56 protein-coding genes and 1 pseudogene (1 of these 57 only partly in view) are annotated in these 55,529 nt (G+C 62.8%); 31 read left to right on the forward strand and 26 right to left on the reverse strand.

The window, feature by feature from the left end; translation table 11 throughout:
- Together L6D81_RS09250 and L6D81_RS09255 are read right to left on the reverse strand one after the other, a co-directional pair.
- Nucleotides 1-943: the 5' portion of a M16 family metallopeptidase gene (locus L6D81_RS09250; RefSeq protein WP_236178811.1), read on the reverse strand. The gene continues 545 nt to the left of window position 1, outside the view; 943 of the gene's 1,488 nt are visible here — the first part of the coding sequence; the start codon lies at nt 941-943; its stop codon lies beyond the left edge, outside the window.
- Nucleotides 936-2,291, reverse strand: coding sequence for a M16 family metallopeptidase (locus L6D81_RS09255; RefSeq protein WP_236178812.1), 1,356 nt, complete (start codon nt 2,289-2,291; stop codon nt 936-938). Before L6D81_RS09255 ends, L6D81_RS09250 begins: the two co-directional genes overlap by 8 nt.
- Before the next feature lie 607 nt (nt 2,292-2,898).
- Here L6D81_RS09255 and ftsY point away from each other — a divergent pair.
- From ftsY to rpoH, 4 genes are all read left to right on the forward strand, one after another.
- On the forward strand, nt 2,899-4,374 hold the full coding sequence (gene ftsY / locus L6D81_RS09260; protein WP_236178813.1) for a signal recognition particle-docking protein FtsY: 1,476 nt from the start codon (nt 2,899-2,901) through the stop codon (nt 4,372-4,374).
- Nucleotides 4,371-5,042, forward strand: a complete 672-nt coding sequence (gene ftsE / locus L6D81_RS09265) for a cell division ATP-binding protein FtsE (RefSeq protein WP_007953396.1) — start codon at nt 4,371-4,373, stop codon at nt 5,040-5,042. The genes ftsY and ftsE overlap by 4 nt, the downstream gene beginning before the upstream one ends.
- Nucleotides 5,039-6,064 (forward strand): permease-like cell division protein FtsX, encoded by a 1,026-nt coding sequence (ftsX, locus tag L6D81_RS09270; protein WP_236178814.1) that lies wholly within the window; start codon nt 5,039-5,041, stop codon nt 6,062-6,064. The genes ftsE and ftsX overlap by 4 nt, the downstream gene beginning before the upstream one ends.
- 115 nt (nt 6,065-6,179) lie before the next feature.
- The gene (gene rpoH, locus L6D81_RS09275; protein ID WP_007953393.1) at nt 6,180-7,034 is read left to right on the forward strand and encodes an RNA polymerase sigma factor RpoH; all 855 of its coding nucleotides are present in this window, start codon (nt 6,180-6,182) and stop codon (nt 7,032-7,034) included.
- A 70-nt stretch (nt 7,035-7,104) separates the two neighbouring features.
- On the opposite strand, the gene mtgA is transcribed toward rpoH, so the two are convergent.
- Entirely contained in the window at nt 7,105-7,827 is a 723-nt protein-coding gene (mtgA, locus tag L6D81_RS09280; protein ID WP_236178815.1) for a monofunctional biosynthetic peptidoglycan transglycosylase, read from the reverse strand.
- Between the two features lie 74 nt (nt 7,828-7,901).
- Here mtgA and L6D81_RS09285 point away from each other — a divergent pair, with 74 nt between their 5' ends.
- From L6D81_RS09285 to trmB, 4 genes are all read left to right on the forward strand, one after another.
- A complete protein-coding gene (locus tag L6D81_RS09285; RefSeq protein ID WP_236178816.1) occupies nt 7,902-8,282 on the forward strand; it encodes a DUF423 domain-containing protein in 381 nt (126 codons plus the stop codon).
- Nucleotides 8,283-8,354: 72 nt separating this feature from the next.
- Nucleotides 8,355-8,555 (forward strand): sulfur carrier protein ThiS, encoded by a 201-nt coding sequence (gene thiS / locus L6D81_RS09290; protein ID WP_007953386.1) that lies wholly within the window; start codon nt 8,355-8,357, stop codon nt 8,553-8,555.
- A gap of 60 nt (nt 8,556-8,615) precedes the next feature.
- Entirely contained in the window at nt 8,616-9,410 is a 795-nt protein-coding gene (locus L6D81_RS09295; RefSeq protein WP_236178817.1) for a thiazole synthase, read from the forward strand.
- A gap of 9 nt (nt 9,411-9,419) precedes the next feature.
- The gene (gene trmB / locus L6D81_RS09300; RefSeq protein ID WP_236178818.1) at nt 9,420-10,145 is read left to right on the forward strand and encodes a tRNA (guanosine(46)-N7)-methyltransferase TrmB; all 726 of its coding nucleotides are present in this window, start codon (nt 9,420-9,422) and stop codon (nt 10,143-10,145) included.
- Between the two features lie 52 nt (nt 10,146-10,197).
- Here trmB and L6D81_RS09305 read toward each other — a convergent pair whose 3' ends face one another.
- The 10 genes from L6D81_RS09305 to L6D81_RS09350 form a co-directional block, all read right to left on the reverse strand.
- Complete coding sequence (locus L6D81_RS09305; protein ID WP_011336381.1) at nt 10,198-10,521, reverse strand: DUF3392 domain-containing protein; 324 nt, start codon at nt 10,519-10,521, stop codon at nt 10,198-10,200.
- 19 nt (nt 10,522-10,540) lie between these two features.
- Nucleotides 10,541-11,746: a radical SAM family heme chaperone HemW gene (gene hemW, locus L6D81_RS09310; RefSeq protein ID WP_236178819.1), complete on the reverse strand. Its 1,206-nt coding sequence runs from the start codon at nt 11,744-11,746 to the stop codon at nt 10,541-10,543.
- Nucleotides 11,743-12,339 (reverse strand): RdgB/HAM1 family non-canonical purine NTP pyrophosphatase, encoded by a 597-nt coding sequence (gene rdgB / locus L6D81_RS09315; RefSeq protein WP_236178820.1) that lies wholly within the window; start codon nt 12,337-12,339, stop codon nt 11,743-11,745. The genes hemW and rdgB overlap by 4 nt, the downstream gene beginning before the upstream one ends.
- The gene (locus tag L6D81_RS09320; protein ID WP_236178821.1) at nt 12,336-12,770 is read right to left on the reverse strand and encodes a DUF4426 domain-containing protein; all 435 of its coding nucleotides are present in this window, start codon (nt 12,768-12,770) and stop codon (nt 12,336-12,338) included. The genes rdgB and L6D81_RS09320 overlap by 4 nt, the downstream gene beginning before the upstream one ends.
- 26 nt (nt 12,771-12,796) lie before the next feature.
- Nucleotides 12,797-13,417 (reverse strand): methionine biosynthesis protein MetW, encoded by a 621-nt coding sequence (gene metW, locus L6D81_RS09325; RefSeq protein WP_011336377.1) that lies wholly within the window; start codon nt 13,415-13,417, stop codon nt 12,797-12,799.
- 7 nt (nt 13,418-13,424) lie between these two features.
- Nucleotides 13,425-14,564, reverse strand: coding sequence for a homoserine O-succinyltransferase MetX (metX, locus tag L6D81_RS09330; protein WP_236178822.1), 1,140 nt, complete (start codon nt 14,562-14,564; stop codon nt 13,425-13,427).
- Between the two features lie 65 nt (nt 14,565-14,629).
- Nucleotides 14,630-14,920, reverse strand: coding sequence for a DUF167 domain-containing protein (locus L6D81_RS09335; protein ID WP_064600087.1), 291 nt, complete (start codon nt 14,918-14,920; stop codon nt 14,630-14,632).
- Nucleotides 14,917-15,507 carry a YggT family protein gene (locus L6D81_RS09340; protein WP_085646972.1) on the reverse strand — a complete coding sequence of 197 codons (591 nt, stop codon included), beginning with the start codon at nt 15,505-15,507 and terminating at the stop codon, nt 14,917-14,919. The genes L6D81_RS09335 and L6D81_RS09340 overlap by 4 nt, the downstream gene beginning before the upstream one ends.
- A 10-nt stretch (nt 15,508-15,517) precedes the next feature.
- Nucleotides 15,518-16,336, reverse strand: coding sequence for a pyrroline-5-carboxylate reductase (gene proC, locus L6D81_RS09345; RefSeq protein WP_236178823.1), 819 nt, complete (start codon nt 16,334-16,336; stop codon nt 15,518-15,520).
- 23 nt (nt 16,337-16,359) lie between these two features.
- Entirely contained in the window at nt 16,360-17,046 is a 687-nt protein-coding gene (locus L6D81_RS09350) for a YggS family pyridoxal phosphate-dependent enzyme (RefSeq protein ID WP_236178824.1), read from the reverse strand.
- Nucleotides 17,047-17,102: 56 nt separating this feature from the next.
- Between L6D81_RS09350 and L6D81_RS09355 the strand changes: the two genes are divergently transcribed.
- The gene (locus L6D81_RS09355; RefSeq protein ID WP_236178825.1) at nt 17,103-18,137 is read left to right on the forward strand and encodes a type IV pilus twitching motility protein PilT; all 1,035 of its coding nucleotides are present in this window, start codon (nt 17,103-17,105) and stop codon (nt 18,135-18,137) included.
- 49 nt (nt 18,138-18,186) lie between these two features.
- Here L6D81_RS09355 and L6D81_RS09360 read toward each other — a convergent pair whose 3' ends face one another.
- Nucleotides 18,187-18,804, reverse strand: coding sequence for a C40 family peptidase (locus tag L6D81_RS09360; RefSeq protein WP_236178826.1), 618 nt, complete (start codon nt 18,802-18,804; stop codon nt 18,187-18,189).
- 249 nt (nt 18,805-19,053) lie between these two features.
- On the opposite strand from L6D81_RS09360, the gene L6D81_RS09365 reads away from it, so the two are divergent.
- Nucleotides 19,054-19,488 carry an NINE protein gene (locus tag L6D81_RS09365; protein WP_236178827.1) on the forward strand — a complete coding sequence of 145 codons (435 nt, stop codon included), beginning with the start codon at nt 19,054-19,056 and terminating at the stop codon, nt 19,486-19,488.
- A 35-nt stretch (nt 19,489-19,523) separates the two neighbouring features.
- On the opposite strand, the gene L6D81_RS09370 is transcribed toward L6D81_RS09365, so the two are convergent.
- The 7 genes from L6D81_RS09370 to gshB form a co-directional block, all read right to left on the reverse strand.
- On the reverse strand, nt 19,524-20,795 hold the full coding sequence (locus tag L6D81_RS09370; protein WP_236178828.1) for a dihydroorotase: 1,272 nt from the start codon (nt 20,793-20,795) through the stop codon (nt 19,524-19,526).
- Nucleotides 20,792-21,796 carry an aspartate carbamoyltransferase catalytic subunit gene (locus tag L6D81_RS09375; RefSeq protein ID WP_007913665.1) on the reverse strand — a complete coding sequence of 335 codons (1,005 nt, stop codon included), beginning with the start codon at nt 21,794-21,796 and terminating at the stop codon, nt 20,792-20,794. Before L6D81_RS09375 ends, L6D81_RS09370 begins: the two co-directional genes overlap by 4 nt.
- Nucleotides 21,797-21,823: 27 nt before the next feature.
- On the reverse strand, nt 21,824-22,327 hold the full coding sequence (gene pyrR, locus L6D81_RS09380) for a bifunctional pyr operon transcriptional regulator/uracil phosphoribosyltransferase PyrR (RefSeq protein WP_236178829.1): 504 nt from the start codon (nt 22,325-22,327) through the stop codon (nt 21,824-21,826).
- An 81-nt stretch (nt 22,328-22,408) separates the two neighbouring features.
- The gene (gene ruvX, locus L6D81_RS09385) at nt 22,409-22,846 is read right to left on the reverse strand and encodes a Holliday junction resolvase RuvX (protein WP_007953334.1); all 438 of its coding nucleotides are present in this window, start codon (nt 22,844-22,846) and stop codon (nt 22,409-22,411) included.
- Nucleotides 22,846-23,418, reverse strand: a complete 573-nt coding sequence (locus L6D81_RS09390) for a YqgE/AlgH family protein (protein WP_236178830.1) — start codon at nt 23,416-23,418, stop codon at nt 22,846-22,848. Before L6D81_RS09390 ends, ruvX begins: the two co-directional genes overlap by 1 nt.
- Before the next feature lie 59 nt (nt 23,419-23,477).
- On the reverse strand, nt 23,478-24,377 hold the full coding sequence (locus L6D81_RS09395) for an energy transducer TonB (RefSeq protein ID WP_236178831.1): 900 nt from the start codon (nt 24,375-24,377) through the stop codon (nt 23,478-23,480).
- Nucleotides 24,378-24,484: 107 nt separating this feature from the next.
- On the reverse strand, nt 24,485-25,435 hold the full coding sequence (gshB, locus tag L6D81_RS09400; protein ID WP_236178832.1) for a glutathione synthase: 951 nt from the start codon (nt 25,433-25,435) through the stop codon (nt 24,485-24,487).
- 225 nt (nt 25,436-25,660) lie between these two features.
- Here gshB and pilG point away from each other — a divergent pair, with 225 nt between their 5' ends.
- From pilG to madM, 15 genes are all read left to right on the forward strand, one after another.
- Nucleotides 25,661-26,065, forward strand: a complete 405-nt coding sequence (pilG, locus tag L6D81_RS09405; RefSeq protein ID WP_007953330.1) for a twitching motility response regulator PilG — start codon at nt 25,661-25,663, stop codon at nt 26,063-26,065.
- Between the two features lie 60 nt (nt 26,066-26,125).
- Nucleotides 26,126-26,491 (forward strand): twitching motility response regulator PilH, encoded by a 366-nt coding sequence (pilH, locus tag L6D81_RS09410; RefSeq protein WP_011336365.1) that lies wholly within the window; start codon nt 26,126-26,128, stop codon nt 26,489-26,491.
- A gap of 10 nt (nt 26,492-26,501) precedes the next feature.
- Entirely contained in the window at nt 26,502-27,041 is a 540-nt protein-coding gene (locus tag L6D81_RS09415) for a chemotaxis protein CheW (protein WP_007953327.1), read from the forward strand.
- Nucleotides 27,042-27,054: 13 nt separating this feature from the next.
- Nucleotides 27,055-29,115 carry a methyl-accepting chemotaxis protein gene (locus tag L6D81_RS09420; protein ID WP_236178833.1) on the forward strand — a complete coding sequence of 687 codons (2,061 nt, stop codon included), beginning with the start codon at nt 27,055-27,057 and terminating at the stop codon, nt 29,113-29,115.
- 35 nt (nt 29,116-29,150) lie between these two features.
- Nucleotides 29,151-35,066, forward strand: a complete 5,916-nt coding sequence (locus tag L6D81_RS09425) for an Hpt domain-containing protein (protein WP_236178834.1) — start codon at nt 29,151-29,153, stop codon at nt 35,064-35,066.
- Nucleotides 35,059-35,529 carry a chemotaxis protein CheW gene (locus L6D81_RS09430; RefSeq protein ID WP_236178835.1) on the forward strand — a complete coding sequence of 157 codons (471 nt, stop codon included), beginning with the start codon at nt 35,059-35,061 and terminating at the stop codon, nt 35,527-35,529. The genes L6D81_RS09425 and L6D81_RS09430 overlap by 8 nt, the downstream gene beginning before the upstream one ends.
- A gap of 99 nt (nt 35,530-35,628) precedes the next feature.
- Nucleotides 35,629-37,299: a malonate decarboxylase subunit alpha gene (gene mdcA, locus L6D81_RS09435; RefSeq protein ID WP_236178836.1), complete on the forward strand. Its 1,671-nt coding sequence runs from the start codon at nt 35,629-35,631 to the stop codon at nt 37,297-37,299.
- Nucleotides 37,299-38,171, forward strand: a complete 873-nt coding sequence (locus L6D81_RS09440) for a triphosphoribosyl-dephospho-CoA synthase (RefSeq protein WP_236178837.1) — start codon at nt 37,299-37,301, stop codon at nt 38,169-38,171. The genes mdcA and L6D81_RS09440 overlap by 1 nt, the downstream gene beginning before the upstream one ends.
- Nucleotides 38,171-38,470 carry a malonate decarboxylase subunit delta gene (locus L6D81_RS09445; protein ID WP_007913697.1) on the forward strand — a complete coding sequence of 100 codons (300 nt, stop codon included), beginning with the start codon at nt 38,171-38,173 and terminating at the stop codon, nt 38,468-38,470. The genes L6D81_RS09440 and L6D81_RS09445 overlap by 1 nt, the downstream gene beginning before the upstream one ends.
- Nucleotides 38,463-39,314: a biotin-independent malonate decarboxylase subunit beta gene (locus L6D81_RS09450; RefSeq protein WP_236178838.1), complete on the forward strand. Its 852-nt coding sequence runs from the start codon at nt 38,463-38,465 to the stop codon at nt 39,312-39,314. The genes L6D81_RS09445 and L6D81_RS09450 overlap by 8 nt, the downstream gene beginning before the upstream one ends.
- Nucleotides 39,311-40,096: a biotin-independent malonate decarboxylase subunit gamma gene (gene mdcE / locus L6D81_RS09455; RefSeq protein WP_236178839.1), complete on the forward strand. Its 786-nt coding sequence runs from the start codon at nt 39,311-39,313 to the stop codon at nt 40,094-40,096. The genes L6D81_RS09450 and mdcE overlap by 4 nt, the downstream gene beginning before the upstream one ends.
- Complete coding sequence (locus L6D81_RS09460; protein WP_236178840.1) at nt 40,090-40,710, forward strand: malonate decarboxylase holo-ACP synthase; 621 nt, start codon at nt 40,090-40,092, stop codon at nt 40,708-40,710. Before mdcE ends, L6D81_RS09460 begins: the two co-directional genes overlap by 7 nt.
- Nucleotides 40,707-41,627: a malonate decarboxylase subunit epsilon gene (gene mdcH, locus L6D81_RS09465; protein ID WP_236178841.1), complete on the forward strand. Its 921-nt coding sequence runs from the start codon at nt 40,707-40,709 to the stop codon at nt 41,625-41,627. Before L6D81_RS09460 ends, mdcH begins: the two co-directional genes overlap by 4 nt.
- 62 nt (nt 41,628-41,689) lie before the next feature.
- Nucleotides 41,690-42,082 carry a malonate transporter subunit MadL gene (madL, locus tag L6D81_RS09470; RefSeq protein WP_236178842.1) on the forward strand — a complete coding sequence of 131 codons (393 nt, stop codon included), beginning with the start codon at nt 41,690-41,692 and terminating at the stop codon, nt 42,080-42,082.
- A 5-nt stretch (nt 42,083-42,087) separates the two neighbouring features.
- Nucleotides 42,088-42,852: a malonate transporter subunit MadM gene (madM, locus tag L6D81_RS09475; protein WP_236178843.1), complete on the forward strand. Its 765-nt coding sequence runs from the start codon at nt 42,088-42,090 to the stop codon at nt 42,850-42,852.
- Nucleotides 42,853-42,962: 110 nt separating this feature from the next.
- Here the strand turns inward: madM and L6D81_RS09480 are convergent, their stop codons facing one another.
- On the reverse strand, nt 42,963-43,883 hold the full coding sequence (locus L6D81_RS09480) for a LysR family transcriptional regulator (RefSeq protein ID WP_236178844.1): 921 nt from the start codon (nt 43,881-43,883) through the stop codon (nt 42,963-42,965).
- A 142-nt stretch (nt 43,884-44,025) separates the two neighbouring features.
- On the opposite strand from L6D81_RS09480, the gene trhA reads away from it, so the two are divergent.
- Complete coding sequence (gene trhA, locus L6D81_RS09485) at nt 44,026-44,643, forward strand: PAQR family membrane homeostasis protein TrhA (RefSeq protein WP_236178845.1); 618 nt, start codon at nt 44,026-44,028, stop codon at nt 44,641-44,643.
- Here the strand turns inward: trhA and L6D81_RS09490 are convergent.
- Nucleotides 44,640-45,551, reverse strand: coding sequence for a LysR family transcriptional regulator (locus L6D81_RS09490; protein WP_236178846.1), 912 nt, complete (start codon nt 45,549-45,551; stop codon nt 44,640-44,642). The genes trhA and L6D81_RS09490 overlap by 4 nt on opposite strands.
- 108 nt (nt 45,552-45,659) lie before the next feature.
- Here L6D81_RS09490 and L6D81_RS09495 point away from each other — a divergent pair, with 108 nt between their 5' ends.
- Entirely contained in the window at nt 45,660-46,901 is a 1,242-nt protein-coding gene (locus L6D81_RS09495; RefSeq protein WP_236178847.1) for a D-amino acid dehydrogenase, read from the forward strand.
- Between the two features lie 41 nt (nt 46,902-46,942).
- Nucleotides 46,943-47,845 (forward strand): annotated as a pseudogene (locus tag L6D81_RS09500) (transporter substrate-binding domain-containing protein).
- A 4-nt stretch (nt 47,846-47,849) separates the two neighbouring features.
- On the opposite strand, the gene L6D81_RS09505 reads toward L6D81_RS09500, so the two are convergent.
- Both L6D81_RS09505 and L6D81_RS09510 read right to left on the reverse strand, forming a co-directional pair.
- Nucleotides 47,850-48,569 (reverse strand): 16S rRNA (uracil(1498)-N(3))-methyltransferase, encoded by a 720-nt coding sequence (locus tag L6D81_RS09505; protein ID WP_236178848.1) that lies wholly within the window; start codon nt 48,567-48,569, stop codon nt 47,850-47,852.
- 70 nt (nt 48,570-48,639) lie between these two features.
- Nucleotides 48,640-50,046, reverse strand: coding sequence for an adenosylmethionine--8-amino-7-oxononanoate transaminase (locus tag L6D81_RS09510; RefSeq protein ID WP_236178849.1), 1,407 nt, complete (start codon nt 50,044-50,046; stop codon nt 48,640-48,642).
- A 223-nt stretch (nt 50,047-50,269) separates the two neighbouring features.
- On the opposite strand from L6D81_RS09510, the gene L6D81_RS09515 reads away from it, so the two are divergent.
- The 3 genes from L6D81_RS09515 (at nt 50,270) to L6D81_RS09525 (ending at nt 53,442) form a co-directional block, all read left to right on the forward strand.
- The gene (locus L6D81_RS09515; protein ID WP_236178850.1) at nt 50,270-52,048 is read left to right on the forward strand and encodes a flavin monoamine oxidase family protein; all 1,779 of its coding nucleotides are present in this window, start codon (nt 50,270-50,272) and stop codon (nt 52,046-52,048) included.
- Nucleotides 52,049-52,264: 216 nt separating this feature from the next.
- Nucleotides 52,265-52,816 carry a cytochrome b gene (locus L6D81_RS09520; RefSeq protein WP_236178851.1) on the forward strand — a complete coding sequence of 184 codons (552 nt, stop codon included), beginning with the start codon at nt 52,265-52,267 and terminating at the stop codon, nt 52,814-52,816.
- Nucleotides 52,817-52,848: 32 nt separating this feature from the next.
- On the forward strand, nt 52,849-53,442 hold the full coding sequence (locus L6D81_RS09525; protein ID WP_085697911.1) for a YceI family protein: 594 nt from the start codon (nt 52,849-52,851) through the stop codon (nt 53,440-53,442).
- 138 nt (nt 53,443-53,580) lie between these two features.
- Here L6D81_RS09525 and L6D81_RS09530 read toward each other — a convergent pair whose 3' ends face one another.
- Nucleotides 53,581-55,449 carry an RNA helicase RhlE2 gene (locus L6D81_RS09530; protein ID WP_236178852.1) on the reverse strand — a complete coding sequence of 623 codons (1,869 nt, stop codon included), beginning with the start codon at nt 55,447-55,449 and terminating at the stop codon, nt 53,581-53,583.
- Nucleotides 55,450-55,529: the final 80 nt, after the last annotated feature.

A 55,529-nucleotide genomic window follows, 5' to 3' on the forward strand; every position in this document is an offset into this window, starting at 1 on the left:
GGTCGTCGCGGTCGATGCCCAGTTGCGCGATCATCAGGTTGGTCTGCTTCGACGGAAACTCGATGTGGCCGATGCCGGCTTTCGGCTCGGTCGGTTGCGCGACCTTCGCCAGTGCCGGGCCTTTCGGCAGTGCAGCGGATACCTGATCGGCAATCGCCTCGGCTTCGCTGCGGGACAGATCGCCCACCAGCGCGATCACCACGTTGCCGGCCGCATAGGCCTTGGCGTGGAACTCACGCAGTTGCGCCAGCGTGATCTTCGGCACGCTTTGCGCATTGCCGTCGCTGGAGTGAGCGTACGGGTGATCGCCGTACAGACGCTTCATCAGCTCCAGGCTGGCGAGTTTGCCGGGGTTCTGTTTCTGGTATTCGAAACCGGCGAGCATCTGGTTCTTGATGCGCGCGAAGGAATCGGCCGGGAAGGTCGGTTTGCCCACCACTTCCGAGAACAGTTTCAGCGCCGGTTCGCGTTTGTCGGCAGCACTCAGGCTGCGCAGCGACGCGATGGCCATGTCCTTAAAGGCGCCGTTGCCGAAATCCGCGCCCAGGCCTTCGAAACCCTGGGCGATGGCGCCGACGTCCTTGCCCGCCACGCCTTCGTTGAGCATGGCGTTGGTCAGCAGGGCCAGGCCCGGCGCGTTGCCGTCCTGGCTGCTGCCGGCGGAAAAGATCAGGCGCATGTCGAACATCGGCAGTTCGCGGGCCTCGACGAACAGCACCTTGGCGCCTTCGGCGGTGTTCCAGGTCTGCACGTCGAGCTTGCGGCTGGCCGGGGCCTTGCCGTCGAGTTCGGCCAGCGATTGCAGCTTCTGGCTGGACTTGGCGTTATCCAGCGCTTCGCTGGCCTTGGTGTTGTCGCTCGGCGCCAGATAAAACGCGGCGGAGCCGATGATGGCCACGGCGATCAGGCCGAGCAACAGGCGTGGGGTTTTGCGCTCACTCATGAGTCGTCTCCAGTGGCAGGACGTGGGCGACGCTGAGACGTTCGCGGGTGAAATACAGCTTGGCGGCGTTCTGGATGTCTTGCGGGGTGACGCTTTCCAGATCGGCCAGTTCGGTGTCCATCAGTTTCCACGACAGACCGACGGTCTCCAGCTGGCCGATGGCGGTGGCCTGGCTGGTGATCGAGTCGCGCTCGAAGACCAGGCCGGCGATGACCTGGGCACGCACGCGCTCCAGTTCTTCGGCGGACGGTGCGGTGGTTTTCAGCTGTTCCAGCAATTTCCACAGGCCGGCTTCCGCCTGGGCCATGGTCTTTTTCTTCTGGGTGTTCGGTGTGGCCGACAGAGTGAACAGGCTGTCACCGCGAGTGTAGGCGTCGTAGCTCGACGAACCGCCGGACACCAGTTCTTCGCCGCGTTCCAGTTGAGTCGGGATACGGCCGCTGTAGCCGCCGTCCAGCAGCGCCGAAATCAGGCGCAAGGCGTTGACCGAGCGTTTGTCTTCGGCAGTGGCGATGCTCGGGACGTTGAACCCGAGCATCAGGCTCGGCAGTTGGGTCTGTACGTGCAGGGTGATCTGGCGCTCGCCGGGCTCGGCCAGCTCCAGTGGTTTTTTCGCCGGCGGCACGTCGCGCTTCGGGATCGGCCCGAAGTAGCGCTGGGCGAGGGTCTTCACCTCGTCCGGGGTCACGTCGCCGACCACCACCAGCGTGGCGTTGTTCGGTACGTACCAGGACTGATACCAGTGGCGCAGCTCTTCGACCTTCATCCGCTCCAGGTCAGCCATCCAGCCGATGGTCGGGGTGTGATAGCCGCTGGCCGGGTAGGCCATGGCCTTGTAGCGCTCGTAGGCTTTGGCCATCGGCTTGTCGTCGGTGCGCAGGCGGCGCTCTTCCTTGATGACTTCGATTTCCTTGGCGAACTCGTCGGCCGGCAGGCGCAGGCTGGCCATGCGGTCGGCTTCCAGTTCGAAGGCCACGCCCAGACGGTCGCGGGCCAGCACTTGGTAATAAGCAGTGAAGTCGTCGCTGGTGAAGGCGTTCTCTTCGGCGCCGAGGTCACGCAGGATCAGCGAGGCTTCGCCGGGGCCGACTTTTTCGCTGCCCTTGAACATCATGTGCTCGAGGGCGTGGGACAGACCGGTCTGGCCCGGGGTTTCGTAGCTGGAACCGACCTTGTACCAGACCTGCGACACCACCACCGGCGCACGATGGTCTTCGCGCACGACGACCTTCAGGCCGTTGTCGAGGGTGAATTCGTGGGTCGGTTGCGGGTCGGCCGCCAGGGCCGAAAGGGGCAGGCAGACTGTGCTGAGCAGCAGGCCTGCAGCGCGGCGGGCTAGAGCATTCATTCGTTTTTAAACCTGTTGGGCTGCCCGCTTGGTCTTAGCGTCGGCGGGCGAGAGGTAGGGCGTGTCATCGATCATTACCAGTACCGCGCCGTGCCTGATAGTGTGCAGGGCAAGGCGCGAGGAGTGCGGTTTGGTTGTTCCAAATAAGCTCCGAGCAACGCAGCCCTGCACACTATCAGGCCCGGCCCTCCGGGTGGTGCCTGAAAACGGGCCATACTGCGTTGCAGTCCTTGGGAAGGAAAGCACATTCCCTGCGGCCTGCGCCTTGTCTGGCCCGTTTTCAGGCGGCCACGCGGTACTGGTAATGATCGATGACACGCCCTAGGATACTGATCCGTTTTACCGGCGACCACGCCTATCCGGTTTTGAAACCTGATCAGGTTGTATGGGTTTGCGGCAGAAGGCTTTGGTTTGTCAGCTAAACTATGCTTTTTCGCCGATTTTGCCGGCCAGTCCTTCATTAAAACGATTCCTTTGAGGTGCCGTTGGTGCCTCGACAAAATGTTGCGCGTGAACAAGCTGGGTGAAACACAGTCTGTTCTGCATCGAATATTTATTTGCCGGGGCGCCCCTGTGGCGCGTCGCTACCGTGAGATAGCCGTCCTCCATGTTTGGTTCCAACGACGACAAGAAGACCCCAGCTGCGGCTGGCGAGAAGAAAGGCCTGTTCGGATGGCTGCGCAAGAAACCGCAGGAACCCGTCGTCGAACAGCCGACTGCCATTCCTGAGCCGGCCCCTGCGCCCGCTCCCGTCATAGAAGAAGCGCCAGCACCGGTCGTGCTGCCGATCGCCGAGCCGGTGCTGCAACCGGTGGCCGAGGCCGAGCCAGAAGCGCCGGCTGCCGCCGAGTTGCCGCTGACCCCGGCCAGCGAACCGTGGCTGACCTTGCCGGTGGCGGAAGAGCCGGTGGCGCTGGTCGAAGAGGCTGCGCCGCACGTTACGCCGCCGATTCCTGCGCCGGTGGCGTTCACGCCAGAGCCTGTTCAGGCGCCGGTGGTCGAAGCTGCTCCTGTCATTCCAGAGCCCGTGGTCGCTGCACCGGTCGCCCCGATTGTAGAGGCGCCCGAGCCTGCACCTGCACCTGCACCTGCACCGGTTGCGGTCGCGCCAGTCGAAACCCCGGTCGAACCACCGCGCACCGAGGAAACCAAGGCTGGCTTCTTCGCCCGTCTCAAGCAGGGCCTGTCCAAGACCAGCGCCAGTATCGGCGAGGGAATGGCCAGCCTGTTCCTCGGCAAGAAAGCCATCGATGACGATCTGCTCGACGATCTCGAAACCCGCCTGCTGACTGCCGACGTCGGCGTCGAGGCGACTTCGGTGATCATCCAGCGCCTGACCCAGAAGGTTGCCCGCAAGGAACTGGCCGATTCCGACGCCCTGTATAAATCCCTGCAGGCCGAGCTGGCGGCAATGCTCAAACCGGTCGAGCAGCCGCTGAAGATTGCTTCGCAGAACAAGCCGTTCGTGATCCTGGTAGTCGGCGTCAACGGCGCCGGCAAGACCACCACCATCGGCAAACTGGCGAAGAAACTGCAGCTGGAAGGCAAGAAAGTCATGCTGGCGGCCGGTGACACCTTCCGTGCCGCGGCTGTCGAGCAATTACAGGTCTGGGGCGAGCGCAACAAGATTCCGGTGATTGCCCAGCACACGGGCGCGGACTCGGCTTCGGTGATCTTCGACGCCGTGCAGGCCGCCAAGGCCCGCGGCATCGACGTGTTGATCGCCGACACCGCCGGTCGTCTGCACACCAAAGACAACCTGATGGAAGAACTGAAAAAGGTTCGCCGAGTGATCGGCAAGCTCGACGCCGACGCGCCGCACGAAGTGTTGCTGGTGCTCGACGCCGGCACCGGTCAGAACGCCATCAACCAGGCCAGGCAATTCAACCAGACCGTCGAACTGACCGGCCTGGCGCTGACCAAGCTCGACGGCACCGCCAAGGGCGGGGTGATTTTCGCCCTGGCCAAGCAATTCGGCCTGCCGATCCGCTACATCGGCGTCGGTGAAGGCATCGACGATCTGCGTACCTTTGAAGCCGAACCCTTTGTCCAGGCACTGTTTGCCGAGCGGGAGCGTTCATGATTCGTTTCGAACAGGTCGGTAAGCGCTACCCGAACGGTCACGTCGGCTTGCATGAGCTGAGCTTTCGAGTCCGTCGCGGCGAGTTCCTGTTTGTCACCGGCCACTCCGGTGCCGGTAAATCCACATTGTTGCGCCTGTTGCTGGCGATGGAACGTCCGACCAGTGGCAAGCTGCTGCTCGCCGGGCAAGACCTGAGCACCATCAGCAATGCGCAGATTCCGTTCCTGCGTCGGCAGATCGGTGTGGTGTTCCAGAATCATCAACTGTTGTTCGATCGCACGGTGTTCAACAACGTCGCGCTGCCGTTGCAGATTCTCGGGCTGTCCAAGGTCGAAATTGCCAAACGCGTCGATTCGGCGCTGGAGCGCGTGGCGCTGTCGGACAAGGCCGAGCTGTATCCTGGCGATCTGTCTACCGGTCAGCAACAGCGCGTCGGCATTGCCCGCGCCATCGTTCACCGTCCGGCCTTGCTGCTGGCGGACGAACCGACCGGTAACCTCGACCCGCGTCTGGCCGCCGAGATCATGGGCGTGTTTGAAGACATCAACCGTCTGGGCACTAGCGTGTTGATCGCCAGTCACGACCTGGCGCTGATCGCGCGCATGCGTCATCGCATGCTGACCCTGCAACGCGGCCGATTGATCGGCGACGGGGAGGCTGGCGTATGAGTGCGACACGTAGTCCGAAGGTTTCCGAGCGTGTGGCCCCGAAGGCCGCCGATCCGCAACCGCCAAAGAAGAAAAAGCACGACGATGACGACGGCCCGGATTTCGCCACGTTGTTCCGTGCCTGGGTCGAAAGCCATCGCGCCAGCTGGATCGACAGCCTGCGCCGTCTCGGCAAGCAGCCGATCGGCAGCTTCTTCACCTGCATGGTGATGGCGGTTGCGCTGAGTCTGCCGATGGGCCTTTCGCTGTTGCTGAGCAACGTTGAGCGTCTGGGCGGTTCGTGGCAGCGCGCGGCGCAGATCTCGCTGTACCTGGAGCTCGAGGCCAGTCCGGCTCAGGGCGAAGCGTTGCGTGATCAGATCAAAGGCATGCCGGGCGTAGCTGATGCTGAATATGTCGGCCGCGATCAGGCGCTGGAAGAGTTCCAGCAGCAGTCGGGCCTGGGCGAAGCCCTGCGCGAGCTGCCGGAAAACCCGCTGCCGGGCGTAGTGCTGGTGACGCCGAACGAGGTCGACAAGTCGACCCTGGAAGCATTAAGACAAAAACTATCCGAGCTGCCGAAGGTACAACAGGCGCAACTTGATCTAGTCTGGGTCGAGCGTCTGGCCGCCATCCTCAAGCTCGGTGACCGTTTCGTGTTCGGTCTGACGGTGTTGCTGGTTTCCGCATTACTTTTGGTGATAGGCAATACCATTCGTCTTCATATTGAAAACCGCCGCACCGAGATAGAAGTGATTAAACTCGTCGGCGGCACCGACAGCTATGTGCGTCGTCCCTTCCTTTATATGGGCGCGCTGTATGGCTTCGGTGCGGGGCTGCTGTCCTGGGGTGTATTGGCGTTCGGCCTGAACTGGCTGAACGACGCGGTGGTCGGGCTGGCCGGCTTGTACGGCAGTGATTTCGCACTGGCCGGTGTGCCAGTTGCCGACGGTCTGTCGCTCTTGCTTGGCGCGGTGCTGTTGGGTTATATCGGTGCATGGATTGCAGTCGCACGTCATCTCAGGGAGCTGGCGCCGAAGTAGAATCTTTTTTGCGCGTGATTGACCTTTCAGTGGTTAAGGAAACTTTCATTTGAGTTTCCGGTCAATTTTTCGCAATGCTGAAAAGCATGAGTATGTAAGTCGGAGGTTTTTCCGTATGTCCAATTCTTTGCAACCTGCGTATGCATTGGTTCCAGGCGCAAACCTGGAAGCCTACGTGCACACCGTCAACAGCATTCCATTGCTGACGCCGGAGCAGGAGCGTGAACTGGCCGAGAGTCTCTACTATGAGCAGGATCTGGGGGCGGCTCGGCAGATGGTGCTCGCCCACCTGCGGTTTGTCGTACACATTGCCCGTAGCTATTCCGGCTACGGTCTGGCTCAGGCTGACCTGATCCAGGAAGGCAACGTCGGCCTGATGAAGGCCGTGAAGCGTTTCAACCCGGAAATGGGCGTGCGTCTGGTGTCGTTCGCGGTGCACTGGATCAAGGCCGAGATTCACGAATTCATCCTGCGCAACTGGCGGATCGTGAAAGTCGCGACCACCAAGGCGCAGCGCAAGCTGTTCTTCAACCTGCGCAGCCAGAAGAAACGTCTGGCCTGGCTGAACAACGAGGAAGTCCACCGTGTGGCGGAAAGCCTCGGTGTCGAGCCGCGTGAAGTGCGTGAGATGGAAAGTCGCCTGACCGGCCATGACATGGCCTTCGACCCGGCTGCCGAAGCCGACGACGACAGTGCTTTCCAGTCGCCGGCCAATTACCTGGAAGACCACCGGTACGACCCGGCGCGTCAACTGGAAGATGCCGACTGGAGCGACAACTCCAATCACAACCTGCACGAAGCGCTGGAAGTGCTGGATGAGCGCAGCCGTGACATCCTCTACCAGCGCTGGCTGGCAGAAGAGAAAGCCACGCTGCACGACCTGGCGCAGAAGTACAACGTGTCGGCCGAGCGGATCCGTCAGCTCGAGAAGAGCGCGATGAACAAGCTCAAGTTGTCGATTGCCGCGTAACCGGTAGTCCGGCAATAAAAAACGCCCCGATCAGTGATGATCGGGGCGTTTTTGTTTGCCTGTCAGAAAGTCATTGGGCCCAGGGCGCCCGGCGTGAATCATCGAGTGTCAGCAGGTAGCTGTCGCCACCCAGCTGGCTCATCTGCTGGCGAATCCAGCCGGCTCGACGCGACACGTAAGCGGTCGGATGACTGGCGCTCCAGACCCGCGGATTCGGCAGCACTGCCGCCAGATAACTCGCCTGCTGCCGCGACAGCGACCTGGCGCCTACGCCAAAGTGATGCCTCGCTGCCGCTTCGGCGCCAAACACGCCGTCATCCCACTCGACGCTGTTCAGGTACACCTCGAGAATCCGCTGTTTGGGCCAGAACACTTCGATCAGCGCAGTAAACCAGGCCTCCAGGCCCTTGCGCAGATAGCTGCGGCCCGACCACAAAAACAGATTCTTCGACACTTGCTGGCTCAAGGTGCTGGCGCCGCGAATCGAACCGCCGAGTTCGTTGTGGGCCAGTGCGGCCTTGATCGCACTCAGGTCAAAACCCCAGTGCTCGGGGAATTTCTGGTCTTCGCCGGCAATCACCGCGACCTTCAGGTCATCGGAGATCTCGCTCCACGGCTTCCAGGTGCGTTGCAGGTCGATCGGCTCGCCGTCGACCCAGGATTCGATCTTGCGCTCGACCATCAGCGCCGTGAACGGTGGCGGCACAAAGCGAAACAGCAACACCAGCAATACGCTGCCGCCTGCAAACCAGAGCAGAGCCTTCGTGAAACGACGGAGAAATAAACGCAGCATAGAGATGGCTTGGCCGAACCGGTTGAGCGGGCCATTATACAGACCCTGCCGATCGAGTCTGACTGGAGTTCTACATGCTGCGTAGCTTTCTGATGCTGGCTGCCTTCTTTGGTTTCACCGGCGTCGGCCTCGGCGCATTCGCCGCTCATGGCCTGAAAAACCGCCTGACCCCCGAGTACCTGGCGATCTTCCACACCGGCGTCACCTATCAGCTGGTGCACGCACTGGCGCTGTTCGGCGTGGCGCTGCTGGCCACGCAGGTTCAGGGTCGGTTGATCGCCTGGGCCGGAATTTCGTTCAGCGTCGGCATCCTGCTGTTCTCCGGCAGCCTGTACCTGCTGACCACCCTCGGCATCGGCAAGCTCGGCATCATTACCCCGTTCGGCGGTCTGGCATTCCTGATTGGCTGGCTGTGCCTGGGGCTGGCCGCCTGGCGCCTGTATCCAACCGCTTGACGCATGGTGCTGACCTTTAGGTCATGATCGGGCTAGAATGCCACCCCCTAAAAAGTGATGGCGGCGTTGCGCATGCGCATTCAGTTGAACGGTGAATCCTTTGAACTGCCCGACGGTGAAACCGTTGCGGCCCTGCTGACCCGTCTGGATCTGACCGGACGCCGCGTCGCGGTCGAACTCAATCTGGATATCGTCCCGCGCAGCCAGCATGCCGACACCACGCTCAATGACGGCGACAACGTCGAAGTGGTGCACGCCATCGGCGGCGGCTAACCGTCCGGCCTGCATGGGCCGAGAATTCTGCAAGACCCTCACCCCAACAGAGGATTCCCCATGAGCATCGTTCGTAGCGACAAGCCTTTCGTTCTGGCCGGTCGTACTTACCAGTCGCGTTTGCTGGTCGGTACCGGCAAGTACCGTGACATGGAAGAAACCCGCCTGGCCATCGAAGCCTCGGGTGCCGAGATCGTCACCTTCGCCGTGCGCCGCACCAACCTGGGCCAGATCGAAGGCGAGCCGAACCTGCTCGAAGTGCTGTCGCCGGATCGCTACACCTTCCTGCCGAACACCGCCGGTTGCTACGACGCGGTCGAAGCCGTGCGCACCTGCCGCCTGGCCCGTGAGCTGCTCGACGGCCACAACCTGGTGAAGCTGGAAGTGCTGGCCGACCAGAAAACCCTGTTCCCCAACGTGATCGAAACCCTCAAGGCCGCCGAAGTGCTGGTCAAGGAAGGTTTCGACGTGATGGTCTACACCAGTGATGACCCGATCATCGCCCGGCAACTGGCAGAAATCGGCTGCATCGCGGTGATGCCGCTGGCCGGCCTGATCGGTTCGGGCCTGGGGATCTGCAACCCTTACAACCTGCAGATCATCCTCGAAGAAGCGAAAATCCCGGTGCTGGTGGATGCCGGTGTCGGCACCGCTTCCGACGCCACCATCTCCATGGAGCTGGGCTGTGACGCCGTGCTGATGAACTCGGCCATCGCCCACGCCCAGCAGCCGGTCATGATGGCCGAAGCCATGAAACACGCGATCGTCGCGGGCCGCCTGGCCTACCTCGCCGGCCGCATGCCGAAAAAACTCTATGCCAGCGCCTCTTCGCCGCTGGATGGTCTGATCAAGTAAGAGCTATTGATGACTGAATCGAACGACACGCCAATCCAGACGGAAGAAGGCGACGAGCGCCAACACCGCCGCATCAAGAGTTTCGTGATGCGCGCCGGGCGCATGACCGAAGGCCAGCAGCGCGGCCTGGATCAGGGCGCGCCGAAGTTCGTCCTGCCGCTGGCCGATGCGCCGGTGGATTTCGACCAGGTGTTCGGCCGTTCCGCGCCGCGTTCGCTGGAGATCGGTTTCGGTATGGGCCACTCGCTGCTGGAAATGGCAGCCGCTGCGCCGGAGCAGGATTTCATCGGTGTCGAGGTTCACCGTCCGGGTGTCGGCGCGCTGCTCAACGGCGTGCTGACTCAAGGCCTGACCAACCTGCGGGTCTACGATTGCGACGCGATCGAAGTGCTCAACCGCTGCATCGCCGACAACAGCCTTGATCGCCTGATGCTGTTCTTCCCGGATCCGTGGCACAAGAGCCGTCACCACAAGCGCCGCATCGTTCAGGCGTCCTTCGCTGAACTGGTGCGCAGCAAGCTGAAGGTTGGCGGCATTCTGCACATGGCCACCGACTGGGAACCGTACGCCGAGTACATGCTGGAAGTGATGAGCGTCGCTCCGGGCTATCGCAACCTCGCCGAAGACGGCAAATGCGTGCCCCGTCCGGCCGAGCGCCCGATCACCAAGTTCGAACGCCGCGGCGAACGTCTTGGGCATGGCGTGTGGGATCTGAAGTTCGAAAAGCAGTCGTAAGTATTGCGCAGTGATCGTTCCCACGCTCTGCGTGGGAACGATCGCGTGAGAGTTAGCGGCGGTCGGCAACTACACCAATCAAAACGAGCACCACCAACAACACTGGCGCCAGGCTGTAGTTGTTGAACTGGCTCAGTCCCTTCACCACCCACGGCGTGGCGTAGATCAGCGCCGCGCCGCTGCCGATCATGCACAGCAGGGCCATCAGCGGAACGCGCAGGGCGCCGGCGATGCTGCCGAGGCGTTGCTCGACCCAGCCCTTGAAGTCGGCGCCGAACAGCACCAGCAGACAGCCCACCAGTGCCAGAGCAATTTCCGAGAGGTTGCTGCGGCTCCAGCGGGACACGGTGGCGAGCAGGTCGAGTATCAAATCCATGCGGTTTCCTTAAGAGCGGTCAGCTCAGAAATTTCTGCAGCAAGTCGTTGAGGAACAGTTGTCCGCGCTCGGTGGCCGCCAGACGTGACGGTTCGACCTGCAACAGACCGCTTTGTTCGGCCTCGCGCCGCTGTTCGTCGAGGCTCTCCAGTGGCAGGCCGGTGCGCTCCGGGTACAGGCGCGATTCGACGCCGGCGGTCAGGCGCAGGGCGTTCATCAGGAATTCGAACGGCATTTCGTCATTGGTCAGGGCTTTCTCGCCGGCCTGGAAACTTTTGGCCGGGTTGAGGTAGTCCTTCGGCAGGCGCGTCTTCCAGGTGCGCACGATGCGCCCGTCCGGATGGCTGAGTTTGCCGTGGGCGCCGGCGCCGATGCCGATGAAGTCGCCGAAACTCCAGTAATTGAGGTTATGCCGCGCCGGGCGACCCGGTTGGGCATAGGCGGAGACTTCGTACTGCGCGTAACCGTGTTCGGCCAGCAGTGCCTGTCCGGCCTCCTGAATATCCCACAGGGTGTCGTCTTCCGGCAGCACCGGCGGCTGGTTCCAGAACACGGTGTTCGGCTCCAGCGTCAGCTGATACCAGGAAATGTGCGTCGGCTTCAGTTCGATCGCCTGGCGCAGATCGCTCAGCGCATCGTTCAGCGATTGGTCCGGCAGGCCGTGCATCAAATCGAGGTTGAAGTTATCGAACCCGGCCTGACGCGCCATGCCGGCTGCGCGCACGGCTTCGTCGCCGTTGTGGATGCGGCCGAGGGCCTCGAGTTTTTCCTGCTGGAAGCTCTGGATACCGATCGACAGGCGATTGATCCCCAGTTTGCGGTAGGCGACGAACTTCTCTTGTTCGAAGGTCCCGGGGTTGGCTTCCAGGGTGATTTCGATGTCATCGGCAAACGGGATGCGCCGTTTCACGCCTTCCAGCAAGCGGCCCAGCGCTTCGGCGCTGAACAGGCTCGGCGTGCCGCCGCCAAAGAAGATCGAACTCAACTCACGGCCATACACCGCGTGCAGATCCTGATCGAGGTCGGCCAGCATCGCGTCGACGTATTCCTGCTCCGGCAGCACCGGGCTGGCGGTGTGGGAGTTGAAGTCGCAATACGGGCATTTGCGCACACACCACGGGATGTGGATGTACAGCGCCAGGGGCGGCAGCGTCGGCAGCGGCGCCCGAGGCGAAGGGGCGGCGCCGCCGATGATCAGCGACGACGCGCAGGAGCTGTCGGTCATTTCAAGCCCAGACGCTGGCGCAGCAGATCCATTGCACGGGCGCGGTGGCTGATCTGGTTCTTGTCGCTCGGGCTCAGCTCGGCGCTGGACACGTTACGCTCCGGCACCCAGAACAGCGGGTCATAGCCGAAACCGTGCTCACCGCTGGCAGCGGTCAGGATGCGCCCGTGCCACAGGCCTTCGCAGAGGATTGGCAGCGGATCGTCGGCGTGACGCACCAGCGCCAGCACGCAGACGAACTGCGCGCCGCGCTCGGCTTCCGGTACATCCTTCAAGGCGTCGAGCAGCTTGGCGTTGTTCGCCGCGTCGCCCTTGCCGTCGGCATAACGTGCCGAGTAGATGCCCGGCGCACCGCCGAGGCAGTCCACCGCCAGACCCGAGTCGTCGGCCAGCGCCGGCAGACCGGAAATGCGCGAAGCGTTGCGGGCCTTGAGGATCGCGTTCTCGACGAACGACAGACCGGTTTCTTCCGGCTCCACGCTGCTGAATTCGCCGATCGAGCGCAATTGCACCGAGTCGCCGAGCATGGCCTGGAGTTCCTTGAGTTTGCCGGCGTTATGGCTGGCCAGTACGAGTTGCTTGAGATTGATCATTGGCCAGGGAAAAGCTCTTGGTTGAAATTGAGGGTGTTGATCTTGTCGCCGGTCTGCACCTTGATTTCAAAGGTGCGGGTTTCCTGCTGTTCCACCGGGTACTGGGCGATGTAATAGATCGCGCCCTGTTCGGTGATCTGGCGGAAGGTCAGCGGCACGCTCTGGCTGGTCAGGTCTTTGACGGTGCCGGTGACCTGGGCGATCAGCGGTTTGCCGTCCTTGATCACCGAAACATTGATCACGCCCTGGTTCTTGCTGCGGATCAACTCGGCAGCCTTGGCGATGTCCGGCGTCAGGAAGGTGGAGTTGAAGGTGTTGTAATGCACGGTGACATCACCGAACACTTCCTTGCGTTCGCTCTTGATGGCATCGGCGGCCACGGCCGACAGGCTCAGGCAGGTGGCCAATAGCGCGGTAATCAAGCGTCCCATGTTCGTTCTCCTCGCAATGTCGTGGTTCAGACCGCGATTCTGTGATCCGCAAGCCCCGGGCTGCTGACGCGGTAGATACCGATCTCACCTAACAGATTAGGCCATAGCTTACTGGCCCACCCGTGGCGGTGCTGTTGATCCACGGCAAGCCGATCAATGACCTTCGCCTCACGTTCGCGACAAAGTTCTTCAAAGTCTTCGAAGGTGCAGAAGTGAATGTTCGGCGTGTTGTACCAGGTGTACGGCAGAAATTCCGACACCGGCATCCGGCCCTTGCTCGCCAGGTACCAGCGGCAGCGCCAGTGACCGAAGTTAGGGAAGGTGATGATGCACTGGCGCCCGACCCGCAGCATTTCGTCGAGGATCTTGTCCGGGTAATGCACGGCCTGCAGGGCCTGGGTCATCACCACGATGTCGAAGCTGTTGCTGGCGAAGTTGCCCAGGCCCTTGTCCAGGTCCTGCTCGATGACGTTGATGCCCTTGGCCACGCACTCGGCGATGTTGTCCGGGTCGTTTTCCAGGCCGTAGCCGGTGACCTGCTTGTGGTCGCGCAGCCAGGTCAGCAACTCGCCGTCACCGCAGCCGAGGTCGAGCACGCGGCTGCCGGCGGGGATCCATTCCTGGATGATTTCCAGATCAGCTCTCATGGCTTTCTCACAACGTAATGCGGTTCATGTAATTGCCGAACGCCTGCAAATAACGCGGGATCGGAATCAGGAAGGCGTCGTGGCCCTGTGGCGCGTCGATCTCCAGGTAGCTGACGTCCTTGCGCGCGGCCATCAGCGCGTCCACCAGTTCCCGCGAGCGGGCCGGGGAGAAGCGCCAGTCGGTGGTGAACGACATCACGCAGAATTTGGCTTTCGCACCTTCGAAGGTTTTCGCCAGGTCATCGTTGAAGTTCGCCGCCGGATCGAAGTAGTCCAGCGCCTTGGTCATCAACAGATAGGTGTTGGCATCGAACCGCCCGGAGAACTCTTCGCCCTGATAACGCAGGTAGCTTTCGACCTGGAACTCGACACTGTGGAAGTCGTAGTTGAGCTTTTCGCTCTTCAGGCCACGGCCGAATTTCTCGCCCATGGAGTCGTCGGACAGGTAGGTGATGTGCCCGACCATCCGCGCCAGCATCAGGCCGCGCTTGGGGATCACACCGTGTTCCTGGAACGAGCCGCCGTGGAATTCCGGGTCGGTGAGGATCGCCTGGCGCGCCACTTCGTTGAAGGCGATGTTCTGCGCCGACAGCTTGGGGGCCGAGGCGATGGCCAGGCAGTGGCGCACGCGATCCGGATACGTGATGGTCCATTGCAGCGCCTGCATGCCGCCGAGGCTGCCGCCGATCACCGCGGCCCACTGGCCGATGCCGAGCCGGTCGGCCAGGCGTGCCTGGCTGTGTACCCAGTCTTCCACGGTCAGTACCGGGAAGTCGGCGCCGAACGGCTTGCCGGTTTCCGGGTTGAGGCTGCTCGGGCCGGTGGAGCCGTTACAACCGCCGAGGTTGTTCAGGCTGACCACGAAGAACTTGTTGGTGTCGATCGGTTTGCCGGGACCGATGCAGCTGTCCCACCAACCGGGTTTGCGGTCGTCGACGCTGTGGTAGCCGGCGGCGTGGTGGTGGCCGGACAGGGCGTGGCAAATCAACACGGCGTTGCTCGCTTGCGCGTTCAGCGTGCCGTAGGTTTCGTAGATCAGGTCATAAGCGGCCAGCGAACGGCCGCAGGCCAAGGCCAGCGGTTCGCTGAAGTGCGCCGTTTGCGGCGTCACCAGACCAACAGAATCGGGGGGAAAGGCAGCTGGCATCGACCCTGCTCTCGTTGAAATGAGGCGTAAGTCTAAAGACCGCTGCCCCCAGCGGCAAGCAACGATCAGGGGCGGCAGAGCCCCGGCAGATCCGGCAGCTTTTTCGGTGCGCTGATGCGCACTCGCTTCTGCCGGTTCAGCTCACCACTGAGCAAACTGACCTGGCTTTTGGAAACCCCAAAAGCCTTGGCCAGAAACCCCATCAGGTACGCATTGGCCTTGCCCTCGACCGGCGGCGCGGTCAGGCGGATTTTCAGGCGATCACCGTGCAGCCCGCAGAAATCGTCGCTGCGGGCGGCCGGTTGCAGGTGACACTCCAGAATCAGGTCGTCACCGTCCCAGCGAAACCAACTCACATCAGCAGGCGCAGGATTTCCGGCATCATCGTCATCGCCGCAAGGTTATTGATCACCAGCATGTCGATCAGCTTCAGCACGAGGAAGGCGAAGATCGGCGACAGGTCGAGACCGCCGAGATTCGGCACGATGCGGCGGAACGGCGCCAGCGCCGGTTCACAGATCTGGTTCACCAGCTCGGCGCCCGGATTGTGGCTGCCCGGTGCGACCCAGGACAGGATGATGCTGATGATCATGGCCCAGAAGAAAATCTTCAGGAACAGCGCCGTCACGCCGATCAGCGACCAGATCAACAGTTGCAGCGGGTTGCCGGTGGTGCCGTAGGTCAGCAGCAGGGTCAGCGCCATCAGCGCCAGTTGCACGAGGATCGCCAGTACCAGCGACGACATGTCGAGGCCGAACAGGCTCGGGATGATCCGGCGCAGTGGCTTGAGCAGCGGCTGGGTGGCCTTGACCACAAACTGGCACAGCGGGTTGTAGAAGTTTGCCCGTACCAGTTGCAGGACGAAGCGCAGCAGCACGATCAGCAGGTACAAGCTGCCGAGGGTTTGCAGCACGTAGACCGCTGCGGTGTTCAATCCAATCATGTAAGGCTCCTTATTTGCCCAGTTGTTCGGCCATTTCGGCCGAGCGGTGCGCGGCGGCGCCGAGTGCTTTTTCCACCAGGGCTTCGAAGCCGCCGGCCTGGAACGATGTGATCGCAGCTTCCGTGGTGCCGGCCGGCGAGGTCACGCGGCGGCGCAGTTCCGCGGCGTCGACGTCGCTGGACACCGCCATGTGCGCGGCGCCCAGCGCGGTCTGCAAGGTCAGTTGCTCGGCGGTTTCCTTGGGCAGGCCGAGTTTGACGCCGGCGGCGGTCATGGCTTCGATCAGCAGGAAGAAGTACGCCGGGCCAGAGCCGGAGACAGCGGTGACCGCGTCCAGTTGCTGCTCTTCGTTCAGCCACAGGGCGATGCCCACGGCGGACAGCAGTTCTTCAGCCTGTTGGCGTTGTTCGGCGCTCACGGCGCCGGTGGCGTACAGGCCGCTCACGCCCTGACGCAGCAGTGCCGGGGTGTTCGGCATGCAGCGCACGATCGGCTGCTCACCCAGCCAGGCAGTCATGCTGGCGCAGGTGATGCCGGCGGCGATCGAGACCACCAGTTGATTCGGTTTCAGGCTCGGGCGAACCGCTTCGCACACAAGCTTCATGGCTTGTGGCTTGACCGCCAGTACCACCACGTCAGCGCCGTCGATGGCCTGAGCGTTGTCGGCGAAGGTTTCGATGCCGTGTTCGGCGCTGACTTTGGCGCGGGTTTCTTCGCCCGGATCGCTGGCGCGGATCTGCGTCGCTTCCAGCCCCTTGGTGCGCAGGCCACCAATCAGACTGGCCGCCATGTTGCCCGCACCGATAAACGCAATACGTGTGTTGCTCATGTGTGGTCCTTATCTGCAAATGTTCAAGACTGGGAATAATCTCTGGCACCGAACAGGGCAGTACCGATCCGCACCCAGGTCGCGCCCTGGGCAATGGCCGACTCGAGGTCATGGCTCATGCCCATGGAAAGTGTGTCGAGCGGCAAATCGAGGCTGGCTTGCAGCTTCTGAACGGCGGCGAATGCCGCGTCCTGCTCGGCGTGATCATCAGTCGGCTCGGGAATCGCCATCAACCCGCGCAGTTTCAGGCGCGGCAGGGCGCTGATGGCCTGGGCCAGGGCCGGCAGGTCCTGCGGGGTGCAGCCGGACTTGCTGGCTTCACCGCTGACGTTGACCTGAATGCAGATGTTCAGTGGCGGCAGATCCGCCGGGCGTTGTTCGGACAGGCGTTGGGCGATTTTCAGACGATCCACGGAGTGCACCCAGGCGAAATGCTCGGCAATCGAGCGGGTCTTGTTCGACTGAATGGGGCCGATGAAGTGCCAGATCAAGGGCAGATCGGCCAGTTCGAGCTGTTTGCCCAACGCTTCCTGCAGATAGTTCTCGCCGAAATCACGCAGGCCGGCGGCGTACGCTTCGCGCAGGGCTTCGGCCGGTTTGGTCTTGCTCACGGCCAGCAGCTGGACGCTGTTTTCATCGCGTCGGGCGGCTTTGGTCGCTGCCTGGATGCGCGAACTAACGTGGAGAATGTTGTCTGCTATCGTGGACATCAAGAGGCGCCAGCGGTCTGAAGGTTCGCGGCATTCTACTGGAATTGAGGGACGCTATGGATATCACTGAACTGCTGGCCTTCAGCGCCAAACAGGGGGCTTCCGACCTGCACCTGTCGGCCGGGCTGCCGCCGATGATCCGCGTGGATGGCGATGTGCGGCGGATCAATCTGCCGGCGCTCGATCACAAGCAAGTGCACGAGCTGATCTACGACATCATGAACGACACCCAGCGGGTGGACTTCGAGAAACATCTGGAAACCGACTTTTCCTTCGACGTCCCCGGCGTGGCGCGCTTTCGGGTCAACGCGTTCAACCAGAACCGTGGCGCCGGGGCGGTGTTCCGGACCATCCCGTCAAAAGTGCTGACCATGGAAGACCTGGCCATGGGCGACGTCTTTCGCAAGATCACCGATGCGCCGCGCGGACTGGTGCTGGTGACCGGGCCGACCGGCTCCGGCAAGTCGACGACACTGGCGGCGATGATCGACTACCTCAACACCCATCGTCATCACCACATCCTGACCATCGAAGACCCGATCGAATTCGTCCACGAATCGCGCAAATGCCTGATCAATCAGCGTGAAGTCCACCGCGATACCCGCAGTTTCGCCACCGCGTTGCGCTCGGCACTGCGCGAAGACCCGGATGTGATCCTGGTGGGCGAGATGCGCGATCTGGAAACCATCCGCCTGGCGCTGACCGCGGCCGAGACCGGACACCTGGTGTTCGGCACCTTGCACACGACTTCGGCCGCCAAGACCATCGACCGGGTGGTGGACGTGTTTCCCGGCGATGAGAAGTCCATGGTGCGTTCGATGCTCTCGGAGTCATTGCTGGCCGTGGTGTCGCAGACGCTGATCAAGAAGATCGGCGGCGGCCGAGTGGCGGCGCACGAGATCATGCTGGGCACGTCGGCGATCCGTAACCTGATCCGCGAGGACAAGGTGGCGCAGATGTATTCGGCGATACAGACCGGCGGCTCACTGGGGATGCAGACACTCGACATGTGCCTGAAGGATCTGGTGACCAAAGGCTTGATCAGCCGCGAACATGCACGTGAGAAGGCGCGTACGCCGGATAACTTCTAGGCAAAAAAAAATCGCAGCCCGTGGGCTGCGATTTTTTATGCCTGAGCAATCAGCGCTGAACGACGCGCATCTGCCCCTGTTCTTTCGGCAATACGCGTTTGGCTACCACGTAGTGTTTTTGCCAGTACGGCTTGTTCAGTGTGTCGATGCTCACCGACTTGCCGCGCCGCGGCGCATGGATGAAGCGGTCGTTGCCCAGGTAGATGGCAACGTGATTGACCCGACGGCTCTTGATGTTGAAGAAAATCAGGTCGCCCGGTTTCAGGTCCTTGCGTTCGACTTTCTCGCCGTGACCGCTGGCCATGGCGTTCGAGGTGCGTGGCAGGTCGAACGTGGCGTCGTTGAACGCGTATTTCACCAGACCGCTGCAATCGAAGCCTTTACTTGGGCTGCTGCCGCCCCAACGGTATGGCGTACCGAGGACGTTTACCGCGCGACTCAGGACATTGCTGCTTTCCTTGGTCGCCATCGGTGGTACCAGCTTGCTGCGGCCGTTGCTGCTCAGCGTGGTGTGTTTGACCTGTTTGCCTTTGTTCGAAGGAGCAGAGGCATGGGATTTAGGGGTGAAACCGTTAACGTTGGGAAGACGTTGCTCACGATTGGTGGCGTGGGCGGCCAGTGGCATTAATAGGCAAATGGTTAGCCATGTCTTGAAAAATGGACGCATTAGGCAGGGCTCTTGGTGTGTTAGCGCGCAACTTTATAACAGCTTTTTTGTCACTTCCGAGGCCGTTGGTCGATTCATTCGGACGCCAACGGAACCCAATAAGCGGCAAAAAGACGCCATTGTCGGACAGAAGTCCGGTGCTATAAGGCTTTGACGGGACACACGGTAGCATTTGCCATACGTCGGCTACCTGTAAAAAAGTCACAAAGAATTAAAGAATATTTATCTATCGCGAGTATCGAGGTCTTAATGAACAGCTATCAGCTGCCCCGTGTGAAGGAAAAAGACACCCACAGCAAGGTGATCGGTTACCTGTTGTGGATTTTCGGTTTCACAGGCTCTCACCGCTTCTATTACGGCAAGCCGGTGACCGGCACGATCTGGTTTTTCACCTTCGGGTTGCTGGGGATCGGCTGGCTGATCGACCTGTTCCTGATCCCGGCGATGGATCGCGAAGCCGACCTGCGTTTCGCGGCGGGCCCTATCGAATACAACGTGGCGTGGATTCTGCTGACCTTCCTCGGCGCGCTCGGCGTACACCGGATGTATCAGGGCAAGTGGATCAGCGGGGTGGTGTACCTGCTGACCGGCGGGTTGTTCTTTCTGGGGGTGCTGTATGACTTCTGGACGCTGAACGATCAGGTGTCGGTGCGTAATGCCGAAGGGCGGGGCGCCTTTCAGTAAGTGATGGCGAGGGAGCAGGCTCCCTCGCCATTTTTTTACGCCTGATGGCTGATTCGGCCATCCACCAGCGTGTAACGCACCACACCCGGCAGGCTATGGCCGAGGAACGGGCAGTTCTCGCCCTTCGACAGCCAGGTTTCGCCGGCAACGGTCGAAGCCTTCGGATCGAACAGCACGATATCCGCCGCGCCACCCACCGCCAGTTTGCCCGCCGGCAGGCGCAGGGCCTCGGCCGGGCCGGCGCTCAGGCGGGCCAGCAGGGTCGGCAGGTCCAGCAGACCATCTTCGACCAGCGTCATCGCCAGCGGCAGCAGCAGTTCGACGCTGCTGATGCCGGGCTCGGTGGCGCCGAATGGTGCCAGTTTGGCATCGCGCTCATGGGGCTGGTGATGGCTGGAGATCGCCGAGACCACCCCGGACTTCACCGCTTCACGCAGACCATCGCGATCCGCGCGGGTACGCAGCGGCGGTTGCACGTGGTACAGGCTGCTGAAGTCGATCAGCGCTTCGTCCGTCAGGATCAGCTGATACAGGGCGACATCCGCCGTGACCTTCAAACCACGAGCCTGGGCCTGGGCAATCAGGGCCACGCCGCGAGCACTGGTCAGCTGGCTGAAATGCGCACGCACGCCGGTCTGCTCGACCAGCAGCAGATCCCGGGCCAGGGCCACGGTTTCAGCGGTTTCCGGGATGCCCGGCAGGCCGAGGAAACTGGCGGTGGCGCCTTCGTGGGCCAGGCCGCCGTCGGCCAGGTCGTGATCCTGCGAGTTGAAAATCACCGTCAGGTCGAAGGTCGCCGCGTAATCCAGCGCCCGGCACAGGGTGCGGGTGTTGCGGAAGCTTTCGAGGCCGTTGCCGAACGCCACGCAACCGGCGTCACGCAGGGCAACCAGTTCTGCAAGCTGTTCGCCATCCAGGCCTTTGCTCAGCGCGCCGATCGGGAACACCTTGGTGTTGCCGGCCTCGCGGGCGCGGTCGAGGATCAGCTCGGCCACGGCGGAGGTGTCGAGCACCGGTTTGGTCTTCGGCGGGCAGCACAGGCTGGTCACGCCACCGGCCGCTGCGGCGCGGGTTTCGCTGGCGATGGTGCCTTTGCGGCTGTAGCCCGGTTCGCGCAGGGCAACGTTCAGGTCTACGAGGCCTGGAGCGGCGACCAGGCCTTGGGCGTCGATGGTTTCGACGGCGATGAAACCGGCCGGTGCAGCGCCGATAGCGACGATCTTGCAGGCTTCAACGTGAATATCGGTGATTTGATCCAGGCCGCTGCTTGGATCGATGACGCGGGCGCCGAGAATGCTGAGCTTCACTGGGCGTTCTCCTGCTCGAATTGGCGCTGGGCAGTCTGACCGCTCATGGCCATGGACAGCACGGCCATACGGATCGCGATGCCGTAGGTGACTTGATTGAGGATCACCGAGTGCGGGCCGTCGGCCACCGCCGACTCGATCTCCACGCCACGGTTGATCGGCCCCGGGTGCATGACGATGCAATCGGGCTTGGCGCCGGCCAGGCGCGCGGTGGTCAGGCCGAACAGGCGGTAGAACTCGCCTTCGCTCGGCAGCAGGCCGCCGGTCATGCGCTCACGCTGCAGGCGCAGCATGATCACCACGTCGACGTCTTTCAGGCCTTCGGTCATGTCGGTGTAGACCTTCACGCCGTACTGCTCGATGCCGATCGGCAGCAGGGTTTTCGGCGCGATCACGCGGATGTCCGGGCAGCCGAGGGTCTTCAACGCCAGCATGTTCGAGCGCGCCACCCGCGAGTGCAGGATGTCGCCGACGATGGCCACCGAGAGGTTCTCGAAACCGCCCTTGTGACGGCGGATGGTCAGCATGTCGAGCATGCCCTGGGTCGGGTGGGCGTGCCGGCCGTCGCCGCCATTGATGATCGCCACCTGCGGGCAGACATGTTCGGCAATGAAGTGCGCCGCGCCCGAGTCACCGTGGCGCACGACGAACATGTCGGCGGCCATGGCTTCGAGGTTGCGCAGGGTGTCGAGCAGGGTTTCGCCCTTGCTGGCCGACGAGGTCGACACGTTCAGGGTGATCACGTCCGCCGACAGCCGCTGGGCCGCCAGTTCGAAGGTGGTGCGGGTGCGGGTCGAGTTTTCGAAGAACACATTGCACACGGTCTTGCCGCGCAGCAACGGGACCTTTTTCACGGCCCGGGCACCGACTTCGAGGAACGAGTCGGCGGTGTCGAGGATTTCCGTCAGCAACTCGCGGCGCAGGCCGTCGAGCGAGAGGAAGTGGCGCAGCTGGCCCTGATCATTGAGCTGCAGCGGGCGCTTGGTATCTAGAGGCGTCATCGCGAGGGGGACTCTCAATAGGGCGGATTAAAGGGCAAGGTCTTGCAGTTCGAGGGCCAGCTCCGGGCCGGACAGCTTGACCCGCTCGTGGGCGGCCAGCGACAGGGTCGCGCCGACCACGTTCGGGCGGATCGGCAGTTCGCCGGCGTCCAGGTCCAGCAGGCAGACCAGCGTCACGCTGGCCGGGCGGCCGTAGTCGAACAGTTCGTTCATGGCGGCGCGGATGGTCCGGCCGCTCATCAGTACGTCGTCGATCAGCACCAGATGCTGGCCTTCGATTTCGAAGGGCAGGGCGGACGGGCGCACTTGCGGGTGCAGGCCGTTCTGGCTGAAGTCGTCGCGGTAGAAGGAAACATCCAGCGTGCCCAATGGCGCATCGCTGCCCAGCGCTTTGAGCAGGGCCTGGGCGACCCAGACGCCGCCGGTGCGGATGCCGATGTAACGCGGTTCGCTGATATCACGCTGGGCAAGGTGCGCCTTGAGGCGGGTCGCCATCTGGCTGATCAGATCGGCGGGATTGGGCAGGCTCATGGTTGCTCCTTCTCGGGGTCGAGCCGGTTCTCGCGAACCGGGGCTCGGGTTGTAACCAAAAGAAAAGCGCCGTAGCGCTTGTCAGGATTCAAATAGTGCGGTGTTTTCGTCGAGCCAGCCTTGCAGCAGCAGGGCGGCGGCGATTGCGTCCACCGGGTTGTCGCGGTAGCTGCCTTTCTGTCCGCCGCGCACCAGTCGCTCGCCCTTGGCTTCGAAGGTCGTCAGGCGTTCGTCGTGGGTATAGAAAGGCAGGTTGAAGCGGCCGTTGAGACGGCGGGCGAATTTCTCGGCGCGGGCGCACATCTCGCTTGGGGTGCCGTCCATGTTCAGCGGCAGGCCGACCACCACGGCGTCGGGTTTCCATTCCTTTATCAGGGCTTCGACCTGATTCCAGTCCGGCACACCGTTTTGCGCCTTCAAGGTGCACAGTTCGCGGGCCTGGCCGGTAATCACCTGGCCGACCGCCACGCCGATCTGTTTGGTGCCGTAGTCGAAGCCGAGGATCAGGCGCAGGGCCATCAGGCGTGTCCTGCCTGGCTGGTCAGCAGGCTGAGGTTGATCCCCAGGTGCTTGGCCGCCGCTTCCAGGCGCAGTTCGCTGCGGGTGTTGAACAGGATGTCGGCGTCGTACGGGCAGGTCAGCCAGGCATTGTCGGCCAGCTCGGCTTCCAGTTGTCCCGCTTCCCAGCCGGCATAACCGAGGGTGATGAGGCTTTTGGCCGGGCCCACGCCGTCGGCGATGGCGAACAGCACGTCCTGCGAGGTCGACAGGGCCAGATCGCCCTCCAGCTCGACGGTGGCCTGGAACGTCTTGCCCGCCGGGTGCAGGACAAAACCGCGATCAGTCTGCACCGGGCCGCCGATGAAGATCGGCACATGCTGGCACAGCGCTGGCGGATCGATGTCCGGGCGCAATTGTTCGAGGATGTCGGCCAGATTCAGCTCTTGCGGTCGGTTGACCACCAGCCCCATGGCCCCATTGGCCGTGTGCTCGACGATGTAGGTCAAGGTGTGGGCAAAGTTCGGGTCGGCCATGTGTGGCATGGCGATCAGGAAGTGATGCTTGAGGTAGCTGGGGCTGACGTTTTTCATGTGCGCTAGTGTGGCGTTCGGGGGGCGAACTGACAAGCTGGAGCGGGCAAAAGATCGGCTCAGTTACTGGACAGCCGGTCGCCCCGGGCAAATTTCCAGGTGCGGATGATTTCCAGCCGGTCGATGTCCGACAGGTCCCCGGTAAACGGTGCAAACGGTGCCGCCAGCCGCACGATGCGCTGCGCCGCCTGATCCAGCAGTGGCTGGCCGGAGGACTCCAGCACCAGCACTTCGTACAGCGAACCGTCGCGGTTGATCGACACCATCAGGCGCAGATTGCCGTAGATCTGCTTGCGCCGGGCTTCGTCAGGGTAATTGAGGTTGCCGATGCGCTCGACTTTCTTGCGCCATTCGTCCTTGTACCAGGCGCCCTTGTCGCGCATGGTCGACGCGGCGCTGAGGCGGTGGATGCGCGGGCGCTTGGCGTACAGCTGTTGTTCGTTGGCCAGTTCGGCTTCGAGGCTGGCGATATCGCTGGAGAGCTGCGAGCTGTCGAAAGTCGGCGCATCGACCGTGGGTTTGATCTCGGTCTTGGCTTCTTCTTTCTTGGTCGGCGCCTTTTTCGGTTTCGGCGCGACGGTGGTCACGGCCGCCTTGGGCGCAGCGTCCTGCACTTGCGGCTTGGCGGCCGGCGGCGGGGTGACTTTCTTGACCTCGTTTGCCTGGAACGGCGCGACCTCGGTGGTCTTGGGGATCGCTTTCTTGTCGAGGGTACCGCTGCCTTCCTGGTTTTCCTGGGCGAGGAAATCGGCCTTCGCCGGCTTCTTTTCGCTCTTGAAGGTGGCGAGGGTGATTTCCAGGGTTTTGCTGATCTGCTTGGGCTCGACCATGGTGAAACCCACGCCGAGCAGCAGCGCCAAATGGATCAGCGCCGCGAGAAACAGGGTAAATCCGAGGCGATCGACCGGGCGCACGCCGCGATGGGCGAGTTCAACGGGCAGATCGGACGGAAGTGTCATGACAAGAAAACCAACATCGCGTTTTTCAGAGGCTGCGCATGATAACGCAATGTTGGTTTTGCGCCTTGGGCTTCAAGCATCAAGCGACAGGCTGCATGTGATGCACATCAAGCTTGCAGCTTTTTCTCGATCGCATCCATCAGCATCCCGCCGATGTCGGTGCCGAAGGCATTGTCGATTTCGCGGATGCAGGTCGGGCTGGTGACGTTGATTTCGGTCAGGTGCTCACCGATCACGTCCAGGCCGACGAACAGCAGGCCCTTCGCGCGCAAGGTCGGGCCGACCTGGGCGGCGATCCAGCGATCCTTGTCGGTCAACGGACGGGCTTCGCCACGGCCGCCGGCGGCGAGGTTGCCACGGGTTTCGCCCTGGGCCGGAATCCGTGCCAGGCAGTAATCCACCGGCTCGCCGTCGATCATCAGGATGCGCTTGTCGCCGTCCTTGATCGCCGGCAGGTAGGCCTGGCCCATGATCTGCTGGGCGCCGAGCGCGGTCAGGGTTTCCAGGATCACCGACAGGTTCGGGTCGCCGGCGCGGTGGCGGAAGATCGAAGTACCGCCCATGCCGTCCAGCGGCTTGAGGATCACGTCGCCATGTTTGGCGGCGAATTCACGCAACACGTCGGCGCGACGGCTGACCACGGTCGGTGGCGTGCACTGCGGGAACAGCGTGGCGAACAGTTTTTCGTTGCAGTCGCGCAGGCTCTGCGGCTTGTTGACCACCAGTACGCCGGCGGACTCGGCCTGTTCGAGCAGGTAGGTGGAGTAGACGAACTCCATGTCGAACGGCGGATCCTTGCGCATCAGAATCACGTTCAGGTCGCTGAGCAGCGAATCCTGTTCGGTGCCCAGTTCGAACCATTTTTCCGGATGGGCGAAGACTTTCAGCGGCTTCATCCGCGCCCGTGCCTGGCCTTCACCCTGATAAAGGTCTTTCTGTTCCATATAGAACAGTTCCCAGCCGCGCTTCTGCGCCGCCAGCAGCATGGCCAGCGAGCTATCCTTTTTATAGGAAATGCTGGCGATAGGGTCCATGACAATCCCGACGCGAACGCTCATTGGGTTTTCCTCGAAAATTGGCTACCGGATCGGTATGAAAAAAGTGCCGCCAGAGTGGCGCCGGGCGGGTTTTCGGTCAAGGAAAAACCCGTCGATAGATTGGATCAGGAGACTGTGCTAAAAAGGCTGCCATGTCGTGCTGGCCCTTGAACATCAAGGGTTTCCAGCCATTACGCATCGCAAAACGGACAAATTGATTCGCAAAGGCGACGGTAGAGCCCCCTTATGGAACAGCAGTCCAGCGCCTTGAAGGTCATGGTGATCGACGACTCGAAAACGATTCGTCGCACCGCCGAGACCCTGTTGAAAAATGCAGGGTGCGAAGTCATCACCGCGATCGACGGTTTTGACGCCCTGGCGAAGATCGCCGACCACCATCCCGGGATCATCTTTGTCGACATCATGATGCCGCGTCTGGATGGTTATCAGACCTGCGCTTTAATCAAGAACAACAACGCGTTCAAGGGCACGCCGGTGATCATGCTGTCGTCCCGGGACGGGCTGTTCGACAAGGCCAAGGGGCGGATTGTCGGTTCCGATCAATTTTTGACCAAACCTTTCAGCAAGGAAGAACTGCTCGACGCGATTTCGGCCCATGTTCCGGGCTTCGCTGCCGCTTTGCCGCAGTAAGACACGCACAGAGACGCTCGGCCAGCGGGCCCGGTGTCGACAAGAAAAATGGGGAAGACCATGGCACGTATCCTGATCGTCGATGATTCGCCGACCGAAATGTACAAACTCACTGGCATGCTGGAAAAGCACGGGCACGAAGTGCTGAAAGCCGAAAACGGCGCCGACGGCGTGGCCCTGGCCCGCCAGGAGAAACCCGATGCGGTGCTGATGGACATCGTCATGCCCGGCCTCAACGGCTTCCAGGCCACCCGTCAGCTGACCAAGGATGCGGAAACCAGCCACATCCCGGTGATCATCATCACTACCAAGGATCAGGAGACCGACAAGGTCTGGGGCACCCGCCAGGGCGCCAGGGACTACCTGACCAAGCCGGTTGACGAAGACACGCTGATCAAGACCCTGAACAACGTGCTGGCCGGTTGATCGCGCTGCCATGAGCGAGTCGCTGACCGCGTTCGAACTGTTGTGGCAGATCGACCAGCGCTGTCGCCTGCTGGCGGCGGACCTGCCGTCGCAACCGGCGCGCCAGGATCGCTGGAGCGGCATCGGCTTTCGTCTGGGCGAGCATTGGTATGTCACGCCGATGGGCGAAGTCAGTGAAGTGCTGCCCGAGCTGCGGGTCACCCAGTTGCCGGGCGTCAAGCCATGGGTCAAGGGCGTGGCCAATCTGCGCGGACGGCTGCTGCCGGTCATGGACCTGTGCGGTTTTTTCGGCCATGAGCTGTCACCGATGCGCAAGCAGCGGCGGGTATTGGTGGTAGAGCATCAGGACGTGTTCGCCGGGTTGCTGGTCGATGAAGTCTTCGGCTTGCAGCACTTCGAGCAGGACAGTTTCGAATCTGTCTCGATCAGTAAACGGCAAGGCTCCAAGGGCGAGTTCATCAAAGGCTATTTCCGGCGCGAGCAGAACTGGCGGGTGTTCAGCCTGTTTGCGTTGGCGCAGTCACCGAGTTTCATGCACGTCGCGGTTTAACAGGCGAGGACCGATGATCAAAGCAAAAACAGGCAAGCCCGCAGAAGGCTCGCGCAGCCGCTCGCAGATCATCGTGCTGTTCATCGCACTGATCGTGTTCATCATGCTGCTGTTCGCCAACTTCGCTTACCTCAACACCCAGGCCAACTACGACAAGCAGTACATCGGCCACGCCGGCGAGCTGCGGGTGCTGTCGCAGCGGATCGCCAAGAACGCCACCGAGGCCGCCGCCGGCAAGGCCGCCGCGTTCAAGCTGCTCAGCGATGCGCGCAACGATTTTGCCCAGCGCTGGGGATACCTCAAGAAGGGCGACCCGAGCACCGGCCTGCCGCCGGCGCCGTCCGTCGTGCGTCCGGAAATGCGCGCCGTGCAGCTGGACTGGGAACGCCTGCTGAAAAACACCGACGCGATTCTCTCCAGCGAGCAGACCGTGCTGTCTCTGCATCAGGTGGCCGCGACCCTCGCCGAAACCGTGCCGCAATTGCAGATCGAATACGAAAAAGTCGTGGAAATCCTCCTGCAACGCGGTGCCCCCGCCTCGCAAGTGGCGATGGCCCAGCGTCAGTCGCTGCTGGCCGAGCGGATTCTCGGCGCGGTGAACACCGTGCTCTCGGGCGATGAAAACTCTCAGCAGGCCGCTGACGCGTTCGGTCGCGATGCTGCGCGCTTCGGCCAGGTGCTCAACGGCATGTTGCAGGGCAACCCGGCGCTGAAAGTCAGCCAGGTCGAAGACCGCGATGCCCGTGCACGTTTGAGCGACATTTCCGAGCTGTTCCAGTTCGTGTCCGGCTCGGTGGATGAAATCCTCGAAACCTCGCCGGAACTGTTCAAGGTCCGTGAGTCGGCCACCAATATCTTCAGCCTGTCGCAGACCCTGCTTGACGAAGCCTCGCACCTGGCCAGCCGTTTCGAGAACCTCGCCGACGGGCGCAACACCGACACCATCGGCGGCTATGTGCTGGGCTTGCTGGCGCTGGCCTCGATCATCCTGATCGGCATGGTCATGGTCCGCGAAACCAACCGTCAGCTGCGCGAGACCGCCGAGAAAAACGAGCGCAACCAGAACGCGATCATGCGCCTGCTCGACGAGATCGAAGACCTCGCCGACGGCGACCTGACCGTGACGGCTTCGGTGACCGAAGACTTCACCGGGACCATCGCCGACTCGATCAACTATTCCGTCGACCAGTTGCGCGATCTGGTCGCCACCATCAACCTCACCGCCGGCCAGGTCGCCGCTGCGGTGCAGGAAACCCAGGCCACCGCCGTGCACCTGGCCCAGGCCTCGGAGCATCAGGCCCAGCAGATTTCCGAAGCCTCGACCGCGATCAGTGACATGGCCCAGTCCATCGATCAGGTCTCGGCCAACGCTGCCGAATCCTCGGCGGTGGCCGAGCGTTCGGTGGAAATTGCCAACAAGGGCAACGAGGTGGTGCACAACACCATCCATGGCATGGACAACATCCGCGAACAGATTCAGGACACCGCCAAGCGCATCAAGCGCCTGGGCGAGTCGTCCCAGGAAATCGGCGACATCGTCAGCCTGATCGACGACATTGCCGACCAGACCAATATCCTCGCCCTCAACGCGGCGATTCAGGCATCGATGGCCGGTGATGCCGGACGCGGTTTCGCCGTGGTCGCCGACGAAGTGCAGCGGCTGGCCGAGCGCTCGTCCGCTGCGACGCGGCAGATCGAGACGCTGGTGCGGGCGATCCAGAACGACACCAACGAAGCCGTGATTTCCATGGAGCAGACCACCACCGAAGTGGTGCGTGGCGCGCGGCTGGCGCAGGATGCCGGTGTGGCCCTGGAAGAAATCGAAGGCGTGTCCAAGACCCTGGCGGCGTTGATCCAGAGCATTTCCAACGCGGCGCAGCAGCAGACGTCTTCGGCCGGGCAGATTTCCCTGACGATGAACGTGATCCAGCAGATCACCTCGCAGACCTCGTCCGGTTCCACGGCCACCGCCGAGAGCATCGGCAACCTGGCGAAAATGGCCAGCCAGTTGCGTCGCTCGGTGTCCGGGTTCACCTTGCCGGCGGCGCCTGCGCCCGTCGCGAACAAGGCGTGAGGCCTGCGGGCGAGGCAATGTCGAGCGGAGTGGTTATGGGTGACCGGCACGACTACGTGGCCCTCGAATGGGTCAAGGGTGAAATAGCCGAGACGCTGAAACAGGCGCATCAGGCCATCGAAGCCGTGCTCGACGATCCGCAGTCCGTGCCCGGGCTGGACGAATGCCTGGCCTGCATCCATCAGGTCCACGGCAGCCTGCAGATGGTCGAGTTCTACGGCGCGGCGCTGCTGGCCGAAGAGATGGAGCACCTGGTCGAAGCGTTGCAGAACGACCGCGTCAGCCATCGCGACGAAGCGCTGCACTTGCTGTTGCAGGCGCTGGGCCAATTGCCGATCTACCTCGATCGCGTCCAGGGCGCCCGCCGTGACCTGCCGTTGGTAGTGCTGCCGCTGATCAACGACTTGCGCAGCGCCCGTGGCGAAAGCCTGTTGTCGGAAACCAGCCTGTTCAGCCCGCAGTTGCCCGAGCTGTCGCCCCTGAGCCCGGAAGCGCTGGCCCTGCTGGAGCCGGCAGAGCTGCCCAATGTACTGCGCAAATTGCGCCAGATGCTGCAAATGGCGCTGGTCGGATTGCTCCGCGAACAGGATGACCAGACGCATCTCGGCTATCTGGCCAAGGTGTTTACCCGGCTTGAAGCGCTCAGTGGTCATTCGCCGCTGAGCCCTTTGTGGCAAATCGCTTCGGCGCTGGTCGAGGGCATGCGCGAAGGGCGGATCGCCAACAGCCCGGCCCTGCGCAGCCTGTTCAAGGACGCCGACAAGGAACTCAAGCGCCTGCTTGAACAGGGCATGCCCGGCCTCAACCAGCCGCCACCGCCTGAACTGCTGAAAAGCCTGCTGTTTTATATCGCCAAAGCCGAACATCCCACCGGGCAGATGCTGACCATGAAAGATCGCTACTCCCTGGACGACGCGCTGCCCGACAGCGCGATGGTCGACGAAGAACGCACGCGCCTGGCCGGCCCCGACCGCGATGCCATGCGCTCGGTGCTCGCGGCGCTGTGCGAAGAGCTGGTGCGGGTCAAGGAACGCCTCGACCTGTTCGTACGCAGCGACCGCCAGCACGCTTCGGATCTGGACAGCCTGCTGGCGCCGTTGCGGCAGATCGCCGACACCCTGGCGGTGCTCGGTTTCGGCCAGCCGCGCAAGGTGATCATCGATCAACTGGCGGTGGTGCTCAGCCTCGCGCAGGGTCAGCGCGAACCGAATGACGCCACGCTGATGGACGTCGCCGGCGCCTTGCTCTACGTCGAAGCGACGCTGGCCGGGATGGTTGGCACGGTGGAGCCGGAAAGCCCGGATGATTCGCGGCTGCCGACCACCGACCTGACGCAGATCCATCAGATCGTGATCAAGGAAGCGCGTATCTGCCTGCAACAGGCCAAGGACATGATCGTCGATTACATCGACGCCGACTGGGATCGCCAGCAACTGCAAAGCCTGCCGGCGCTGCTGACCCAGGTGCGCGGCGCACTGGCGATGATTCCGCTGGCGCGGGCGGCAAGTCTGCTCGAAGCCTGCAACGGGTTCATCCGCGAGCATTTGTTGCTCGACCCTCACGAACCGGGCTGGCAGCAACTCGACAGCCTCGCCGACGCCATCACCAGTATCGAGTATTACCTCGAACGCCTGACGGATGACCCGCAGGCACCGAGCGAGCACTTGCTGGATATTGCGCAGAAAAGCCTCGCCAGTCTCGGTTTCTTTCCTGACGAACAGCCCGGTGAGCCGCATGTGCCGGTGCTCGAGGATGTGCTCAGCCCCAGCGAAGCGCTGGTGATGCAGGATTTGCAGGAACTGGACGACCCGGAGATTGTGCAGTCTCTGGCCGAAGTGCTCGCCAGCCCGGTGTCGGCGGTCAACCCGCCGGCGCTGACCACGCCGGGCAGTCTGCTGCCGCCACCGGCCGATGAAGAACCGGTGGACGACGAGCTGCGCGAAGTGTTCCTCGAAGAGACCGGGGAAGTGCTTGAGGTGCTGGGCGAATACTTGCCGCGCTGGTCTGCCGATCCTGCTGACCGCTCCGCCCTCAGTGAGCTGCGCCGCGGTTTTCATACGCTCAAGGGCAGCGGCCGGATGGTGCGCGCGCTGGTTCTTGGTGAGCTGGCCTGGGCGGTGGAAAACCTGCTCAACCGCGTGCTGGAACACAGCGTCGAACCTGGCCCGGCAGTGCGCCAGTTGCTCGCCGACACGCTGCTGCTGTTGCCGGACCTGATCACCGAATTCGCCACCAACGGCCAGCGTCAGCGCCATGATGTCGATCAACTGGCGGCCCGCGCCCACGCGCTGGCCAAGGGCGACACGCCGCTGCCGGCTGAAGACGTGGAAGACGTTGCAGCCCTCGATCCGCTGTTGCTGGAGATCTTTCGCAACGAAGCCGAAAACCACCTCGCCAGCCTCAACCGTTTTCTCGATCAGGCCGCCGAGCATGTGCCGTTGCAGGCCAGCGACGAGTTGCAGCGCGCGCTGCACACCCTCAAGGGCAGCGCATCAATGGCGGGGGTTTCGCCGATTGCCGAACTGGCGGCGCCGCTCGATAAACTGGCCCGGGAATTCAAGGCCCACCAATTGGCGCTGGACCTGGACGCAGTGGAACTGCTGCTCGAAGCCGAGGGCCTGTTCCGCGTCGGTCTGCGCCAGCTCAAACACGATCCGCTGGCGCCGATCGTCGGTGCGCAAGCGCTGATCAAACGCACCGAAACCCTGCTCGGCCAGCGTCTGGAGTCGATCCTCAGCGCCCCGAGCAGCGCCTTGCGGGTCAAGCGTGATCCGCAACTGATCAACAACTTCCTGGCCCAGGGCATGGACATCCTGCTCGACGCCGAAAGCCTCTTGCAGCGCTGGCAGCAGCACCCCGGCGAGCGTCAGGAACTCAGCGCGCTGCTGGATGAACTGACCACGCTGGGCGAGGGCGCGCACCTGGCGGACTTGCTGCCGATGGATGTGCTGTGTGAAGCCTTGCTCGATCTCTACGGCGCCGTCGAAGAAAGCAGCCTGGCGGTCAGCGAGCGGTTTTTCCATGAAGCGCAGCAGGCCCACGAAGCACTGATCAACATGCTCGACGAACTGGCCGCCGGCCAGGAAATCACCCCGCAACCGCAGCGCATCCGCGCCTTGCACGAACTGCTCGACGAGAGCCTCGATCCGTCGGCCATGGGCCTGATCCGCAGCGACGGCAGTCGCACCCCGAGCATCCGCGAACTGGGCAGCGCCACCGCCGAACTGCAACAACACAGCGTCGACAGCGGGCCGGACGACGAGATCGTCGAGATCTTCCTCGAAGAGGCAGTGGACATTCTCGACAGCGCCGGGCAAGCCTTGCAGCGCTGGCTGAAGGACCCGGAGAACGGCGCACCGCTGTCGTCGCTGCAACGGGATTTGCACACGCTCAAGGGCGGCGCACGGATGGCCGAGGTGGCGGCGGTCGGCGATCTGGCCCACGAGCTGGAAGGCCTTTACCAAGGGCTGGTGGATCGCCGTTACAGTCACAGCGAAGCCCTGGACCGATTGCTGCGCCAGAGCCACGAACGTCTGGCGCAGTTCCTCGAACAGTTGCACCGGCACCAGCCGCTGGATCCGGCGCAGGACTTGATCGAGGCGATCCGGCGCTTCCGTCACGGCCCGAGCGCCCAGCCCGAAACGTCGTCAGCCTCCGTCACGCAGGACGGCTCAGGACACGATCCGGAATTGCTGGAAATCTTCCTTGAAGAAGGTTTCGACATCATCGAAAACTCCGGCGCCGCGTTGCTGCGCTGGCAGGCCGAGCCCGGCAATCGCCACGAAGTGGAAACCCTGTTGCGCGACCTGCACACCCTCAAGGGCGGCGCGCGGATGGTGGAAATCGGTCCGATCGGCGACCTCGCCCATGAGCTGGAAAACCTTTACGAAAGCCTGTTCGCCGGCACCCTGCAGGGCAGCGCCGAACTGTCTGCGCTGTTGCAGCGCGGTCATGACCGGTTGGCGCAGATGCTCGACGCGGTACGCGCCGGCCAGCCGTGTCCACCGGCGGACCGACTGATCAGCGCGATCCAGAGTTTCAGTCACCCGGTGGTCGTGCAAAGCCCGGCGCCCGTACCGCCGGTTGCGGTCAAGACCGAGCCTGCGGCCCCGGTCCCCGAGGCCGGGGCGGACATGGTCAAGGTTTCCGCCGAACTGCTCGACGAGCTGGTCAACCTCGCCGGTGAAACCTCGATCTTCCGTGGACGGATCGAACAGCAAGTCAACGATGCGCAGACCGCCCTGCATGAGATGGAAACCACCATCGAGCGCATGCGCGACCAGTTGCGCCGGCTCGACACCGAAACCCAGGGGCGGATCCTCAGCCGCCAGCAAGTGGACGCTGAACGCCTCGGCTACGAAGATTTCGACCCACTGGAAATGGACCGCCATTCACAGCTGCAGCAACTGTCACGGGCGCTGTTCGAATCCGCTTCCGACTTGCTGGACCTGAAGGAAACCCTCGACCGGCGCACCCACGACGCCGAGAACCTGTTGCAGCAGCAGGGGCGGATCAACACCGAGTTGCAGGAAGGCCTGATGCGTACGCGCATGGTGCCGTTCGAGCGCATGTTGCCGCGTCTGAAGCGCATCGTCCGGCAGGTCGCCGAGGAACTGGGCAAGGACGTGGCGTTCACCGTCGGCAACGCCGAAGGCGAGATGGACCGCAACGTCCTCGAACGCATGGCGGCACCGCTGGAACACATGCTGCGCAATGCCGTCGACCATGGCCTGGAGTCCGCCGAAGTCCGGCTGGCGGCGGGCAAACCGGCGCAGGGGCAGATCAGCCTCGACCTGTCACGCGAGGGCGGCGACATCGTGTTCGACATCCGCGACGATGGCGCCGGCGTGCCACTGGATGCCGTGCGGCGCAAGGCGATCAAGCGCGGTCTGCTGGCGCCGGACGCCGACATCAGCGACCGCGAAGTGTTGCAGTTCATCCTCCAGCCGGGATTTTCCACCGCCGAGAAAATCACCCAGATTTCCGGGCGTGGCGTGGGCATGGACGTGGTGCACGAAGAAGTCCGGCAACTGGGCGGGACCATGAGCATCGATTCGGTGCCGGGGCAGGGCGTGCACTTTCGCATTCGTCTGCCGTTCACCGTGTCGGTCAACCGTGCGCTGATGGTGCAGTGTGGTGAGGATCAGTACGCGATTCCGTTGAACACCATCGACGGCATCGTCCGCGTGCTGCCGAATGAACTGGACGGGCATTTCCGTCTCGATCCGCCGAGTTATCAATACGGCGGTCAGCGTTATGAACTGTGCTACCTGGGCGAGCTGCTGAAAACCGCGCCACGGCCGAAACTGTCCGGCCAGAGCCTGCCGGTGCCGGTCTTGCTGGTGCAGTGCAACGACCGGCACATCGCGGTGCAGGTCGACACGATGGCCGGCACCCGCGAGATCGTGGTCAAGAGCCTCGGCCCGCAGTTCGCGTCGGTGCAGGGCGTGTCCGGGGCGACGATCCTCGGTGATGGCCGGGTGGTGTTGATTCTCGACCTGCTGGCGCCGATCCGCGCGATGCAGGCAAGGTTGCCGCAGCGTCCGGCCAGTCACGAAATCGAGAGCGAACCGCACAAGCCGTTGCTGGTGATGGTGGTCGACGACTCGGTCACGGTGCGCAAGGTCACCAGCCGCCTGCTCGAACGCCATGGCATGAACGTGCTGACGGCCAAGGATGGGGTCGATGCGATGCTGCTGCTGGAAGAACACATGCCGGACCTGATGCTGCTCGACATCGAAATGCCGCGCATGGACGGCTTCGAAGTGGCGACCCAGGTGCGCCACGACGAGCGTCTGCAACACCTGCCGATCATCATGATCACCTCGCGCACCGGGCAGAAACACCGCGACCGCGCGATGGCCATTGGCGTCAACGATTACCTCGGCAAGCCGTACCAGGAATCGGTGCTGCTCGAAAGCATCGCCCTGTGGAGCAAAAAACATGCATGAACGCCGGCACAACCAACGCACCAGCCAACTCACCGGGCTGCTGTTGCCGTTGGCGGATCGCAACCTGATTCTGCCCAACGTCGCCGTTGCCGAACTGATCGACTACCAGTCCAGCGCCTTCGACCTCGATACGCCGCCGTGGTATCTGGGGCGGGTGACCTGGCGCGAGCGGCAGATTCCGCTGCTGAGTTTCGAGTCGGCGTGCGGCAACAAGACCGTCATCGGCGAACGGGCGCGGATCGTCATCCTCAATGCCCTCGGCGGTTTGCCGGAATTGAAGTTCATTGCGCTGCTGGTGCAGGGGATTCCGCGCTCCTACAAGCTCGACAGTCAGTTGAGTTACGTCGACGTGCCGCTGTGTGCGCTGGAGCAGGCGGCGGTGCAGGTCGGGGAGCAGGTGGCGAAGGTGCCGGATTTGTTGGCGTTGGAGAAATTGTTGGTGGATGCGGGGCTTGTCCACTGATCGTTACGCTCACCGTAACGGTTCGCCACTGCGCTTGATTGATGCCCCTCAAGCACACTCCTAAGGTAGCTCCACGACAGCGAACCTCGTGGAGTGAGCATGACAACAACAATATCCCCCGAATCGCGCTGGACGCGGCGGCGCGACGAGAAGCAGCGGCGCCTCGACAAGGTGCGCGGGCTGGCCGACGGTGCGGTGTTGCCCACCGACAGGATCGTCGCGGCGCTCGAAGCGCTGATTCATCCGGGCGACCGTGTGGTGCTGGAGGGCAACAACCAGAAGCAGGCGGATTTCCTTTCCCGCGCCCTGGCCAAGGCCGATCCGCAGAAGCTCCACGATCTGCACATGATCATGCCCAGCGTCGGTCGTTCCGAGCATCTGGACCTGTTCGAACGCGGCATCGCCCGCAAGCTCGATTTCTCCTTTGCCGGCACCCAGAGCCTGCGCATCAGCCAGTTGCTCGAAGACGGTCTGCTGGAAATCGGCGCGATCCACACCTACATCGAACTCTACGCCCGGCTGGTGGTGGACCTGATCCCCAACGTCGTGCTCTCGGCCGGGTTCATGGCTGATCGTGCCGGCAACATCTACACCGGCCCGAGCACCGAAGACACCCCGGCGCTGATCGAACCGGCAGCGTTCAGCGACGGCATCGTCATCGTTCAGGTCAATCAGTTGGTGGACGATGTCAGCGAATTGCCTCGCGTCGACATTCCGGCGTCGTGGGTGGATTTCGTGGTGGTGGCGGACAAGCCGTTCTACATCGAGCCGCTGTTCACTCGCGACCCGCGTCACATCAAGCCTGTGCATGTGTTGATGGCGATGATGGCGATTCGCGGGATCTACGAAAAACACAACGTGCAGTCGCTGAACCACGGCATCGGTTTCAACACCGCCGCCATCGAACTGATTCTGCCAACCTACGGCGAATCCCTTGGCCTCAAGGGCAAGATCTGCCGCAACTGGACACTCAACCCGCACCCGACGCTGATCCCGGCGATTGAAAGCGGCTGGGTCGAAAGCGTGCATTGCTTCGGCACCGAACTGGGCATGGAGAACTACATCGCTGCTCGCCCGGACGTGTTCTTCACCGGCCGCGACGGTTCGCTGCGTTCCAACCGGATGTTCTGCCAACTGGCCGGGCAATACGCGGTGGACCTGTTCATCGGCGCAACCTTGCAGGTCGATGGCGACGGCCATTCCTCCACGGTCACCCGTGGCCGCCTCGCCGGTTTCGGTGGCGCGCCGAACATGGGCCATGACCCGCGCGGTCGCCGTCACGGCACCCCGGCCTGGCTCGACATGCGCCACGACGATTCGCAGCAGCCGATGCTCGAACGGGGCAAGAAACTCGTGGTGCAGATGGTCGAGACGTTCCAGGAGGGCGGCAAACCGACCTTCGTCGAAACCCTCGACGCGGTAGAGGTGGCGAAAAAAAGCGGCATGCCGCTGGCGCCGATCATGATCTACGGCGACGACGTCACCCACCTGCTGACCGAAGAAGGCATCGCCTACCTGTACAAGGCGCGCTCGCTGCAAGAGCGTCAGGCGATGATCGCGGCGGTGGCCGGCGTCACCGCCATCGGCCTGCGCCACAACCCGAAAGACACCGAACGCATGCGCCGTGAAGGCCTGATCGCCTTGCCCGAAGACCTTGGCATCCGCCGCACCGACGCCACCCGCGAACTGCTGGCGGCGAAGAGCGTGGCCGATCTGGTCGAGTGGTCCGGCGGCCTCTACAACCCGCCTGCCAAGTTCAGGAGCTGGTAATGCACGCACTCAACCTGCAACCCAAACCCATCACCCTCGCCGAACGGCTGGCGGACCTGGCCGTGGACGCGCTGATCGACGAAGCCGACCTGTCGCCGAAACCGGCGCTGGTCGACCGGCGTGGCAACGGTGCCCACACCGATTTGCACCTCGGATTGATGCACGCCTCGGCGCTGGCATTGTGGCCGGCGTTCAAGGAAATGGCCGAAGCCGCGCTGGAGTTCGGCGAGCTCGGCTTGCCGCTGCGCGAAGCCATTGGCCGCATCGGCCGGGAAGGCGAGCAAGCGATGCTTGCCACCACCCACGGCGTGAACACCCATCGTGGGGCGATCTGGGCGTTGGGCCTGCTGGTCACGGCGGCTGCGCTGGATACGAAGTCCACCGGTGCTGGCGCCGTCACTCTGCGCGCGGCGCGTCTGGCGTTGCTCGATGACCGTTATGCGCCGCGCCCACTGAGCCACGGCGCCCAAGTCGCGCAACGCTACGGCGCTCGGGGTGCCCGGGAAGAAGCGCAACTCGGCTTCCCGTCGGTGGTGCAGCGTGGCCTGCCGCAGCTCAAACGCAGCCGCGCCGCCGGTCATGGCGAACAGAACGCCCGGCTCGATGCCTTGCTCGCAATCATGACCGACCTGGCCGACACCTGCGTCCTGTACCGCGCCGGCGAACAGGGCCTGCACGCCATGCAGCACGGCGCCCGGGCGGTGCTTGATGCGGGTGGCAGCGCCAGCCTCACCGGTCGCCGTCGCCTGCACGAACTCGATCAACAACTCATCGCATTGAATGCCTCGCCCGGTGGCGCCGCCGACTTGCTCGCCGCCAGCCTGCTGCTCGACCGGATCGAGCGCGACGGCATCCTTCAGGGAGCGTTTTGATGGAAACCTTATCCTTTGAATTCCCCGCCGGGCAGCCGCCGCGCGGTCGGGCGCTGGTCGGTTGTGTCGGCTCGGGCGATCTGGAAGTGCTGATCGAACCGGGCCTGGCCGGCAAGCTGACGATCAATGTGCAGACTTCGGTCAACGGTGCACAGCTGCGCTGGCAGCATTTGTTTGCACGGATGTTCGACGGCACCACGCCACCGGCGATGGCCATCGATATCCACGACTTCGGCGCGACCCCGGGCGTGGTGCGCCTGCGGCTGGAACAAGGCTTCGAGGAGATCGGCCATGACTGACACCTCGGCACTTTTGCACAAGCACAGCTTCGTCGAACTCGGCGCCCGGCAGCGGGCGAAAGCCTTGCTCGACACCGGCACCTTCCGCGAACTGCTCGACCCGTTTCAGCGCGTCATGTCGCCGTGGCTGGAACGCCAGGGCGTGGTGCCCCAGGCCGATGACGGCGTGGTGATCGCCAAGGGCAGCCTCGACGGTTTGCCGGTGGTGATCGCGGCGATTGAAGGTGCGTTTCAGGGCGGCAGCCTCGGCGAAGTCGGCGGGGCGAAGATCGCCGGCGCGCTGGAACTGGCCGCCGAGGACAATCGCAACGGCATCGAGACTCGCGCCATCCTGCTGCTGGAAACCGGCGGCGTACGCTTGCAGGAAGCCAACCTTGGTTTGGCGGCGATTGCCGATATCCACGCGGCGATTGTCGATCTGCAGCAATACCAGCCAGTGGTCGGTGTGGTGGCGGGCAGCGTCGGCTGTTTCGGCGGGATGTCGATTGCCGCCGCGCTGTGCAGCTACTTGCTCGTGACCCAGGAAGCACGCCTCGGTCTGAACGGCCCGCAGGTGATCGAGCAGGAGGCCGGGATCGAGGAATACGACTCCCGCGACCGCCCTTTCATCTGGAGCCTGACCGGTGGCGAGCAACGGTTTGCCAGTGGTCTGGTGGACCGTTATGTCGCCGATGACGTGGCGCAGATTCGCCGGCAGGTCGGCGAGTTGCTGCAACAGGGCCTGCCGGCGCAACCGCGCAGTCAACGGGCCGAGTGGTTCCTGCAACGCCTGACGAGCCTGGACACTGACAAGCAAATCGAGCCTTCGCTGGTTCGCGATCTGTATCAAGGAGAGCGCTCATGAGTGGTTATTCCGTGCGCGGTTTGAACTGGTTCAACGCCTTGAGCGCTGGCGCGAAGGTCGCTGAAGGCTTGCCGCCATCGCTGAAGGTCGCCGACGGGCCACTGGGGCGTTTTATCGCCGTGGTCGCCGATCCGCACAACCGGTTCCCTCGTGCTCGCAATGGCGAAGTCGGTTTGCTCGAAGGTTGGGGCCTGGCCAAGGCGGTGGATGACGCGATCAGCGCCGACCTTGACCAAACACAAAAGCGCCCGTTGATCGCCATCGTCGATGTGCCGAGCCAGGCCTACGGTCGCCGCGAAGAAGCCCTCGGTATTCATCAGGCCCTGGCCGGTGCGGCGCACGCTTATGCCCGTGCGCGGCTGGCCGGGCATCCGGTGATTGCGCTGCTGGTGGGCAAGGCCATGTCCGGAGCGTTTCTCGCTCACGGTTATCAGGCCAACCGCTTGATCGCCCTGCGTGATCCGGGGGTGATGGTGCACGCCATGGGCAAGGCGTCGGCGGCGCGGGTGACCTTGCGCAGCGTCGAGGAACTGGAAGCTCTGGCGTCCAGCGTGCCGCCGATGGCCTATGACATCGACAGTTATGCCAGCCTCGGGTTGCTCTGGGAAACTTTGTCGGTGCAGCAGATCGAACAGCCGACGGCGGAGGATCTGGCACGAGTCAGCGAATGCCTGAAGCAAGCGATCGGCGATATTGGCGCGACGGATTTGAGCCATCGTCTCGGCGCGAAAAATCGCGAAGCCTCCAGCCGCGTACGTGAATTGCTGAGGGCGCAGTGGTGAACACGCCTCTGGCCCACGACCTGCTGTGGGGCATGACGCCGGCGCAGTTGCCGGCGGATGCGCCGCAGTGGGCGATTGACTCGCTGAGTGCCGGGCAACCGGTCGTGGTGCGCCGGGCGTTGAGTGAGGATGGGTTGATCGCGGTGGGCGTGCGCGGTCGGTTGCGCGAGCAGCGGCTGGCGGCGTTCATGGCGCTTGATTCGATTGCTTGCCGGGTCAGCCCGGAAGCCCTTTGTCAGGTCGAGAGCGAGCGTGATCTGCCGGTCATGCAGGCGCTCCGGCAACTGCGGCCGGTGCTCGATGATTGCGGTTGGATTTGGGGTGTCAGCGGCAGTGTCGGGTTTGAGCTGGCCAGTGGATTTACGGCGATGCACGAACGCAGCGATCTCGACTTGATCCTGCGAGCGCCGCAACGGATGACCCGCAATCAGGCGCGTAAATGGGTCGCGGTTTTCGATCAGGCGATCTGCCGGGTCGATCTGCAATTGCAGACGCCGTTCGGTGCCGTCGCCCTGCGCGAATGGGCTGGAAATGCTTCGCGGGTGCTGCTGAAAAACGCCCATGAAGCCTGTCTGGTGTCTGATCCGTGGAACCCGCAGGAGCAGGCAGCGTGAGCAGTCTGCTGGTGTTTCCCGGTCAGGGCGCGCAGCAGCCCGGCATGCTCCAGCGTTTGCCTCGGGAAACGCTGATCGAGGCCAGCGATAGCCTCGGTGAGGATGTCTGGCGGCTGGATTCCAGCGAAGCGTTGCGCAGCACCCGGGCGGTTCAGCTCTGCCTGCTGATCGCCGGGGTCGCAGCCTCGCGGCAGTTGTTGCAGGACGGACTGGCCGCAGATTACGTCGCCGGCCTGTCCATCGGTGCGTATCCGGCAGCAGTGGTCGCCGGCGCGTTGAGCTTCAGCGATGCGCTGCATCTGGTCAGCCTGCGTGGCGAGTTGATGCAGCAGGCTTATCCACAGGGCTTTGGCATGACCGCGATCATCGGCCTGCCATTATCCACCGTCGAAACGCTGCTGGCGCAGGTGCACAGTGCAGAAGCACCGGTGTACCTGGCCAACATCAACGCCGATAACCAGCTGGTGATTGCCGGCAGCGACAAGGCGATGCAGGCGGTCGCCGAGCGGGCACGCGCTCGTGGCGCCGGTCTGGCAAAACGGCTGGCGGTCAGCGTGCCGTCGCACTGCCCGTTGCTGGATGAACCCGCGCAAACCCTCGCCGAAGCTTTCGCCGAGGTAGAACTGAAAACACCGCAAATCGCTTACCTGAGCGGCAGTCGCGCCAGGCCTGTGACCCAGGTGGAAGCGCTGCGCGACGATCTCGCCTTCAACATGTGCCGCGTGGTGGACTGGCGCGGCACCGTGCAAAGCGCTTACGAGCGCGGCGTACGTTTACAGATCGAACTGCCGCCCGGTGCGGTGCTGACCGGGCTGGCGCGCCGGGTGTTCGAACAGGGGACTGTCGCTGCCTTCGACAGTGCCCGGCTCGACACCTTGCAGGCGCTGTTGCGTGAAGAGGAGGGCCGACGACCCTAAATCACCGACTCAGGCTTCGAACAACAAAAACAATTCGACGATGCACTTTGAGGACTACAACAATGATTATTTACGGTGTGGCGTTTCTCGCCTTTTGTACGCTGGTGGGTGTCTGGGTCGGTGAACTGCTTGGCAAGTTGATCGGCGTGCCGGCCAATGTCGGCGGTGTCGGTATTGCGATGCTGCTGTTGATCGGTTTGGGCAGTTACTTGAATAAAAGTGGATGGCTCAAGGGTAAGACCGAGCAGGGTGTCGAGTTCTGGAGCGCCATCTACATTCCGATCGTGGTCGCCATGGCGGCGCAGCAAAACGTTTACGGCGCGCTGAAGGGCGGGCCGATGGCAATCCTCGCCGGAACGCTCGCCGTAGTCATCGCCTTTGCCTTGGTGCCGGTGCTGGTGCGCCTCGGTAACAAGAAACCGGCGCCGATCACGCCTGCCAAGACTGCGGGGTGAGCGCCATGTACGAATCAATGATGAAAGTCATCACCGGCTACGGCTTGATCAGCGGTTTCCTGATTGTCGGCCTGACCATGTGGGTGTCCTACTGGATGTCCACCACCTTCACCAAGGGCCGTTTGCATGGCTCGGCCATCGCCATTTTGCTCGGGTTGGTGCTGTCGTATGTCGGCGGTGCACTGACGGGGGGGCAGAAAGGTGTGGTGGACATTCCTTTGTTGTCGGGTATCGGTTTGCTCGGCGGCGCCATGCTGCGGGACTTCGCAATTGTTGCCACGGCGTTTGGCGTCAGCGTCGATGAGCTGAAGCGGGCCGGGTTTGTTGGTGTGCTGGCGTTGTTTGTCGGCGTGGGCACGTCGTTTGTGGCCGGGGTCGGTGTGGCGATGGCATTCGGTTATACCGATGCGGTGAGCCTGACCACCATTGGCGCAGGAGCGGTGACGTACATCGTCGGGCCCGTGACGGGGGCGGCGATTGGCGCGAGTTCCGAAGTCATGGCGCTGTCGATAGCGGCCGGATTGATCAAGGCGATTCTGGTGATGGTGATGACGCCGTTCGTGGCGCCGATGATCGGCCTGAACAACCCGCGCAGTGCGGTGATCTTTGGCGGATTGATGGGGACCTCCAGCGGCGTGGCCGGCGGGTTGGCGGCGACGGATCCCAAGCTGGTGCCTTATGGCTGCCTGACAGCGGCGTTCTATACCGCACTTGGGTGTTTGCTCGGGCCTTCGGTGTTGTTTCTGCTGATGCGTGGGTTGATGGGCTAGGACGATGGTGGGTTGTCATTCCCACGCTCTGCGTGGGAACGCCTCAATGGACGCTCGGCGCCCGCTTTGGGGACGAGGCGTCCCGGGCTGCATTCCCACGCGGGGAACGATCATTGGGTGGCCTGGCGATTGGCGTACATCCGACACTCCGCCAGCAACGCCAGCAGATTCGGATCCCGCTCCTTGGCCTTCAGGAACACCACGCCAATGTGCTGCTGCAACCGGTATTTCTCCTGCAACGGAATCAGCTTCACCCGGTTCTCGTACACCGCCGCAATCCTGCCCGGCAGCAACGCATAACCAACCCCGGAGCTGACCATGCTCAGCAGGGTGAAGATGTCGTTGACCTGCATCGCCACCTTCGGCTCGAACCCCGCCTGCCGGAACACCCGGATGCCGTCCTGGTGGGTGGCGAAGCCTTGGGTGAGGGTGATGAAGGTTTCGTCGCGCACCTCGGCCAGATCCACTTCGCTGCGTTGGGCGAAGCGCGAATCGGCCGGAGTGGCGAGGAAGATGTCGTCGGAAAACAGCGGAATCTGCTCGCAGTCCGGGTCGTTGACGCTGTCGTCCAGCGACACCAGAATCGCGTCGACTTCCATGTTTTTCAGCTTGTAGAGCAGGTCGATGTTCGAACCGAGGATCAGGTCGATGTTGAGTTCGCTGCGGCGGATCTTCAGGCCCATGATCAACTGCGGCACGGTTTTCACGGTCAATGAATACAGCGAGCCGAGCTTGAAGCGCTCGGCCGAGAACCCGGCCGCTTCGCGGGTCAGGCGCACGCTTTCGACCACGTCCTGAATCAGTTTCTGCGCCCGCTCTTCGAGCACGTAGGCGCTTTCCAGCGGTGTCAGGTTGCGGCCTTCGTGCTTGAACAGCGGGCAACGCAGGGCGCTTTCCAGCGAATGGATCGCGCGGTGCACGCTGACGTTGCTGGTCTGCAACTCGGCGGCGGCGCGGGCGAGGTTGCCGGTGCGCATGAAGGCGAGGAACACCTCGAGTTTCTTCAGGGTCAATTCTTCGTCGATCAGCATGGCGCGGACTCTTCTTGGTATCGCTCGATTGTGCCCAAATATCAGGACAGGTGCAGGCCCGCGTTGAACGCAAACATTGCGCTTTTACGCTCAAGGCCCGAGCCTTGCGCGCTGCGGTAAATGAAATCGAGGTGTGCGACACATGTATCACGGAGAAAAACTGAACGCCTGGACCCATCTGGTCGGGGCGGTAGCGGCGTTTGTCGGGGGCGTGTGGATGCTGGTGATTGCCAGCCTCGACGGCAGCCCGTGGAAGATCGTCAGCGTGGCGATTTACGCCTTCACCTTGCTGGTGCTCTACAGCGCGTCCACCGTGTACCACAGCGTGCGCGGGCGCAAGAAAGCGATCATGAAGAAGGTCGATCACTTTTCGATCTACCTGCTGATCGCCGGCAGCTACACGCCGTTCTGCCTGGTGACGTTGCGCGGGCCGTGGGGCTGGACGCTGTTCGGGATTGTCTGGGGGCTGGCGCTGATCGGCATTCTGCAGGAGATCAAGCCGCGCTCCGAGGCGCGGATCCTGTCGATCGTGATCTACGCCGTGATGGGCTGGATCGTGCTGGTGGCGGTCAAGCCGCTGATCGCGGCGCTGGGGACGACGGGGTTTGTCTGGCTGGCGTCGGGCGGCGTGCTGTACACCGTGGGGATCATCTTCTTTGCCCTCGACCATCGGTTGCGCCATGCCCACGGGATCTGGCATCTGTTCGTGATCGCCGGGAGCCTGCTGCACTTTGTGGCGATTCTGTTTTATGTCCTTTAAGGGCGCATCAGTCGGTCGAGTTGTTCCCGGGCGCGCTGACTGAAGATCTGCAGCAAATCATTCAGGGTATGCGGCAAAGGTTCAGTGGCGCGGGTCACGGCGTACAGCGTGATCGGTAGCGGCGGGGCGAGAGGGCGGATAGAGGTGGTGGCCGTTGAGGCACCCAGCGCGGTGAACGGATCGATCACCGCCACCCCGGCGCCGGATTCCACCATCGCCCGCGCCAGTGAGTAAGTCTGCACGGCGATCCGCACACGCGGCGGCGGTTCGACCGCTTCAAGATAACTATCGAGGCGGGCGGCCAGTGGATCGGCGCTGGACAGCCCGATCAGCGGCGCTCCCGCCAACGCCATCAGCGGCAACGGCTGACCGGCCTCTTCCTCCGGCCAATAACCTTTCGGCGCCAGCGCCACCAGCACCCCCGAAGCCAATGCCTGGGCCTTCAGCCCCGGATGGTCCGGCAACTGCAACGTCAGGGCCACGTCCACTTCGCGCATCAGCAGGTTCTGCATCAGCTCGCGGCTGTGGGCGCTCGACAGTTCGCAGGCGATGTCCGGGAACTGCGCCGTCCATTGCCGGATCGCCGGCGGCAGCAACGACAGCGCCAGCGCCGGGGTCGCGCCGATCCGCAGGCTGTGACCGGGTGCGCGGCGCAGGCTCTGGGCCAGACGCCGCACGCCTTGCAGGCTTTCGGTGACCTTGTCGACTTCGCGCTCCAGCTCCAGCGCTTCCGGGGTCGCCTGCAACTTGCCGCGCACCCGCAGAAACAACGGAAAGCCCAGCTGCTGCTCGGCGTGCTGCAGCACCTTGGTCACCGCCGGTTGCGATACGTGCAGCAACTGCGCAGCGGCGCTGACCGAGCCGGTTTGGCGAATGGCCTGGAAAATCTCGATATGACGAAGGCGCATGACGATCCCATAACCTTTGTTTATAGGTCTGGCATCTTTATTCATTGTTCGGCGCCTGTCACCTCATCCTAACCTCGGCCTCGTCTTCAAAAAGAATCAAGGACGGACATGGCTCAGCGTGTGTGCATCATTGGCGGCGGCGTGATCGGGTTGGCAACGGCCTGGGCGCTGGTGCGCGACGGCTTCGAGGTGACGGTGGTCGAGGCGCGGCAGTCGCTGGGCAGCGAAACCAGTTTCGCCAACGGTGGCCAGTTGTCCTACCGCTACGTTGCGCCGCTGGCCGATGCCGGCGTGCCGTTGCAGGCAATCGGCTGGATGCTGCGCGGCGATTCACCGCTCAGGTTGCGCCCGCGCCTGGACCCGGCGCAGTGGCGCTGGATGGCCTCGTTTCTCGCCGCGTGCCGCACCTCGGTCAATCGTGAAAACGCCGCGCATCTGTTGCGTCTGGCGCTGTTCAGCCAGAGCACCCTGAAACGTTGGCGCGAGGACGACGGATTGGTCGGTTTCAACTGGCGGCGCAACGGCAAACTGGTGACCTTCCGCAACGCCGCCAGCTTCGAGCATGCACGCAAAGGCCTCGCCGATCCGCAGCAACAGCAGGTGTTGTCCGCCACCGAATGTGCGCAACTGGAACCGGCACTGACCGATGCGCCGTTCGTAGGCGCGATCTACACGCCGGATGAAGAAGTCGGCGACTGTCATGGCTTTTGCCAGCAGTTGGCGGCGCGCTTGAAGGCGTCGGGTCGCTGCGAGTTTCGTCTCGGCCAGCCAGTCACCGGCATCCGTCACAGCCACGGCGCCGTCACGGCCATTGAACTTGGCGACGAAACCCTGCCGGTCGAACAACTGGTGATCGCCGCCGGCCATCGCAGCCCGTTGCTGGCGCTGCCCGGCCTGCGCCTGCCGCTGTACCCGCTGAAGGGCTACAGCCTGACTGTGCCGATCGGCAACGCACACCGGGCGCCAGATGTGAGCATCACCGACTACGACCGCAAGATCGTCTACGCGCGTATCGGCGAACAACTGCGCGTGGCGGCGATGGTCGATATCGTCGGTTTCGACCCGGCGGTGGACCCCGAGCGACTGGCGCTGATCAAGCGTCACGCCCGCGACACCTTTCCCGACGCAGGCAACTACGATGCGGCCGTGGAGTGGGCCGGCATGCGCCCGGCCACGCCCACCGGCGTTCCGCTGCTGGGCGCCACGGCGTATCGCAATCTGTGGCTCAACCTCGGCCACGGCGCGCTCGGTTTCACCCTGGCCTGCGGCAGCGGGCAGTTGCTCAGCGAACTGATTGGCGAGCAGCGCACATCCATTGATCTGCACGGGTTCAATCCCCGTGCGGCGTGACGGTTTCTGCTAAAACACCCCACCCACAACGGAGAATAACAATGCAAAAAATCACGTTGCTCGGCTGCACTCTGGCGCTGGTTTTCGGCGCTCAGGCGCAGGCCAATGAAGTGCCGCTGACCGGTACGCTCGGCAAGATCGCCAGCGCCAACAGCATCACCCTGGGTTATCGCGATGCGTCGGTGCCGTTCTCGTATGTGGGCGATCACACCGGCCAGCCAATGGGGTATTCGGTGGAACTGGCGGACAAGATCGTCGAGCGCATCAAGCAGCAACTGGCGTTGCCGGAGCTGAAGGTGAAGTACAACCTGGTGACGTCGCAGACGCGGATTCCGCTGGTTCAGAACGGCACGGTCGACCTTGAATGCGGCTCCACCGGGGTAACCGCCGAACGGCAGAAGCAGGTCGCGTTCTCCTACGGTTTCATCTACGTCAAAGGTCAGCTCCTGACTGCCAGGGACAGCGGCATCAAAAGCTTCGATGACCTGCGCGGCAAGAACGTGGTGACCACCGCCGGCACCACCAACGAGCGCTATCTGAAGAGCTACAACCTCGACCACAAACTGAACATGTTCGTCATCAGCGCCAAGGATCACGGCGAGGCATTCTAGATGCTGCAATCGGGGCGCGCGGCGGCGTTCTACATGGACGATGCGTTGCTCTACGGCGAGCGGGCCAAGGCACGTGATCCGCACAACTGGGTCGTGGTGGGGGAGGAGCAGTCGCGGGAAATCTACAGCTGCATGGTGCGCAAGGATGATCCGCCGTTTCTTGCGCTGGTGAACGGCGTGTTGGCCGACCTGTACAGCTCGGGGGAAATCAACGGGATCTACCGCAAGTGGTTCGAGCAGCCGATCCCGCCGAAGGGCCTGAACCTTGAGTTCCCGATGACCAGCGAACTCAAGGCAATCATCGCCAGACCAACCAGTGATCCGGTGCAGTGACGGGTTAGAAATCACCCCACAGTTGCTGCGCCACCGCCAGCGCCACAACCGGCGCGGTCTCGGTGCGCAGCACGCGCGGGCCGAGGCGGGCGGCGTGGAAACCGTTGGACTTGGCCTGCTCGACTTCGGCGTCGGACAGGCCGCCTTCGGGGCCGATCAGGAACGCCAGCGTCGCAGGCTTGGCGTGGCTGATCAACGGCTCGGCCACCGGATGCAAAACCAGTTTCAGTTCGGCCTGGGTCTGTTTCAGCCAGTCGGCCAGCAACACCGGTGGATGAATCACCGGCACTCGCGAACGACCGCATTGTTCGCAAGCGCTGATCGCCACCTGGCGCCAGTGCTGCAGGCGCTTGTCGGCGCGTTCGTCCTTGAGGCGGACTTCGCAGCGTTCGCTGAAGATCGGGGTGATTTCGGTCACCCCCAGTTCGGTGGCTTTCTGGATCGCCCAGTCCATCCGCTCGCCCCGGGACAGGCCCTGGCCGAGGTGGATCTGCAGCGGCGATTCGATTTGACCGGCGAACTGTTCGTCGATCTGCACCACCACGCGCTTCTTGCCGACCTCTACCAGCGATCCGCGAAACTCGTGGCCGGAACCGTCGAACAACTGCACCGCATCGCCCTCGGCCATGCGCAGCACGCGGCTGATGTAATGCGCCTGGGCTTCCGGCAGTTCGTGTTCGCCGGTGCCGAGCGGGGCGTCGATAAAAAAGCGGGACAGTCTCATTTCGGGTCTCTCTGGTTAGATCGTTCCCACGCACCGCGTGGGAACGAGCCGTCACCTTAAGTGAAAACAATCAGCCCGGATCACGAAACCCGGGATGGAAATCCTTCGGCACCGCCACGCTGACGCTGTCACGGGTGGCAATGTCGATGCCTTCGCTGGCGACTTCGGCGAGGAAGTCGATCTGCTCCGGGGTGATTACGTACGGCGGCAGGAAATACACCACGCTGCCCAGCGGACGCAGCAGCGCACCACGCTCCAGCGCATGCTGGAACACCTTCAGTCCGCGACGTTCCTGCCACGGGTAGGCTTCCTTCGATGCCTTGTCCTTGACCATCTCGATCGCCAGAACCATGCCGGTCTGACGGACTTCCGAAACATTCGGATGGTCCACCAGATGCGCCGTCGCCGAAGCCATGCGCTGAGCCAGTGCCCGGTTGTTTTCGATCACGTTGTCCTGTTCGAAGATATCCAGGGTCGCCAACGCCGCCGCGCACGCCAGCGGATTGCCGGTGTAGCTGTGCGAATGCAGGAACGCACGCAGGGTCGGGTAATCGTCGTAGAACGCGCTGTACACCTCGTCGGTGGTCAGGCACGCGGCCAGCGGCAGATAACCGCCGGTCAGGGCTTTCGACAGGCACAGGAAGTCCGGGCGGATGCCGGCCTGTTCACAGGCGAACATTGTCCCGGTGCGGCCGAAGCCGACGGCGATTTCGTCGTGGATCAGGTGCACGCTGTAGCGGTCGCAGGCTTCGCGCAACAGCTTGAGGTACACCGGGTGATACATGCGCATGCCGCCGGCGCCCTGGATCAGCGGCTCGACGATCACGGCGGCGACGCTGTCATGGTTTTCCGCCAGCGTCTGTTCCATGGCCGCGAACATATTGCGCGAATGCTCTTCCCAGCTCATGCCCTGCGGGCGCAGGTAGCAATCCGGGCTCGGCACCTTGAGGGTGTCCATCAGCAAGGCTTTATAGGTTTCGGTGAACAACGGCACATCACCGACCGACATCGCCGCCATGGTCTCGCCGTGGTAGCTGTTGGTCAGGGTGACGAAGCGCTTCTTGTTCGGCTGGCCGCGGTTGAGCCAGTAGTGAAAGCTCATTTTCAGCGCGACTTCGATGCAGGATGAACCGTTATCGGCGTAGAACACCCGGTTCAGGCCTTCCGGTGTCATCTTCACCAGACGTTCCGACAGTTCGATCACCGGTTGATGGCTGAAACCGGCCAGAATCACGTGTTCCAGCTGATCGACCTGATCCTTGATGCGCTGGTTGATGCGCGGGTTGGCGTGGCCGAACACGTTGACCCACCAGGAGCTGACCGCATCCAGATAACGCTTGCCCTCGAAGTCTTCCAGCCAGACGCCTTCACCGCGCTTGATCGGGATCAGCGGCAGCTGTTCGTGGTCTTTCATCTGGGTGCAGGGATGCCACAGCACCGCGAGATCGCGTTGCATCCACTGGTGGTTCAGGCCCATGTTCAGTCTCCTCGAGGCGGCTCGCGTCAGGCGCGGGCAAACAATCGCGCAAGCCTATGCAATGCGTCGCGCCGGGACAACCCATTGTGTCGAATGAGCTACTTTGTATGGGCCGAGAGACGTCGCTGGCGGCGTTTTGATGGCTGACGTATTCTTCGCGCTTCTTTGGGTCGTCTGACCCGTAAAGCTGCTTTTTCCTACGTGTATTTCCGGAGTTCGCTGAATGTCTGTCGGTTGGCTGCGCGCCTGTGCGCTGGTGGTGTTGGGGCTGTTCAGCGTTACGGCGCTGGCCAAGGATAAAACCGCGATCGTGATCGGCGGCGGGCTGTCGGGCCTGACGGCAGCTTACGAGCTGCAGAACAAAGGCTGGCAGGTCACACTGCTGGAAGCCAAACCGAGCCTGGGCGGTCGCTCGGGCATGGCCACCAGCGAGTGGATCGGCAATGACAAGACTCAACCGGTGCTGAACAAGTACGTTTCGACGTTCAAGCTGAGCACCACGCCGGCACCTGAGTTCGTACGTATCCCGGGTTACCTGATCGACGGCGAGTATTTCTCCGCCGCCGACCTGGCCACCAAACAGCCCGCCACGGCCGAAGCGCTCAAACGCTACGAGAAGACCCGTGACGATCTGGCGCGTTCGATCGACGATCCGCAAAACCCGGCCGCGACCAACACCCTGCACGCCCTGGACCAGATCAACGTCTCGAGCTGGCTCGACAAGCAGAACCTGCCGGCCACCGCGCGTCAGTTGATCAACCAGGATATCCGCACCCACTACGATGAGCCTTCGCGCCTGTCGCTGCTGTACTTCGCGCAGCAGAGCCGGGTGTATCGCGGCGTGTCCGACCGTGACCTGCGTGCCTCGCGTCTGGTCGGTGGCAGTCCGGTACTGGCCCAGGCCTTCGTCAAACAGCTGAAAACCATCAAGACCAACTCGCCAGTATCGGCCATCACCCAGGACAAGGACGGCGTGACCGTCAAGGTCGGCAGCGTCGGCTACCAGGCCGATTACGTTGTGCTGGCGGTGCCGTTGCGCGCCCTCAACAAAATCCAGTTGACCCCGGCGCTGGACGCTCAGCACCTGGCCGCGATCAAAGGCACCAACTACGGCTGGCGCGACCAGATCATGCTGAAGTTCAAGACGCCTGTGTGGGAAAGCAAGGCGCGGATGTCCGGCGAGATCTACAGCAACACCGGCCTTGGCATGTTGTGGATCGAGCCGGCCCTGAAGGGCGGCGCCAACGTGGTGATCAATTTGTCCGGCGACAACGCCCGGGTGATGCAGGCCTTCGGCGACAAGCAGATGGTCGATCAGGTGCTGATTCGTCTGCACGCGTTTTATCCACAGGCCCGTGGCTCGTTCACCGGTTATGAAATCCGTCGCTACAGCACCGATCCATCGACCGGTGGTTCGTACCTGGCCTTCGGCCCTGGCCAGATCAGCAAATTCTGGCGCCTGTGGGAGCGTCCTTTGCAACGCGTAGCGTTTGCCGGCGAGCACACCGACACCTTGTACCCGGGCACCCTGGAAGGCGCACTGCGCACCGGCCAGCGTGCGGCCAGTCAGGTTGAAGACCTGGCGGCGGGCAAATCGTTTGAACCGGCCAAGGTCGGCCCGGCAGCGGCCACCGCCGCAGCGGCGGGTGCGGGCGCGGCAGTCGCGGCGAAGAAAGGCAACTTCTTCACCAACCTGTTCGGCGGTTCGGACGACGACAAGAAACCAGAGCCAGTGAAAGCGCCAGAGCCGGCACCTGCTCCAGCCGCTCCAGCGCCTGCACCGACCCCGGCCCCTGCGCCAGCTCCGGTGGAAGCACCGAAGCCGGCAGCTCCGGTAAAAGCCGAGCCGGCGAAAAAAGCGGCAGCCAAGCCAGCAGCGAAGAAACCTGCGGCGAAGGCCGAGGCGAAAAAAGCCCCGGCCAAACCTGCAGCGAAAAAGGCTGAGCCGGCGAAGAAGCCAGCCGCCAAACCGGCGGCGAGCACCGAGACCAAAGCGCAGTAAGGCTTTGCGGTGAATGAAAAAGCGCGGCTTTCAGGCCGCGCTTTTTTTGCCCGTGATATTCACAACATCCCGCCACACGTTTGTCTTTAATCTTTCCTTAACTCCCCTGTTCAAGACTCTTGATCGTATTTCTCGATATTTCAAAGCAAAATTTTCCGCTTTAATTCGATAGATAACTCGCTAGTCTTGGTTCGCAGTTCTCACAGGATTTGGGCAATGCAGCTACGTAACTCTTCTTCGCGCTACGGTTGGGTCAGCATCTTCATGCACTGGGGTGTGGCGCTGGCAGTCTTCGGGCTGTTCGCGCTGGGCTTGTGGATGGTGGGGCTGGATTACTACAGCACCTGGCGCAAAGACGCGCCGGATCTGCACAAGAGCATCGGTCTGGTGCTGTTGGGTGTGATGGTGTTGCGGGTGTTGTGGCGTTTTGTCAGCCCACCGCCGCCAACGTTGCAAAGCTACAGCCGCATGACCCGCATCGGCGCCAGGTTCGGCCATGGGTTTCTGTACCTTGCGCTGTTCGCTGTGATGATTGCCGGTTACCTGATTTCCACCGCAGACGGTGTCGGGATCCCGGTGTTTGGCCTGTTTGAAGTTCCTGCACTGGTTTCCGGACTACCGGATCAGGCAGATACCGCCGGTGTGATTCATCTCTGGCTGGCATGGGCGCTGGTAATTTTTTCCGGCCTTCATGCGTTGGCAGCATTGAAGCACCACTTTATCGATCGTGATGCGACCCTGACACGAATGCTGGGACGCAAAGCCTGATGTTCAACCTCGACTCCAAAGGAAAACAAAGCATGTTGAAAAAGACTCTGGCCGCTCTGGCAATCGGCTCCGCCGTCCTGTCCGCCAACGTGATGGCCGCTGACTACGTGGTTGACAAAGAAGGCCAGCACGCCTTCGTCGACTTCAAGATCAGCCACCTGGGCTACAGCTACATCACCGGTACCTTCAAGGACATCAGCGGCAAGTTCAGCTTCGACGCCGCCAAGCCTGAAGACAGCAAGATCGAGTTCGACGTGAAAACCGCCAGCGTGTTCACCAACCACGCCGAGCGCGACAAGCACATCGCCAGCAAAGACTTCCTGGACGTGGGCAAGTTCGCCGACGCCAAGTTCGTTTCCACCAGCGTCAAATCCACCGGCAAGAACGCCGCTGGCAAAGACACGGCTGACGTGACCGGCGACCTGACGCTGCACGGCGTGACCAAGCCGATCGTGGTCAAGGCTACGTTCCTGGGTGAAGGCAAGGATCCATGGGGCGGCTACCGTGCCGGCTTCGAAGGCACCACCAGCATCAAGCGCTCTGATTTCGGCAAGATGATGGATCTGGGCCCACAGTCCGACAACGTCGACCTGTACATCTCGTTTGAAGGTGTCAAAGCGAAGTAATTTTCGCCGGCCACACAAAACGCCCCCGGTCTTGCGGCCGGGGGCGTTTTTTATTGCCTGCAGAAACACTCATCTCGACAGGGCCCATAAAAATGCCCCGGTTTTCAGGCCGGGGCATTTTTCACTGCAGTCGAAAACTCAGCGATTGCGGGTCAACAAGGCCGGTTTTTCACCGCGTGGGCGGCTTGGCAGTTGATCCAGCTGCTCAGGCGTCGGGAAGCGGTCGGCTTTCGATTCCTTGTGCATGATCTTCGGCCCGCTGCTGCGCGGGTTCTGCACGGCCGGTTCAGCGCGTTGCTGATCGTCACGGGCCGGGCGGCGGTTGCGCGAGTTTTCGTCGCGACGACCCTGGCCGTCACGCGGTGCACCGTTGCGTGGGCCATTGCGTTTGCCTGGCGGGGTGCCGGTGCTCGAACCGTTGCTGTTACGCGGGCCGTTCTGGCGACCTTGCGACTGACCGCCGCGTGGTGCGCCCGAACCTGCGCCTTGCGCCGGAGCGCCTGGACGACGGTTGCGACCACCGGCCGGTGCCTGCTTCGGCACGTAATCGACACGGTTACCGAAGTTATCGATATCGTCGTCGAGGAACTCGTCCGGAGCACGGTCAGCAGCGGCGCGTGGCGGCTGGCTTGGCTGGCGCTGTTCGCGGGCCGGAGTGCCTTCACGCGGCTTTTGTTGACGGGCTGGACGCTCGCCACGTTCGCCGGCCGGTTTTTCCTTGCCTTTGTCTTTGCCTTTGTCTTTACGACCGCCGCCACCGCCGCCGCCATTCGGGCCGTCACCGCGTGGGCCGCGGGCATTGCGCGGGTTGCGCATGTCCGGACGTTCACGGGCTTCCGGCTTCTCGGCCTCGATGGTGCTGGCATCGAAGCCCATCAGGTCGCCGTCGGCGATTTTCTGCTTGGTCATGCGTTCGATGCTTTTCAGCAGTTTTTCTTCGTCCGGCGCGACCAGCGAGATCGCCTCGCCCGAGCGACCGGCCCGGCCGGTACGGCCGATACGGTGCACGTAGTCTTCATCGACGTTCGGCAGTTCGAAGTTGACCACGTGTGGCAACTGGTCGATGTCCAGGCCACGGGCGGCGATGTCGGTGGCAACCAGGATGCGCACTTCACCGGCCTTGAAGTCGGCCAGGGCTTTGGTGCGGGCGTTCTGGCTCTTGTTGCCGTGGATCGCCACAGCCGGCAGGCCGTGTTTGTCCAGGTACTCGGCCAGACGGTTGGCGCCGTGCTTGGTGCGGGTGAATACCAGCACCTGTTCCCACGCGCCGGCGGTGATCAGGTGGGCCAGCAGCGCACGCTTGTGGCTGGCCGGCAGACGGAACACGCGTTGCTCGATGCGCTCGACCGTGGTGTTCGGCGGCGTCACTTCGATGCGTTCCGGGTTGTGCAGCAGCTTGCCGGCAAGGTCGGTGATGTCTTTGGAGAAGGTTGCCGAGAACAGCAGGTTCTGGCGCTTGGCCGGCAGACGGGCGAGGACTTTCTTCACGTCGTGGACGAAGCCCATGTCGAGCATGCGGTCGGCTTCGTCGAGCACGAGGATTTCAACGTGGGACAGATCGACGCTGCCCTGGCCGCACAGGTCGAGCAGGCGACCCGGGCAGGCAACGAGGACGTCCACGCCACGGGACATGGCCTGAACCTGCGGGTTCATGCCGACGCCGCCGAAGATGCACGCGCTGACGAATTTCAGGTCGCGGGCGTAGATCTTGAAGCTGTCGTGAACCTGGGCCGCGAGTTCGCGGGTCGGCGTCAGGACCAGCACGCGCGGCTGGCGCGGGCCGTGGCGCTGGGATTTGTCCGGGTGGCCGTTGGGGAACAGCCGCTCCAGGATCGGAAGGGCGAAACCGCCGGTTTTACCAGTACCTGTCTGAGCCGCAACCATCAGGTCGCGACCTTGCAACACGGCGGGAATGGCCCGCTGTTGCACCGGAGTAGGCTCGGTATAGCCCGCATCTTCGATAGCGCGGACCAAAGCCTCGGAGAGACCGAGGGAAGCAAAGGACATGAGTAATCCTGTTTCAGTTAGGGCTTGGCCCAATGGGAGTCTTGCCTGGCGCGAATGGCGTTTAAGAGGACGCAATCCCG

This window comes from Pseudomonas sputi (genome assembly GCF_021603585.1).
In the GTDB taxonomy this organism is placed as follows: Bacteria; Pseudomonadota; Gammaproteobacteria; order Pseudomonadales; family Pseudomonadaceae; genus Aquipseudomonas; species Aquipseudomonas sputi.

Bases quoted from the DNA above. Each gene is read 5' to 3' on its own strand.
- mtgA (WP_236178815.1), bottom strand. From the start codon at position 7,827: ATGCTGCGTTTATTTCTCCGTCGTTTCACGAAGGCTCTGCTCTGGTTT.
- L6D81_RS09355 (WP_236178825.1), top strand. From the start codon at position 17,103: ATGGATATCACTGAACTGCTGGCCTTCAGCGCCAAACAGGGGGCTTCC.
- L6D81_RS09285 (WP_236178816.1), top strand. From the start codon at position 7,902: ATGCTGCGTAGCTTTCTGATGCTGGCTGCCTTCTTTGGTTTCACCGGC.
- L6D81_RS09430 (WP_236178835.1), top strand. From the start codon at position 35,059: ATGCATGAACGCCGGCACAACCAACGCACCAGCCAACTCACCGGGCTG.
- L6D81_RS09480 (WP_236178844.1), bottom strand. From the start codon at position 43,883: ATGCTGATCGACGAAGAATTGACCCTGAAGAAACTCGAGGTGTTCCTC.
- pilH (WP_011336365.1), top strand. From the start codon at position 26,126: ATGGCACGTATCCTGATCGTCGATGATTCGCCGACCGAAATGTACAAA.
- madM (WP_236178843.1), top strand. From the start codon at position 42,088: ATGTACGAATCAATGATGAAAGTCATCACCGGCTACGGCTTGATCAGC.
- metX (WP_236178822.1), bottom strand. From the start codon at position 14,564: ATGCCAGCTGCCTTTCCCCCCGATTCTGTTGGTCTGGTGACGCCGCAA.
- L6D81_RS09510 (WP_236178849.1), bottom strand. From the start codon at position 50,046: ATGGGCCTGAACCACCAGTGGATGCAACGCGATCTCGCGGTGCTGTGG.
- L6D81_RS09505 (WP_236178848.1), bottom strand. From the start codon at position 48,569: ATGAGACTGTCCCGCTTTTTTATCGACGCCCCGCTCGGCACCGGCGAA.
- pilG (WP_007953330.1), top strand. From the start codon at position 25,661: ATGGAACAGCAGTCCAGCGCCTTGAAGGTCATGGTGATCGACGACTCG.
- trmB (WP_236178818.1), top strand. From the start codon at position 9,420: ATGACTGAATCGAACGACACGCCAATCCAGACGGAAGAAGGCGACGAG.
- L6D81_RS09360 (WP_236178826.1), bottom strand. From the start codon at position 18,804: ATGCGTCCATTTTTCAAGACATGGCTAACCATTTGCCTATTAATGCCA.
- L6D81_RS09295 (WP_236178817.1), top strand. From the start codon at position 8,616: ATGAGCATCGTTCGTAGCGACAAGCCTTTCGTTCTGGCCGGTCGTACT.
- hemW (WP_236178819.1), bottom strand. From the start codon at position 11,746: ATGACCGACAGCTCCTGCGCGTCGTCGCTGATCATCGGCGGCGCCGCC.
- L6D81_RS09425 (WP_236178834.1), top strand. From the start codon at position 29,151: ATGGGTGACCGGCACGACTACGTGGCCCTCGAATGGGTCAAGGGTGAA.
- ftsX (WP_236178814.1), top strand. From the start codon at position 5,039: ATGAGTGCGACACGTAGTCCGAAGGTTTCCGAGCGTGTGGCCCCGAAG.
- pyrR (WP_236178829.1), bottom strand. From the start codon at position 22,327: ATGAGCCTGCCCAATCCCGCCGATCTGATCAGCCAGATGGCGACCCGC.
- madL (WP_236178842.1), top strand. From the start codon at position 41,690: ATGATTATTTACGGTGTGGCGTTTCTCGCCTTTTGTACGCTGGTGGGT.
- ftsY (WP_236178813.1), top strand. From the start codon at position 2,899: ATGTTTGGTTCCAACGACGACAAGAAGACCCCAGCTGCGGCTGGCGAG.
- L6D81_RS09515 (WP_236178850.1), top strand. From the start codon at position 50,270: ATGTCTGTCGGTTGGCTGCGCGCCTGTGCGCTGGTGGTGTTGGGGCTG.
- L6D81_RS09320 (WP_236178821.1), bottom strand. From the start codon at position 12,770: ATGGGACGCTTGATTACCGCGCTATTGGCCACCTGCCTGAGCCTGTCG.
- L6D81_RS09305 (WP_011336381.1), bottom strand. From the start codon at position 10,521: ATGGATTTGATACTCGACCTGCTCGCCACCGTGTCCCGCTGGAGCCGC.
- ftsE (WP_007953396.1), top strand. From the start codon at position 4,371: ATGATTCGTTTCGAACAGGTCGGTAAGCGCTACCCGAACGGTCACGTC.
- L6D81_RS09375 (WP_007913665.1), bottom strand. From the start codon at position 21,796: ATGACGCCTCTAGATACCAAGCGCCCGCTGCAGCTCAATGATCAGGGC.
- L6D81_RS09490 (WP_236178846.1), bottom strand. From the start codon at position 45,551: ATGCGCCTTCGTCATATCGAGATTTTCCAGGCCATTCGCCAAACCGGC.
- L6D81_RS09495 (WP_236178847.1), top strand. From the start codon at position 45,660: ATGGCTCAGCGTGTGTGCATCATTGGCGGCGGCGTGATCGGGTTGGCA.
- ruvX (WP_007953334.1), bottom strand. From the start codon at position 22,846: ATGGCCCTGCGCCTGATCCTCGGCTTCGACTACGGCACCAAACAGATC.
- L6D81_RS09445 (WP_007913697.1), top strand. From the start codon at position 38,171: ATGGAAACCTTATCCTTTGAATTCCCCGCCGGGCAGCCGCCGCGCGGT.
- thiS (WP_007953386.1), top strand. From the start codon at position 8,355: ATGCGCATTCAGTTGAACGGTGAATCCTTTGAACTGCCCGACGGTGAA.
- L6D81_RS09365 (WP_236178827.1), top strand. From the start codon at position 19,054: ATGAACAGCTATCAGCTGCCCCGTGTGAAGGAAAAAGACACCCACAGC.
- L6D81_RS09415 (WP_007953327.1), top strand. From the start codon at position 26,502: ATGAGCGAGTCGCTGACCGCGTTCGAACTGTTGTGGCAGATCGACCAG.
- proC (WP_236178823.1), bottom strand. From the start codon at position 16,336: ATGAGCAACACACGTATTGCGTTTATCGGTGCGGGCAACATGGCGGCC.
- mdcE (WP_236178839.1), top strand. From the start codon at position 39,311: ATGAGTGGTTATTCCGTGCGCGGTTTGAACTGGTTCAACGCCTTGAGC.
- L6D81_RS09450 (WP_236178838.1), top strand. From the start codon at position 38,463: ATGACTGACACCTCGGCACTTTTGCACAAGCACAGCTTCGTCGAACTC.
- L6D81_RS09255 (WP_236178812.1), bottom strand. From the start codon at position 2,291: ATGAATGCTCTAGCCCGCCGCGCTGCAGGCCTGCTGCTCAGCACAGTC.
- L6D81_RS09525 (WP_085697911.1), top strand. From the start codon at position 52,849: ATGTTGAAAAAGACTCTGGCCGCTCTGGCAATCGGCTCCGCCGTCCTG.
- rpoH (WP_007953393.1), top strand. From the start codon at position 6,180: ATGTCCAATTCTTTGCAACCTGCGTATGCATTGGTTCCAGGCGCAAAC.
- L6D81_RS09395 (WP_236178831.1), bottom strand. From the start codon at position 24,377: ATGACACTTCCGTCCGATCTGCCCGTTGAACTCGCCCATCGCGGCGTG.
- gshB (WP_236178832.1), bottom strand. From the start codon at position 25,435: ATGAGCGTTCGCGTCGGGATTGTCATGGACCCTATCGCCAGCATTTCC.
- L6D81_RS09390 (WP_236178830.1), bottom strand. From the start codon at position 23,418: ATGAAAAACGTCAGCCCCAGCTACCTCAAGCATCACTTCCTGATCGCC.
- metW (WP_011336377.1), bottom strand. From the start codon at position 13,417: ATGAGAGCTGATCTGGAAATCATCCAGGAATGGATCCCCGCCGGCAGC.
- L6D81_RS09530 (WP_236178852.1), bottom strand. From the start codon at position 55,449: ATGTCCTTTGCTTCCCTCGGTCTCTCCGAGGCTTTGGTCCGCGCTATC.
- rdgB (WP_236178820.1), bottom strand. From the start codon at position 12,339: ATGATCAATCTCAAGCAACTCGTACTGGCCAGCCATAACGCCGGCAAA.
- trhA (WP_236178845.1), top strand. From the start codon at position 44,026: ATGTATCACGGAGAAAAACTGAACGCCTGGACCCATCTGGTCGGGGCG.
- L6D81_RS09340 (WP_085646972.1), bottom strand. From the start codon at position 15,507: ATGATTGGATTGAACACCGCAGCGGTCTACGTGCTGCAAACCCTCGGC.
- L6D81_RS09520 (WP_236178851.1), top strand. From the start codon at position 52,265: ATGCAGCTACGTAACTCTTCTTCGCGCTACGGTTGGGTCAGCATCTTC.
- mdcA (WP_236178836.1), top strand. From the start codon at position 35,629: ATGACAACAACAATATCCCCCGAATCGCGCTGGACGCGGCGGCGCGAC.
- L6D81_RS09420 (WP_236178833.1), top strand. From the start codon at position 27,055: ATGATCAAAGCAAAAACAGGCAAGCCCGCAGAAGGCTCGCGCAGCCGC.
- L6D81_RS09440 (WP_236178837.1), top strand. From the start codon at position 37,299: ATGCACGCACTCAACCTGCAACCCAAACCCATCACCCTCGCCGAACGG.
- L6D81_RS09350 (WP_236178824.1), bottom strand. From the start codon at position 17,046: ATGTCCACGATAGCAGACAACATTCTCCACGTTAGTTCGCGCATCCAG.